Raw genomic sequence first — 56,033 nt, 5'->3', positions numbered from 1 at the left:
TGCAGCGCCGGGGCGCGGCGCTTGACCTTGAAGCCCCCGGGCAGCACGCCCTCGGTGGCGCAGCCGCGCGTCACGCAGGCCTGCATCACTTCCCAGATGCGGGTGAGCCCGGCATCGATCTCCTCATCGGTGCGCCAGTGGCGCTCGTTGCGGCGCATCAGCTCCGCGATGCTGCAGCGCAGGTCGCGCGTGAGCATCAGCACGTCCGCACCGGTGCGGAAGGGATAAGGGAGCGCCGGCGCATCGGCCACCAGCACCGGCTTGAGGCTCCCGTCCTCGGCCGCCTCCTGGCCGACGACGAAGCCGCCGCCCACCGAGTAGTACTCGCGCCGGTCCAGCTCCACGCCGGCGGCGTTGTACGCGGTGCACTGCATGCCGTTGGCATGGAAGGGCAGCGTCTTGCGGCGGTGCAGCAGCAGGTCGCGCCGCTCGTCGAAGGCGATCTCGTGCACGCCGCCCAGGCGCAGCCGGCCCGCGGCGCGGGTCTGCTCCAGCAGCGCCGGCACGGCATCCACGTCGACGGTGTCGGGCTCATGGCCCTGCAGGCCCAGCAGCACGGCCTTGTCGCTGCCGTGGCCGCGGCCGGTGGCGCCCAGCGAGCCGAAGAGCTGCACCTCGACGCGGGCGCAACGCTCCAGCACCTGCAGCGACTGCAGCCGCTGCACGAACAGCCGCGCTGCGCGCATCGGCCCCACCGTGTGCGAGCTGGACGGCCCGATACCGATCTTGAACAAGTCGAAGACGCTGATGCTCATGCAGACTCCTGGAAATTCTTGAGATGGAGGCACAACGGCGCGCTCATCGCAGCACCACCGTGCGCTGGCCGTTGATGAATACCCTGTGCTCCAGCACGCTCTTGAGCGCGCGCGACAGCACGGTGCATTCGAGCTGGCGCCCCACGTTGAGCAGGTCCTCGGGAGCGTGGGCGTGGTCCACGCGCTCGGTGGCCTGGTCGATGATCGGGCCCTCGTCGAGGTCCGGCGTCGCGAAGTGCGCCGTGGCGCCGATGAGCTTCACGCCGCGCTCGAAGGCCTGGTGATAAGGCTTGGCACCCTTGAAGGCGGGCAGGAAACCGTGGTGGATGTTGATGACGCGACCAGCCAGGCGCCGGCACAGGTCATCCGACAGGACCTGCATGTAGCGCGCCAGCACCACCAGGTCGGCCTGGCTGGACTGCACGATGTCCAGCAGCCGCGACTCCTGCGTCGCCTTGGTCTGGGGCGTCACCGGCAGGCAGGTGTAGGGCAGGCCATGGGCCTCGACCATGGCGCGCAGGTCCTCGTGGTTGGAGACGATGGCCACGGGCTGCATGGGCAGCTCGCCGCGCTTCCATGCCGCCAGCAGCTCCAGCAGGCAGTGGTCCAGCTTCGACACCATCAGCAGCACGCGCAGGGGCTGCGCCAAGTCGTGCAGTTGCCACTCCAGGGCATCGAGCGTCGGCGCCAGCACGGCGAATTCCTCGCGCAGGCGGCCGAGATCGGAAGCATGGGCATTGCGGCGATGGAACACCGCGCGCAGGAAGAAGCGCGCGGTCAGGGTGTCGTCGTAGACGGCGAACTGCTCGACGTAGGCGCCGTGCCCGGCCAGGAAGGCCGCCACGGCCGCCACTTGGCCCGGGGCGCTGCGGCAGGCCACGGTGAGCGTATAGCGGCGCTGTTGCGGGGATTCAGAGGTCATGGGCCACCTTGCGTGTAGATGGGGACCGGCTGCGGTCCGTGACCTCCAATGTCCGCAAGGCGGCGCGCCGCGGCTTGTCTGCTTGCGACATCCGCTTGCCTGATGGCGCCTGGGCCGACTTGCGCCGTCACCGGGTTTGTCCCCGGGTCGCAGTACCGCTACTTGCTTGAACCCTAAAGTATTCAGACCTAAACTGATTTGCATCGGCCCCAGGGCCGCAACCCGGAGCGGAGGCGCGGCGGATGAAGATCGTGTGCATTGGCGGCGGTCCGGCGGGCCTGTACTTCGGGCTGCTGATGAAGCGGCTCAATCCGGCGCATGACATCAGCGTCATCGAGCGCAACCGGCCCTATGACACCTTCGGCTGGGGCGTGGTGTTCTCTGACGCCACTATGGAACACATGCGGCGCTGGGACGGCCCCAGCGCGGACGCCATCCAGGAGGCTTTCAACCACTGGGACGACATCGAGCTGCGCTTCAAGGGCCGGCGCCTGCGCAGCGGCGGCCACGGCTTCGTCGGCATCGCGCGCAAGCGGCTGCTCAACATCCTGCAGGCGCGCTGCGAGGAGGTGGGCGTCAAGCTGGTCTTCGAGCGGGAGGTCGAATCGGACGCCGAGTTCGCGGACGCCGACCTGATCATCGCCAGCGACGGCATCAATTCGCGCATCCGCGCGCGCCATGCGCAGGTGTTCCAGCCGGACATCGTGACGCGCCCGAACCGGTACATCTGGCTGGGCACGCGCCGGCTCTACGACGCCTTCACCTTCGACTTCGTGCGCACCGAGCACGGCTGGTTCCAGGCGCACATCTACAAGTTCGACCGCGACACTTCGACCTTCATCGTCGAGTGTCCGGAAGCCGTGTGGCGCGCGCATGGGTTGGACCGGGCCGACACGGCGCAGTCCATCGCCTTCTGCGAGCGGCTGTTTGCCGACAACCTGCAGGGCGAGAAGTTGATGTCCAACGCGCGGCACCTGCGCGGCTCGGCCTGGCTCAACTTCCAGCGCATCGTGTGCGCGCAATGGTGGCTGCGCAACGAGCACGGCAGCCACGTGGCACTGATGGGCGACGCCGTGCACACGGCGCACTTCGCCATCGGCTCGGGCACCAAGCTGGCGTTGGAAGACGCCATTGAGCTCACGCGCCAGTTCCAGTTGCTGGGCGACACGCCGGAGCACATTCCCGCAGCGCTGCAGGCCTGGCAGGAGGCGCGGCGCATCGAGACGCTGCGGCTGCAGAACGCGGCCTGGAACGCGATGGAGTGGTTCGAGGTCTGCGGCGAGCGCTACTGCGAGCACCTGCAGCCCGAGCAGTTCATGTACTCGCTGCTGACGCGCAGCCAGCGCATCAGCCACGAGAACCTGCGCCTGCGCGACCGGGCCTGGCTCGAAGGCTACGAGCGCTGGTTCGCGGCGCGTGCCGGCGTGGACCGCGACCCCACGTTGCCCGCGGTGCCGCCCATGTTCACGCCGTTCAAGGTGCGCTCCGTGACCTTGAAGAACCGCGTCATCGTCTCGCCCATGGCGCAGTACTCCTGCGTGGATGGCGTACCGGGCGACTACCACCTGGTGCACCTGGGCGCGCGCGCCCTGGGCGGCGCGGCGCTGGTGTGCGCGGAGATGACCTGCACCAGCCCTGACGCGCGCATCACGCCGGGTTGCCCGGGCCTGTGGAACGACGAGCAAGGCGTGGCCTGGCAGCGCATCGTGGACTGGGTGCACGCGAACAGCGACGCCAGGATCGCCATGCAGCTGGGCCATTCCGGCGCCAAGGGCTCCACGCGCCGCGCCTGGGACGGCATCGACCTGCCGCTGCCCGCCGACGGCCCGGAGCCGAACTGGCCGCTGCTCAGCGCCTCGCCGCAGCAGTACCTGGCGGGCGGGAGCGCTTGGTCGCGCGCCATGACGCGCGAGGACATGGACCGGGTGCGCGACGATTTCGTCGCCGCCGCGCGTCGCGCCGCGCAGGCCGGCTTCGATTGGCTGGAGCTGCACTGCGCGCACGGCTACCTGCTGTCCTCCTTCCTGTCGCCGCTGACGAACCGCCGCGAGGACGAGTACGGCGGCTCGCTGGCGAACCGCCTGCGCTACCCGCTGGAGGTGTTCCGCGCCGTGCGCGCGGTGTGGCCGGCGCACCTGCCGATGTCGGTGCGCATCTCGGCGCACGACTGGGTGCCCGGCGGCAACACGCCGGCGGAGGCCGTGGACATCGCCAAGGCCTTCAAGGCGGCGGGGGCGGACCTGATCGACGTGTCCTCGGGGCAGGTGAGCAAGGACGAGCAGGTGACCTTCGGGCGCATGTTCCAGACGCCCTTTGCCGACCGGGTACGGCAGGAAGCGGGCATCGCCACCATCGCCGTGGGCGCCATCAGCGAGGCGGACCATGTGAATTCCATCATCGCCGCCGGCCGTGCCGACCTTTGCGCCGTGGCGCGCCCGCACCTGGCGAACCCGGCCTGGACGCTGCTGGAGGCCGCGAAGATCGGCTTCACCGAGGTGGCCTGGCCGAAGCAGTACCTGGCGGGCAAACGGCAGCTGGAGAACAACCTGGCGCGCGAGAAGGTGCAGGCGGCGCAGGGCGCGGCGGTCAAGGCCTGAGCATGGCGAACTCCTCGCTTCCCTTGGCGGGCCGCCACGCGCTGGTCACCGGCGCGGGCCGCGGCATCGGCGCCGCCATCGCGCGCCGGCTGGCCGACGAGGGCGCGACGCTGACGCTGCTGGGGCGCCATCCCGAGCCGCTGGAGGCGCTGGCGGCCGAACTGCCGCCCGGCGCGTGCGCGCAGGTGCTCGTGTGCGACGTGGCCGATGCGCAGGCCGTGGCGCGGGCATGGCAGACGCTGGAGCGGCGCGGCGACGCGGTGCAGATCCTGGTCAACAACGCTGGCCAGGCCGCCAGCGCGCCTTTCACCCGCACCAGCGACGAGCTGTGGCAGCGCATGCTGGCCGTCAACCTCAACGGCAGCTTCCACTGCATGCGCGCGGCGCTGCCGGGGATGCTGGCGGCGGGATGGGGCCGCATCGTCAACGTCGCCAGCACCGCGGGGCAGCGCGGCTATGCCTATGTCGCGGCCTACGCGGCGGCCAAGCATGGCGTGATCGGGCTGACGCGCTCGCTGGCGCTGGAAGTGGCGGCCAAGGGCATCACCGTCAATGCGGTGTGCCCCGGCTTCACCGAGACGGACCTGCTGCGCGACAGCATCGGCAACGTGGTGGCGGCCACCGGCCGCGACGCCGGGGCCGCGCGCGCCGAGTTCACGCGCCACAACCCGCAGGGCCGCCTGGTGCAGCCGGAAGAAGTAGCGGACGCGGTGGCCTGGCTGTGCACGCCGGCGGCGGGCAGCATCAACGGGCAGTCGATTTCCGTCAGCGGCGGGGAGGTGATGTGAGCGCCTCCGCCCGGCCGCTCCGAAGGAGGCGCTCCGTCCCTCTTGGAGGGACCGCGCGCAGCGCGAGGGAGTCCCAATGAGCAAGGCCCACACGCGTAGCTTCAGGCTGGTGCAGTCGCTGGGCGAGGAGGGCATCGGCCGCGAGGCGCGCGCCGTGCCGGACGACCACTCCGCCGTGCGGCTGTGGCTGCGGCTGCTGTCGTGCAGCACGCAGATCGAGCAGGAGATCCGGCTGCGGCTGCGCCAGCGCTTCGGCACCACGCTGCCGCGCTTCGACTACCTCGCGCAACTGGAGCGCCATCCGGAAGGGCTGCGCATGAGCGCGCTGTCGCGCTACCTGATGGTCACCGGCGGCAACGTCACCGGGCTCACGGACCAGCTCGTGGCCGACGGCCATGTGGAGCGCGTGCCCGATCCGCAGGACCGGCGCTCGCTGATCGTGCGGCTGACCCCGGCCGGCCGCGAACACTTCCTGGCCATGGCGGCCGAGCACGAGGGCTGGCTGGCCGAGATGTTCGGCGGCTTCGAGCCTGCGCACCGCGACACGCTCTACGAGCTGCTGGGCCGGTTGCGCGTGCATCTGGCGCACCGCGGCGCGGCCGAGGCCCACGACACCCCGGCCGGTGCCGGTACACGCAAGGAGCGGCAATGAGCAAACCCGTGGACCGGGCCCTGGCGGCGGGCAACCGGCAGCGGCTGGCGGACTACCAGGCGAGCCACTTTCTGTGGCACGTGGCGGGCGGTGTCGCGACCGTCACGCTGAACCGGCCCGAGCGCAAGAACCCGCTGACCTTCGACTCCTACGCCGAGCTGCGCGACCTGTTCGGCCGGCTGAAATACGCCAGCGACGTGCATGCCGTGGTGATCGCGGGCGCGGGCGGCAACTTCTGCTCCGGCGGCGACGTGCACGAGATCATCGGCCCGCTGGTGGACCTGCCCGTGCCGGAGCTGCTGCGCTTCACGCGCATGACGGGGGATCTGGTCAAGGCCATGCGTGCCTGCCCGCAGCCCATCGTCGCCGCGGTGGACGGCGTGTGCGCCGGCGCCGGGGCGATCCTGGCCATGGCCAGCGACCTGCGCCTGGGCACGGCGCGCGCGAAGACGGCCTTCCTGTTCAACCGCGTCGGCCTGGCCGGCTGCGACATGGGTGCCTGCGCGCTGTTGCCGCGCCTCATCGGCCAGGGCCGCGCCAGCGAACTGCTCTACACCGGCCGCACGCTGGGCGGCGAGGAGGCCGAGCGCTGGGGCTTCTTCAACCGGCTGGTGGCGCCGGAAGCGCTGCTGGACGAGGCGCAGGCGCTGGCGCGCGGCCTGGCGGCGGGACCGGCATTCGCCAACGGCATCACCAAGACCATGCTGCACCAGGAGTGGTCCATGGGCATCGACCAGGCCATCGAGGCCGAGGCGCAGGCGCAGGCGATCTGCATGCTCACGCAGGATTTCAAGCGCGCCTATGAAGCCTTCGTGGCGCGCGAGAAGCCGGCGTTCCGGGGCGATTGAAGGAGGCGTCATGGCCGACACCCGCTACCTGGACTGGCCCTTCTTCGAGCCGCGGCACCGTGCGCTGGCGCGCGAGCTGGAGGCCTGGGCGGCACAGCAGCTGCCGCACGCGCATGGCGAGGACGTGGATGCCGAATGCCGTGCGCTGGTGGCGGCGCTGGGCGAGGCTGGCTGGCTGCGGCATGCGGTGGGCGGCCGGGCCTGGGGCGGGGCCGCGGACGCCATCGACACCCGCGCCATCTGCCTGCTGCGCGAGACACTGGCGCGCCACAACGCCCTGGCCGACTTTGCCTTCGCCATGCAGGGCCTGGGCTCGGGCGCCATCAGCCTGGCCGGCACCGAGGCGCAGAAGGCGCGCTGGCTGCCGGCGGTGGCGGCCGGGCAGGCCATCGCGGCCTTCGCGCTGTCGGAGCCCGAGGCCGGCTCCGACGTGGCGGCGCTCTCCTGCGCGGCGCGGGCCGAGGGCGATGCCTATGTGCTCGATGGCGAGAAGACCTGGATCTCCAACGGCGGCATCGCCGATTTCTACGTGGTGTTCGCGCGCAGCGGCGAAGCGCCCGGGGCGCGCGGCATCTCGGCCTTCATCGTCGAGGCCGGCACGCCCGGTCTCCACATTGCCGAGCGCATCGACGTGATGGCGCCGCACCCGCTGGCGCGGCTGCGTTTCGAGGCTTGCCGCGTGCCGGCCGCGCAGCGCCTGGGCGCGCCCGGCGAGGGCTTCAAGCTGGCCATGCGCACGCTGGACGTGTTCCGCACCTCGGTGGCCGCCGCGGCGCTGGGCTTCGCGCGCCGCGCGCTGGACGAGGCGCTGCAGCGCGCCACCACGCGGCGCATGTTCGGCGGCGTGCTGGCGGACCTGCAGCTCACGCAGTCGAAGCTGGCGCAGATGGCCACCACCATCGACAGCGCCGCGCTGCTGACCTACCGCGCCGCCTGGCAGCGCGACCAGGGATCGCCCGTCACGCGCGAGGCCGCCATGGCCAAGATGGTCGCGACCGAGGGCGCGCAGCAGGTCATCGACGCCGCGCTGCAGCTCTGGGGCGGCCTGGGCGTGAAGAGCGGGATGCCGGTGGAGCGGCTGTACCGCGAGATCCGCGCCCTGCGCATCTACGAAGGCGCCACCGAGGTGCAGCAATTGATCATTGCCCGCGAGCTGTTGCGGGACGTGAAGCCGGCCTCGGCGTCCTGAGCGTCCATCACCAAGGGAGGCCCTCCATGCCCAGCGCCCACATCGACACGTTCGCCCGCGACCGGCTGCCGCCACCGCAGCTGATGCCGGAGTTCCTGTTCGAGCTGCCGGAATTAAAGTTCCAGTCGCAACTGAACTGCGCCCACGAGCTGCTGGACCGCCATGTGGCTGAAGGGCATGGCGACCGGGTCTGCATCCGCGCCCCCGGTGTCACTTGGACCTACCGCGAGCTGCAGGACAAGGCCGAGCGCATCGCCAACGTGCTGGTGCGCGACCTGGGCCTGGTGCCGGGCAACCGCGTGCTGCTGCGCGCACCCAACAACCCGATGCTGGCGGCCTGCTGGTTCGCGGTGATGAAGGCCGGCGGCATCGCCGTCGCCACCATGCCGCTGCTGCGTGCCAAGGAGCTCAAGACCGTGCTCGACATCGCGCAGTGCAGCCACGCCCTGTGCGACGCCGCGCTGGCCGGCGAGCTGGAGCAGGCCGCGCGGGCCTGTCCGCAACTGCGCCAGGTGCGCTACTTCAACAGCGCCGAGCCGCATGGCCTGGAGCAGGCGATGAAGCGCCAGCCCTCAGGCTTCCGCAACGTGGACACCGCCGCGGACGACACCTGCCTGCTGGGCTTCACCTCCGGCACCACCGGCGTGCCCAAGGCCACCATGCATTTCCACCGCGACCTGATCGCCGTGTGCCGCTGCTGGCCGCCGCATGTGCTGCGGGCGCGGCCCGACGACGTCTTCATCGGCAGCCCCCCGCTGGCCTTCACCTTCGGGCTGGGCGGGCTGCTGCTGTTTCCGCTGTCCATCGGCGCCAGCACCGTGCTGCTGGAAAAGGCCACGCCGCCGCAGCTGCTGGAGGGCGTGCGCGACTTCGGCGCCACGGTGCTGTTCACTGCGCCGACCTCGTACCGCGCGCTGGCGCCGCATGGCGCACTGCTGCGCGGTACGCGGCTGCGCAAGTGCGTCTCGGCCGGCGAGGCCCTGCCCGCGGCCACGCGCACGCTGTGGCGCGAGGCCACCGGCATCGAGATCATCGACGGCATCGGCACCACCGAGCTGCTGCACATCTTCATCTCGGCCGACGAGGTTCAGGCCCGCCCCGGCTACACCGGCGTGGCGGTGCCGGGCTACCGCGCCGAGATCGTTGATGACGACGACCAGCCCGTGCCGCCGGGCACGGTGGGCCGGCTGCGCGTGAAGGGACCGACGGGCTGCCGCTACTTGGCCGACGAGCGCCAGGCCAGCTACGTGCGCGACGGCTGGAACTACACCGGCGACGCCTACGAGATGGACGCGGAAGGCTATTTCCGCTTCCACGCCCGCACCGACGACATGATCATCAGCGCCGGCTACAACATCGCCGCGCCGGAGGTGGAGGAGGCGCTGCTGCAGCATCCGGCCGTCGCCGAATGCGGCGTGATCGGTGTGCCCGACGCGGAGCGCGGCCAGCTGGTCAAGGCTTTCATCGTGCTGCGTCCGGGGCACCTGGGCGATGCCGCGATGGTCAAGGCGCTGCAGGACTTCGTGAAGCAGGCCATCGCGCCCTACAAGTACCCGCGCGCCATGGAGTTTCTGGATGCGCTGCCGCGTACGGCCACGGGGAAGTTGCAGCGGTTCAGGTTGAAGGCGGATTGAATCGGCACTCGGTTTCTTTCCGCGCTGTTCAAAGAAGTGTTCCGTTCGTCCTGAGGTATCGAAGGATGAACGGCCCCCACCGTGCGGCCGCCATCGCAGCGTTGCGGGTTCACCCTTCGATATTTCAGGGCGAACGGAGCTGGCCAGGCGCGGCGTCGTGAATAACCCAGCGATTTCATTGCGAAAAGGAGCCTTCGATGCCCGCAATCCTCCCCCCCGGCTGGCCCCGACCCAAGGGCTACGCCAACGGCGTGGCCGCCCATGGCCGGCAGGTGTTCGTCGCCGGCATGGTCGGCTGGGACGCGCAGCAGCGCTTCCACAGCGACGACTTCGCGCAGCAGGCCGTGCAGGCGCTGCGCAACGTGGTGGCCGTGCTGGAGGCCGGCGGCGCGCGGCCGGCGCACATCGCGCGCATGACCTGGTACGTCACCGACAAGCGCGAGTACCTGGCGGCGCTGCCGGCCATCGGCGCCGCCTTCCGCGAGCTCATCGGCCACTACGACATCGCCATGACGGCGGTGCAGGTCGTGGCGCTGATCGAGGACCGCGCCAAGGTGGAGATCGAGGTCACGGCGGTGGTCCCGGATTGAACAGTTTCGGCGCCCGCTGTTCCGGATTGACGCGGCCGGCGCGTGTTTCATTTTGAACACTCGGGCTACTACCAGTTGCAGCATCCCCATAGCAACTTTGATAGTTCGTCAGCGCTTTTCCACGGCGCCTTGCGCATTTCCACCACAAAGGAGACAAAGGATGAGCCAGCAACCCAAGCAGGCGGCCCCGCGCCGCCGTTTCCTGAAGAATGCCGCGGCGGCGTCGGTGGGGGCGGGGGCGCTGGCGGCGCCGATGGTGTCGGTGGCGCAGACCACGACGCTGCGCTTCCAGAGCACCTGGCCGGCCAAGGACATCTTCCACGAGTACGCGCAGGACTTCGCCAAGAAGGTCAACGACATGGCGGGCAACCGCCTCAAGATCGAGGTGCTGCCCGCGGGCGCGGTGGTGCCGGCCTTCCAGATGCTTGACGCGGTGAGCAAGGGCACGCTCGACGGCGGCCATGGCGTGATCGCCTACTGGTACGGCAAGAACTCGGCGCTGGCCCTGTGGGGCTCGGGCCCGGCCTTCGGCATGGACCCCAACATGGTGCTGGCCTGGCACCACTACGGCGGCGGCAAGGCGCTGGTGGAGGAGATCTACAAGAGCCTCAACCTCGACGTGGTGTCGTTCATGTACGGCCCGATGCCCACGCAACCGCTGGGCTGGTTCAAGAAGCCCGTGGCGCGCGTGGAGGACATGAAGGGCCTGAAGTTCCGCACGGTGGGCCTGGCGGTGGACGTGTTCACCGAGCTGGGCACGGCCGTGAACCCGCTGCCCGGCGGCGAGATCGTGCCGGCGCTGGACCGCGGCCTGATCGACGCGGCCGAGTTCAACAACGCCTCTTCCGACCGCGTGCTGGGCTTCCCCGACGTGGCCAAGAACTGCATGCTGCAGAGCTTCCACCAGAGCGGCGAGCAGTTCGAGATCCTGTTCAACGGCGCCAAGTACAAGGCGCTGCCCGCCGAGCTCAAGTCCATCATCGACTACGCCGTGCAGGCCGCCAGCGCCGACATGAGCTGGAAGGCCATCGAGCGCAACTCGCGCGACTACGAGGAGCTCAAGAAGGCCGGCGTGAAGTTCTACAAGACGCCCGACGCCATCCTGCGCGCGCAGCTCGCCGCGTGGGACAAGGTCACCGAGAAGAAGGCCGCCGAGAACCCGATGTTCAAGCGCGTGCTGGACTCGCAGCGCGCCTTCGCGCAGCGCGCGGGCCAGTGGCAGGCCGATTACCTGGTCGATTTCAAGATGGCCTACAACCACTACTTCGGCCGCGGCACGGGCCAGACCAAGAAGGGCTGACCGCCTGAAAGTCTGAGTACAGGGCGCCTACCGCAGGCGCCCTTTTCTTGTTCGCACGCATCGCGCGCACGGGAGTTCGCATGCAGAAGGCGTTGCTGGCGGTGGACCGGTTTTCCACCTTCATAGGCAAGCTGTTCGCCTGGACGGCGGCGGGGCTGACGCTGCTGATCAGCTGGGAGGTGTTCAGCCGTTACGCGCTCAACCGGCCCCATGCCTGGGTGCTGGACGCGCAGATCATGCTCTACGGCACGCTGTTCATGATGGCCGGCGCCTACACGCTGTCCAAGAACGGCCATGTGCGCGGCGACGTGCTCTACGGCTTCTTCAGGCCGCGCACGCAGGCCGCCATCGACCTGGTGCTGTACCTGATCTTCTTCCTGCCCGGCGTGGTGGCGCTGACCTGGGCCGGCTGGCAGTTCGCGCAGGAGTCGCTGGCCATCCGCGAGCAGACCTTCTCGGCCGACGCGCTGCCGCTGTACCCGTTCAAGTTCGTCATCCCGCTGTCGGGCGCGATCCTGCTGCTGCAGGGGCTGGTGGAGATCGTGCGCTGCGTCATCTGCCTGCGCCAGGGCCGCTGGCCCGCGCGCGACGGCGACGTGGAGGAGGTGGACGTGGACAAGCTGCGCCAGATGGTCAGCGCCCAGCCGGTCGAGGACCCTGATGCCGCGCGCATCGTGCCGCCGGCGCAGCGCCAGGAGGGTGCGTGATGAAGCTGCGCAAGGAACTCTGGTTCGGCTTCGGCCTGATGGCGATCATCATCGCCGGGGCCGTGGGGATGCTGCTGGGCGCGGAGCAGATCACCAACGGCCACATCGGGCTGCTGATGCTGTCGCTGGTGGTGGTGGCGATCATGCTGGGCTTTCCCACCGCCTTCACGCTCATGGGCATGGGCATGCTCTTCACCTGGCTGGCCTACGAGCGCGACACGGCCAAGACGCTGGACCTGATGGTGCAGTCGGCCTACAAGGTGATGGGCAACGACGTGCTCATCTCGATCCCGCTGTTCGTGTTCATGGGCTACCTGGTCGAGCGCGCCAACCTGATCGAGAAGCTGTTCAAGAGCCTGCACCTGGCGCTGGCGCGGCTGCCCGGCGCGCTGGCGGTGGCCACGCTGGTGACCTGCACGCTCTTCGCCACGGCCACCGGCATCGTCGGTGCGGTGGTCACGCTCATGGGGCTGCTGGCGCTGCCGGCCATGCTGCGCGCGGGCTACTCGGTGCAGCTCTCCGCCGGCGCCATCACCGCCGGCGGTTGCCTGGGCATCCTGATTCCGCCCTCGGTGCTGCTCATCGTCTACGGCGCCACCGCCGGGGTGTCGGTGGTGCAGCTGTATGCGGGCGCCTTCTTCCCCGGGCTGATGCTGGCCGGGCTGTACGTGGTCTACACCATCGTGCTGGCCAAGCTGCGGCCGGCAGTGGCGCCGCCGCTGTCGGCGGCCGAGCGTGCGGTGGTGCTGCCCGCGCCGCTGCAGCAGGCCGGCGCCACGCCGCCGCGCCACGTGCTGCCGGGGCTGCTGGCCGCCCTCAAAGGCCGGCGCAACCACGGCGTGCCGGCGGCTTACCTGCTGCGCCAGGCCTTCGTCGCGATGCTGCCGGTGCTGGTATTCGCGGTGGCGGCGTTGTGGAGCTACGAGCTGGTGACGCGCCCGCAGCCGGTGGACGACACGCCGGGACTGGTGGAGATCGGCAGCGGCGGCGCGCCGGCGGACGCGCCCGGCGGCCTGGCCGAGCCGCCGGCCGCGGGCGGGTTGCAGGAGCCGCCCGTCGAGGGTGGCCTGCAGGAACCTCCGGGCTCCTCGGGCCTAGCCGAGCCGCCGGGCAGCGCCGGCGTGCAGGAGCCCGGTGCCGCAACGCCCGCGGCGCCGGGTGGCGAAGCCGCCGCCGAAGCGGCACCGGGCGGCGCCGAGGCCGGGGCCGCGCAGCCCGCACCGCGCGGCTACTGGACGGCGCTGGGCGTGTGCGCCGTGGCGCTCGCCGCCTTCTACGCCGTGCTGAGCTTCGCGCGACTGGAGGTGTTCAAGATGCTGCTGGGCAGCTTCTTCCCGCTGCTGATCCTGATCCTGGCGGTGCTGGGCTCCATCGTGTTCGGGCTGGCCACGCCCACCGAGGCGGCGGCGGTGGGCGCGCTGGGGGGCTTCCTGCTGGCGGCGGCTTACCGGCAGCTCAACCTGGAGATGGTCAAGGAGTCCGTCTACCTCACGGCCAAGACCAGCGCCATGGTGTGCTGGCTGTTCGTGGGCTCGGCCATCTTCTCCGCGGCCTTCGCGCTGCTGGGCGGGCAGGAGCTGGTGGAGCGCTGGGTGCTGGGCATGAACCTGAGCCGCACCGAGTTCCTGATCCTGTCCCAGGTGATCATCTTCATCCTGGGCTGGCCGCTGGAGTGGACCGAGATCATCGTGATCTTCATGCCCATCTTCATCCCGCTGCTGGACAACTTCGGCGTCGATCCGCTGTTTTTCGGCCTGCTGGTGGCGATGAACCTGCAGACGGCCTTCCTGAGCCCGCCGGTGGCGATGAGCGCCTTCTACCTCAAGGGCGTGGCGCCGCGGCACGTGACGCTGAACCAGATCTTTGCCGGGATGCTGCCTTTCATGGGCATCCAGATCGTGGCCATCGTGCTGCTGTACCTGTTCCCCGGCATCGGCCTGTGGCTGCCGCAGCAGCTCTACGGGCGCTGAGCGGGGCCGCATCGGCGTGAGCTGGCGGGCGGCTTGCAGGCCGCGCCGCCGGCCTCACATCAGAGACGGGAAGCCCGGCCGGCCCGCGATGCGGACCGTGCCGGGGCCGCAATGCGACTGCTGCCGGCATATGTATATAAACACAGTACCCTGTCGGCACATCCTGCTCTACCGAGAAGTTCCGCGATGTGCAACCTGGCCGATCTCCCCTGCGTGGTCGCCGAACCGCGCCGCTCCACTGACCCACCCGCCGCGCCGCTGTCGGGTTTCGAGGCGCGCTGCCTGCTCAAGCGCATTGCCGTGCTGCGCGAGCAGGCCCAGCTGGCCGTGCTGGGTGCCGACGCGGCACGCGAGGCCATGCCGGCCGAGAGCCTGAAAGGCATCTGCCGGGCGCTGCACGAGGCGGAGCTGCAGATCGCCCAGGCGGAAGACCTGGCGGCGCGGGAGCTGGCTTGAAGCCCGGGGACGGCTGCCGGCGCGGTGCCGCCTCACCCTGATCGCTGCAGCCGCCGCTCCAGCCAGTCGAACAGCGCCTGCACCACCAGCGCCAGCAGCGCTGCCGGCACTGCGCCGGCCAAGGTCTGGGTGTGGTCGTTTACGGCCAGGCCCGAGACGATGCGTTCGCCCAGCCCGCCCGCGCCGACGAAGGCAGCCACGGTGGCGGTGCCCACGTTGATGACCGCGGCGGTCTTGATGCCGGCCAGCAGCGTCGGCAGTGCCAGCGGCAGCTCCACCAGGCGCAGCAGCTGTCCGCGCCGCAGGCCCAGCGCCGCGCCGGCCAGGGTGAGTCCTGGCGATACCGACGCCAGTCCGGCGTGCGTGTTGCGCACGATGGGCAGCAGCGCGTAGACGAACAGTGCCAGCAGTGCCGGCACGAAGCCGATGGTGCCCAGCAACGCGATCAGGAAGGCCAGCAGCGCCAGCGAGGGCACGGTCTGAAGCACGCCTACCGCGCCCATCACCACGCCGGCGAAGCGCCGGTGCCGGTGCGCCAGCACGCCCAGCGGCACGCCCACCAGTACCGCCAGCGCCAGCGAGCCGAACACCATCGCCAGGTGCTGGCGCAGCAACCGCCCCAGGTCCGGCGCGAGCAGCCGCTGCAGGAAGCCGGGCGCTGACGGTGTCGCCGGCGGCGCCGCGGTCGGGGCGGATGCGGCGGCCGGGCTGCCGGTGCGGTCCAGGAACTCGCGCGCCACGTCGGCGAAGGCGCGGCCATCGAGCTCGGCCGCGGCGTTCATGGCCGTCATCGCGGCGGCATCGATGCGCCCGGCCAGCATTGCCAGCGGGCGTTCGTCCAGCGTCGCGCGCATCAGCAGCACCGCGTCGTAGCGCGGAAAGAAGTTCCGGTCGTCGCGCAGCACGCGCAGGCGCAGCCGCGCGATCTGCGCATCGGTGGTGTAGACGTCGATCACGTCCACCTGGCCGCGCGCCAGCGCCTGGTAGGCCAGGCCATGGTCCAGCCCGCTGCCGGGCTGCAGGGGCAGGGCATAGGCGCGCTGCAGGCTTGGCCAGCCATCGGCGCGCTGCAGGAATTCGTGCGAGAGCCCCAGTCGCAGCGCCCGCGCCTGCGCCGTGGGCAGCCGCGCCAGCGCCGAGATCGAATCCACGCCCAGCCGCGCCGCGGTGTCCTCGCGCATGGCCAGGGCGTAGGTGTTGTTGAAGCCCAAGGGCACGGCCGCCTTCAGCCCGTGCGGCGCGAGCCGGGCATTGAGCGCCGCCAGCGTGGGGGCCGGCGTGTCGAGCTTGAGCAGCTCGCGCGCGATGGTGCCGGTGTATTCCGGGTAGACGGCGATGGCGCCGCTGGCCAGCGCCTGCTCCAGGATCGCGGTGTTGCCCAGCCCCTGCCGGTGCTCGGCGGCGATGCCGGCGCGCCGCAGCGTCTGCGTGACGATCTCGCCCAGCAGGTAGCTCTCGGTGAAGCGCTTGGAGCCGACCACGACCGGGCTGCCGGCCGGCTCCGCGGGCGGGGAGGCCGCGAGCGCCGGCAGTCCCGAACTCCAGCCGGCCGCACCGGCCAGCAGCGCCAGCAGCCCGTGCCGCAGGCGGCGGCACCAGACCGCGGCCGGCGCCGCGATCAACTGGCGCCGGAGCTGGCGCCCTGGTTCAGCAGGTGTTGCTGCACCGCCTGCGGGTCCGTGCCGGCCGATTTCACGGCTTCTTCCAGCTGCGTGCGCGTGATCCCGAAGTAGTCGATCCAGCGGCCCACGGCCGCGTCGTCGTTCAGGTCGATGGTGCCGCCGGGCGGCGTGGGGGTTGATTGGGCGTCCATGGCCGGTTACGGCAAGCGCCATGCCTCTGGGCGGCCCCCGGCCCGCCGAGGCCCCTCCGGAATCCGGAAAAATGGTTTGCCGCAACTGGATTCCTCGCAAGGGGCGCAGTGCACGCGGTAGATGGGACCCCGCCTGGCTCAATTTCAGCTTTGAACCTCCATTTTCACTTGGCGTGTGGCGGGTGAAACAATGGTTCCAACTCTTGATTTCCGGCTGGCATACCAAGTCGCAATAAGCCCTGAGCGCCGCGGTCGATATCGACGACCACGACCAGATCCTCACTCACACGGCAAGACGCCATGGCGATCTCAAATGGTTTTCGGCCAGCCCCGTGCCCAAGCCCGCCAACTGGGCGTTGTTGCTGGCCGGGCTGGGGTTGGTGGGCTGGCGCTGGAAAAACCGCACTATTACCAACTGAACATCAGGGTAAATCGATGGTCCGAAGGAATGCCGGCACTGTTGTAGCACCTCACGCTGGCCGTGAAATCAGCCCCGCCGGTTCCCCAACTGCCCACCTTGCAATAGTCGGCGTCCTCGGTGCCGTAAGCCGTCACCTGCACGTGACCTCCCGCTCCCCAACTGCCGCTACCGGCAAACAGGGCACCGCCGCCCACCCCCCTGCAGGTCACCACATAACTGCCGACTCCAGTTCTGGTAACCCGGTTGGCGGCGGCTCTGCCAACGGCGTTGTAGGAATAGGTGCCGCTGGGCGTGTAGGGCACGTTGACGGCGGCCGTCGGGTTGTGCGCCCAGACGTAGCACATCGTGGAGCTCCCGCGCCCCGGGTCCGCGGCCGCGGGCGAAACCCAGGCTGCCGCGGTCATGGCCAGCGCACATGTCGCACAAATTCGCAGAGGTATCTTCATGGCTTCTCTCCAGCCGTGGAAAATAATGGCGCGCCCATTCCAATTGACAGGCGCGGCACAGGCCAAAGGAAATCGACGCAAAATTGATCGATGGCTTCAATGTGAAGCGGGCATCACCTCCTTTCAGTTTCCTGAAAACGCTTCCTTCCAACGCGAAGCAAAACCTGTCGCCGCCTCATGGCGACGCCGCACCCGCCCTGCGCTTGTGCGCGGGCGTATGCCGCTGGTCATGCGGTGTGCCGTGATGTGCTTGTGAAGACGCGTCTTCTTCAAAGCACTTTATGCACTCTTCGATGAATGAATACTTGATGCCTTGCCGAAATACAGCGCCCGATTGGCGCCGGTTATGGCTGCGCGTGTACCTGCAAAAAAATTAGGCGGGTTGGTCGCGAGTTCAAGTGACCAAAGTTTGAATTTGAAAACAGACGCCACTTTCGCGATCTGTTGCGCGGGTGGGCGCGGGTCACCGGGACTGAATTGCACGGCCCGCACCATTTGTGCGGCTATTTCCATCCGGGGCGCGGTGATTCGCCGAAAAGCCCTGCGCGCTCATTTGAGCCCTTCGACGAGCTCAGGACGGGCTCCGTCGAAGGGCGGGTACCGGGTCGCCGTTCATGGAGCGCCTGCGAGCCGGTCTGGGTTGGCGTGGCGCGTGGGCCGGCGTCGGCGTCCCCCGGCTCACTGTCCGCCCCAGCCGCTCAATCCCAGCGCCAGGTCCACACCAGGTCCACGCCGGTGGTTTCGCCGGTGAGCAGCCGCAGCGTGAAACGCTGGGCGATCTTGTAGACCAGGTCGAAGCCGCCGCCGGTGGCGTCCAGGCTCTGGCGGTAGCCGACGTAGAAGCGCTCCGAGAGCTGCTTGCCGAAGCCCACCACCGCGTCCGAGAGGCCCCCCGAGGCACCGCGCGAGAAGGACAGCGCGTCCAGCCCCAGGCGCTGCGCCAGCCCGGGGCCGCCGCTGCCCTTGTTGCCCGCCAGCAGCGCCAGCGCGGCACGCTGCAGCAGCGCGGTCTGGTCGCCGGCCAGGTCGGTGGAGGCCTTGCCCAGCGTCAGCCACGACAGCTTGTCGATGTCCGACAGCTCCGGCGTGGACACCAGCGCGACGCGCGGGTTCTGCGCCGTGCCGGTGACGCCCACGCCCACCTTCACCTCCTCCAGGTCGGTGCGCAGCGCCTCGATGTCCAGCGCCGGGTTCGCCACCGGGCCGCTGAAGGTGATCAGGCCGCGCGTGATGTCGAGCTTGGCGCCGTAGGCATCGAACACGCCCTTCACCGTGCTCACCGTGCCCACCACCGCGATCTGGTCGCGCGGCGCCGTCACGCGCAGCTCGCCGGCCAGCAGCGTGTTGATGCCCTTGCCGCGCACGCGCAGGTTGGAGCCCAGGTCCACGCGCAGGTCCAGGTTCATCTTCATCGGCGACTGCGGCTGGCCGCTGCCCTTGGCGGCGGTGCGCACGGCCTCGGGGTCGTCCACGATGACCACGTCCTCGGACAGCGCCGGGGCGGAGCTCTGGCCGAGGTCGATCAGGCCCTCGTCCACCTTGAAGCCGCCCTGCAGCGCCAGCGCGCGGCCCTGCAGCCGGGCCTGGGCCCGGCCGCTGAGCTCGATGCGCCGGTCCACCCGGCCCAGCGCCTGGAAGCGGTCCGCCACCAGCGCCACGTTCACGTCCGGCTCGGCGCCCAGGCGCAGGCCGCCCTCCAGCCGTGCCGTGCCCGGGCCGGCATGCAGCACCGCCTGCTGGATGCGCACCTGCTCGCCCTCCAGCGCCACGCGCAGCACGCCGTCGCGGATGCGCACGCCCTCGACGAAGTTGCTCACCGCCAGCTGGTCGCCGCTGAGCACGCCGGCCACCTCGGGCGCGCCGACGCGGCCGGTGACGCGCGCCCGCGCCTCCACCGTGCCGCCCAGGCGCCAGCCCACCGGCAGCCAGGGGTCCCACACGCCCAGGTCGGCCACGCGCAGCTGCAGGTTGCCCTGCAGCGGCGTCTGCGCGCCGGGCCAGACCTCGCCCGGCGCGGTGGTGGCTGTGGCACCGGCGGAGAGCACGCCGATCTGTTGCCCGGCCACGCCGGCGGCGGCGTTCCAGGTGTTGCCGTTGCCCCGCACCGACAGCTGCAGCGCGCTCAGGCCCATGGGCCGGCGCGCGCCGCCCGCGGCCAGGCTGAGGTCGCCGCCGCGGCGCTCGATGAGCACGTCGGCATTGAGCACCGGCACGGTACGCAGCACGGCCCGGCCCTGGATCTGCAGGTCGCCCTGCCAGCCCATGTCCGGCTGCAGCCGCGCCAGCAGCGGCGCCACCGTCAGCGGCTCCAGCGCCAGCGCGGCGTCGATCAGCGCCGGCGCGCCGCCCACGCCGGCCTGCCAGCGGACCTGCTCCCAGCTCAGGCCTGCGCCCAGCACCCGGGCCCGGCCGGGCTGCATGGCGAAGCGCGCCGGCTGGCTGCCCTGCGCCAGGCGGAATTCCAGGCCCACGTCGCCGGTTTGCAGCAAGGCGTCGCCGCCACCGCCGCGCCGGGCCTCCAGCCGCTGCAGCCGGCCCTGCCAGCCCGCCAGCGTCGCGGGCAGCGTGCCGCTGCCAGCTTGCAGCAGGGCGCCCTGGGCTTCGAGCTGCAGCTGCGTGCGCGCGCCGCCGGGCATGTCCGGCGGCGGGGGCTGCAGCAGGTCGGTCCACTCCGGCGGCTTGGCCGCGATGTCGGCCTGCAGCGCCAGCCGGTGCGCACGGGTGCTGCCGTCCAGGCGCAGGTTCAGCGCCGGGATGCGCTGCAGTTGTTCCGGGCTCACCAGCCCCAGGTCGGCCAGCGCCAGGTTCAGCTCCAGCGGCGCGTCGCCCACCGTCGCCAGGCGCCAGCGCGCCTCGCCGCTGCGCAGGCGCCCGCCCGGCCAGGCCAGGCCGGTGGCGCTGGCCTGGCCCTGGGTGCGCAGCGCCGGCCAGCGGCCGTCCAGGCCGAGCTCGGCCTGCAGCGCGCCGGCCAGGGCCGGGCCGCGGGCCGGGGCGGCCGCGGTGACGGCGCCGTTGGGCCGCGCGCTGCGCGAGGCCGCCGCCGTGCGGGGCGCGGACGCGGCTGGCTCGCTCGGCAGCAAGGCCGCCAGCGGCGCCAGGCGCTGTAGGGCCGGCGCGTCCACCTTGGCCTGCCAGCGGTCCGCGCCCGGATTGCGCGCCAGCAGGCCCTCGGCGCGGGCCGTGTTGCCGGCGACTTCGGTATTGAGCGCCACCTGCAGCCCGGCGTTGGTGCCGCGCAGCGTGGTCTCGCCCTGCAGCGGCACCTCGGCCAGCAGGCTGAGCGGCACGCTGACGCGGGCCTGGCCCTGCAGCGTGGCCAGCCAGGCCAGCAGGTCCCCGGCCGGACCGGCGCCGGGCAGCGTCAGGGCGGCCTCGGCGCGGGCCGCGAGCCGGCTGGGCAGGCGGCGCAGCGGCGCGCCGGCCACCGGCCACCAGGGGCGCAGGTCCAGCTCGTCCATGCTGGCCTTGGTTTCGAGCTGCCAGGGCGCGCCGGTGGCGTCCTGGCGCAGCCGGCCCTGGGCCGACACGCGCGCGGCGCCGGCGCTGGCCTCCAGCCGGCGCAGCTCCAGCAGCGTGGCCGCGGCCTGCGCCTGCCAGCCGGCGTCGAGCTGCAGCTTCAAGGGCTGGCTGCCGCCCGGGGCGACGATGGCGCCGCCCAGCTCCCCTGTGAGGTCGATGCGGCGCGGGGGGACTGCCGTCGCTGTGCTGCCGGGTGCCGAGGCCGCGGAAGCCGGTGAGGCGCCGGCCGCCGGCGCAGCGGCGGCGGGCAGGAAGCCGCGGCCGGTGGCATCGAGCTGGCCGGCCAGCGTCAGCTCCGGGGCGCGCGCGTCGAGCCGGGCCGGGCGCAGCTCGGCGAGCGTGGCCCGCACGCTCCAGCCGTCGCCCTCGGCGCGGCCCTGGGCGCTGAGGCGGCCGGCCGGCGCCTGGGCGCTGCCCAGCAGGGCCTGCAGATCGTCGAGCTGCAGCCGGCTCGGGTTGGCCGGGTCCACCAGGGCGCTGAGCCGGATGTCGCGCACCGGCACCTGGCCGGCGTTCCAGGGGCCGGACCGGGCGTTGTCCAGCGCCAGCCGTAACTGCAGCCGGTCCTGTGCGCCGGGCTCGATGTCGGCCCGGCCGTTGAGCGCGGTGCGTGGCGCCCCGGCCGCCAGCACCGACAGGTCCAGCCCCTGCACGCGCGCCTGCAGCCGTGCCAGCGGGAAGGCGGCGAAGGGCGTGAGCGTGGCGGAGGCGCTGAGCGTCTGCGCCGGCTCGGTGCGGGCGTGCAGGGCGGCTTCCAGTCCGAGCTGCGCCAGCGGTCCGCGCAGCTGCAGCGCCGCGCCCCAGGGCGGCAGGTTGCCGGTGGCGGGCTGCGCCAGCGTCAGGTCGGCCCGCACCGGCATCGGCGCGTCGGCGCCGACCTGGGCCCGGCCGCTGACTTGCAGCGGCCCGCGGCGCAGCGAGAAGTCCTCGATGCGGTGCTGCTGTCCGAGCGATTCGCCCACGTGCAGCGCGGCCTGGATCTGCCGCAAGGGCTCGCCGGCCAGCGCGGCTGCATGGAACTCGCCGATGCGCAGCGCGCCGATGTCCAGCGCCACCGGCAGCCTCAACTGCTGCGGCGGGGGCGACTTCGGCGGCGGCGGCTCCTGCGGTGCCGGCAGCGTCAGGAAGGCCTGGCGCGCCGTGAGCGTGTCGAAGCCCACCTGCGCGTACTGGCCCCAAAGGCGCAGGCGGCTGACGCGCAGGTCGGTCCAGGCCACGTCCACGAGGCGGATCTCGCCGCCCTGGCCCCAGCGCACGCTCAGCGCTTCGGCGCCGAAGTCGCCCAGCAGCGTGCCGCGCGGGTTCGTGACCGTCACGCCCGGCAGCCGCTGCAGTGCCCAGACCGTGCCCTGCTCGCTGCGCAGCACCCACCACGCGAAGCCCGCCACGGCCAAGACCAGCGCGAGCAGCAGCAGCGCGACCGCCAGCAGCGCGCGGCGCAGGCGGCGCGGACGTTTGGGCGGTGGTGGCGGCGGGGCCGCGGCGTCGGTGGGGGCGGGCGGGGTCAGGGTGGCCATGTCTGGGGCTCAGGGCAATGGAATAGGTGAGAGACGGGCAGGCAAGGGGAGAGCTCTGGCCAAGCCGGCGGTTGGTTGTGATGCCCGGTACGGAAGGGTTTTGTCGGAGCCTGAAGGCGGGGATGACGAGGTAGCCATCAAAGCAAAGCAGCTCACGGGCGACATCCGACAACATCCCCTGGAGGGCTCTGCACCGTTGCGGGCACGACGGCGCTTCTTCCGCTGTCAAAAACTTACCCCCGCCGTCACGTGCAACCTGAAGCGCTGCTCCTCCACGCCGTAGGCCAGGTCCACGCGCAGCGGGCCGACCGGGCTGCGGTAGTGCAGGCCCACGCCCACGCCCACGACGGGGTCCAGCTCGGAGAAGCGCTCGGCGGCGTTGCCGGCGTCGATGAAGACGGCGCCCAACAGCGCCGGGAAGCGCCGCGTGATCGGGTGCGCCACCTCGGCGCTGGCCGTCAGCAGCGAGCGCCCGCTGGTGACCACGCCGTTGACCACCGGCCCCAGGCTGCGGTAGGCGTAGCCGCGCACCGACTCCTCGCCGCCGGCGCGGAACAGCAGCGGGTCGGGCACGCCCACGCTCTCGCGCGCGAACACCTGCCCCACGTCCAGCCGCAGCCGGGACTGCCAGCCATCGCCGAAGGGGCGGAAATACAGCATGCGGGTGTAGAGGCGGCCGAAGGGGCCGCTGTCCTCCTGGTTGCCGCGGGCGTAGCCCAGCGCGGTCTGCAGGATCACGGCCTGGCCGCGCGTGGGCAGCAGCCGGCTGTCCACGTGGCGCCAGGTCCAGTCGGCGTTGCCGGTGAGCGACTGCGCCTCGCGCCGGCCCAGCGGCGAGTCCACGCGCGAGTGCTGCAGTTCGGCGTAGTAGGTGCGCTCCAGCCGATTGCGGTCCTGCGTGCGGCCCACGCGCAGCCGCGCGGAAGTACGGTCCTCGTCCTCGCCGGTCCAGCGCTCGACGTTGCCGGCCACCAGGTCGTGCCACAGGCGCGGGCGCGCGTAGGAGCGCAGGTCGAACTCCCAGAGCTTGCGCTGGTTGCCCACCTCGAGGTTGTTGCGCGCGGTCCAGTGCAGCCCGAAGGGCTGGCGGTGCATGTGCTCCAGTGTGAAGCGCGGCCCGGTGTCGCTGCTGTAGCCCAGGCCCAGCGTGGCGTTCTGCAGGCGCTGCTCGCGCACGCGCACCGTCACCGGCGTGGCCTCGGCCTGCGCCGGGTCGGTGCCGATGGTCACGGCCGCGCCCTCGTACAGGCCGCTCAGGCGCAGCCGGTCCTGGTACTCCAGCAATTGCTGTTGGCTGTATGGGGTGCCGGGCGCGAAGTCGGCCAGGTTGCGGATGCTCTCCTCACCGTAGCGCTGCACGCCCTCGATGCGGATCTCGCCCAGCCGGAACAGCGGGCCGCTGTCGGCCTGGGCGACGAGCGAGGCGCGCTGCTCGGCCTGGCGCACGCGCGCCTGCGTCTCCCGCCAGTCCGCGGCCGGGTAGCCGTTGGCCTGCAGCTGCGCCAGCGCGGTGTTCTTGGCGCCGGTCCAGTCGTCCTGGCGGAAGGGCTCGCCGGGCTTGAGCGCCCATTGCTCGCGCACCCGGTCACGCAGCTTCGCGGCCTGGGCGTCGCCGCTTTCGGCGCGGCGGCGCAGCTCGCCGTGGACGTCCACCGCCACGCTGTCGATGAGCGTGCGCGGCCCCGGCTCCACGCGGATGACGACGCGCGGCAGGCGGTCCCCTTGCGCCGGCGTGAGCGAGGCCTCGACCGTGGCGTTGAAGTAGCCCTCGGTGCGCAGCAGCGCCTTGGCCTGCTGCGGCGCCGCCGCGACCAGCCGCTCCAGTTCCGCCTCGGTCAGGCCCTGCTCGGCCGGCACGGTGCGAAAGCGCTGCAGGTCCAGGTTGTCGGCCACCAGCGCGCGCAGTCCCCCCGGCGCCTCGACCTCGATGTCATAGCGCGGCGGCCCCTCGGCCGGCGGCTCGCCGCGCGCCTCGGCCTGCTCCTGGTCGCCTCCGGGCTTGAGCAGGGCGCAACCGCTGACGAGCGCGGCCAGCGCCAGGGTGAAGGCCAGGGCGAAAGGGCGGAGGGCGGGCATCAAGGACATGGACATCTGCACAGGTCGCCACAGAGGGCAAACACCGTACCCCCGGCGGGGCCCGGCTTCCACGGGGCGCGCCTGGGGGTGCGGCGCAAACCGGCCGGCAATGGGTGCGAATCACGGGCCGCGCGCTTGCTCGCCGTGAAGTCGAACCGACGCCATTCCCGGCGGCGTACGCGCTGCCTTCAAGCCATGTCCTCCGCCTCCTTTCCCGACTCTGCCGCCCCGGCTCCTTCTTCCGGCCCGCCCCACCCCGCGAATCGCCTGGCCCGGGAAACCAGCCCCTACCTGCTGCAGCACGCGCACAACCCGGTGGACTGGTATCCGTGGGGCCCGGAAGCCTTCGCGCGGGCGCGCGAACTGGACCGGCCGATCCTGCTGTCGGTGGGCTACGCCACCTGCCACTGGTGCCACGTGATGGAGCGCGAGTCCTTCGAGGACGAGGCCGTCGCGCGCCAGCTCGCCGAGGGTTTCATCGCCATCAAGGTGGACCGCGAGGAGCTGCCCGACGTGGACCATGTCTACATGCGCGCGCTGCAGGCCATCACCGGGCGCGGCGGCTGGCCGATGAACATGTTCCTCACGCCCGATCTGAAACCCTTCTTCGGCGGCACCTACTTCCCGCCCCGGCCGCGGCCGGGCTTTTCCAGCTTCTCGGAAGTGCTCACGGCCGTGCGCGAGGCCTGGGAGCGCGAGCGCGCGCAGATCGAGGAGCAGGCGCAGGCGCTGCACGAGCACCTGGACAGCGGGCTGGAGTCCGCGTTGGCGGTGCCGCACACCCCGGGCGCGCGGCTGCATGCGCAGGCGCTGGACGAGCTGCTGCGGCGCTTCGACCCGGTGCACGGCGGCTTCGGCCGAGCCCCGAAGTTCCCGCAGGCGCCGCTGCTGCAATACCTGCTGAGCGTGGCCGCCACCGGCGAGGCGCCCGCGCGCGAGATGCTGCTGTTCACCCTGCAGCGCATGGCCGAGGGCGGCGTCTACGACCAGCTGGGCGGCGGCTTCGCGCGCTACTCGACCGACGAGCGCTGGCAGGTGCCGCACTTCGAAAAGATGCTCTACGACAACGCGCAGCTCGCGCGCGTGTACGCCGGGGCCTGGCGGCTGTGCGGGGAGTCGCGGCTGCGCTTCGTGGCCGAGGACACGCTGGCGTACCTGCTGCGCGAGATGCATCCGGCCGCCGCACCCGCGGCCTTTTCATCGGCGCAGGACGCCGATACCGAGGGCGAGGAAGGGCGCTTCCACGTCTGGACCCTGGCGCAGTTGCGCGAGGCGCTGGGCGCGGACGCCGACATGGCGGCGCGCCTCCATGGCGCCACCGACGAGGGCAACTGGGAGGAGGGCGAGGCGGGCCGCAACGTGCTGGAGCGGCGCGACCCCGAGGCCGCGCGCGCCGCGCTGGGACTGGACGAGGCGGCCTTCGCGGCCTGGGAGCGCTCGGTGCGGGAACGCCTCTACGCCGCGCGCTCCCGGCGCGTGTGGCCGCTGACCGACGACAAGGTCCTGGCCGACTGGAACGGCCTGGCGCTGCGGGCCCTGGCCGAGGCCGGGCGGCTGCTGGGACGCGCTGACTTCGTCCAGGCTGCCGAGGCGCTTGCGCGCTTCCTGCTGCAGGCGCTGGTGCAGGGTGACCGCGTGCACCATGCCTGGCGCAACGGCACGCTGCGCGGCGAGAGCTACCTGTCGGACCAGGCGCAGCTCGGCCTGGGCCTGCTGGAGCTGCATGCCGCCAACGGCGCGCCGGAGTGGTTCGCGCACGCGCAGCGCCTGGCCGATGGCCTCATGCGGCGCCATCACGACCCGGCGCGGGGTTTCTTCGACAACGAGGCCGGGCCCGCGCTGCCGCTGCGCGCGCGCGACATCCAGGACGGCGCCGTGCCGTCGGGCACGGCCGCGGCCTGCGAGCTGCTGCTGCGCCTGGCCGGCCCGTGCGGGCGGACCGAGTGGCGCGACGCTGCCGTCGAGGCGCTGCAGCGCCTGGGCCCGGTGCTGGCGCAGTCGCCGCTGGCGGTGCCGGCGCTGCTGCACGCGCAGCTGCTGGCCGAGCGCGGCGCGGACCTGGCCGTGCCGGCACCGGGCGGCGCGGCGCTGTGGGAGGCGGCGCGCTCCAGCTTGGCGCCGCTGGTCACGCTCGTACGCGGCGGGGCGGACACGGGGCCGCTGCTGCAGGGGCGGCGCGGCGGCGAGGCCTACCTGTGCCGCGACGGTGCGTGTGCCCTGCCGGCCACGACGGTGGAAGAGCTGCAGCGGCAGTTGGGCGAGCTGCACGCGGGACTGGCGGGAGCGGTCGAGGGTGGGTGACGGCAATGGCCTGAGCGCCTGGAAACCGCTAGGCAGGGCTCGCGCGTGCGCTTCGGGGCAGCGGCGCGGTCGCGGATTTGATGCTGCTCAAATCAGTGCAATTGGCAGCCCTTGAACATACCGGCGGACCGGCCCTGCAGGTATTTGAGTATTTCAGGGCTGGTTCATGGGGCCCGGCAGAATCAACCGACTGCTGAAAGGCCATAGGCATTTCCATGCAAGGTTCAATCCGAATTTTTCAAGGAACCAATCATGCCGACTTACAAAGACGTCACTGACACGCAGAAGATCGAGAAGGAAATTGAGAAGGAGCTTCAAGAAACGGAAAAAGCCCTGGATGTCCTGCAATTGATCAAGAACTTGTGCTGGGAAACCGACACCACGCCGGACCCCATGTCGCAATGGCTCAGCCTTTTGAGCCAGCACGTTCCCAAGGTGCAGAAATGGAAGGGGAGCGCGGATTTGATCGAGATTTATCCCTGCGGCACCACCGGTAGGGGCAGAAGCGACCGTTTGTTGTTCCAGGTCGGTGCGACCGAAGTGAAGGTGGTGCAGGCCTACGAAAGTGAACACTAGGGCGTGTTAGGCGCCTTCGGCGCGGACAAAAAAATGGCGGGGAGCCAGCCCTGCCCAATCACCGCATCGATCCCGGGGAGTGCTTGCCCGGCGGCTTGGTAGCGCCCCATGACCGAGGCTTGCCGGCCTGGTACGAGGGGCCTCACGGCTGTCACCCCGCTGCGTGGACCCGCCGAAGCGCCGCGTCGAGCTTCGCTGGACTGTTTCCCGCAGATTTACAACCGTCTCACTCAAGCGGCAGGGAATGGGGACTGCGTTTCCTGTCGGTTCCCGATGTTTCGGCCCCGCGGCGTTTACCGGGCGGTGAGGAAGGAATGCAGGGCGTGGAAGCAGGCAGGCGGCGGCGGGTCTGACCGCAGCCGCCGCCTGTCCAGGGGGATGAAGGCACTCTTGGCGCGCTGCACCGGCACGGCAGCCCGGCGCGCGCGGCCGTGATGCCGGCGGCGCCGGGTTCAGCGCGAGCCGGTGGGCGCGCCGCCGCTGCGCGGCGGGAAGGGGCCGCTGGGCACCGTGCCGCCGGACGCCGGCCCGCCGGGCACGGTACCGCCGGGCAGGGTGCCGCCCGGGACGGTGCCGACGGTGCCGGGCAGCGTGCCCGCCGGCGGGGCGACACCGGCCGGCGCAGCGCCCGTGCTGCCCGGGGCCGGGGGCAGGCCCACGCTGGGCGGCGCGGCCGGGGTCCCGGTCGCGGTGGTGGCTCCACTGACGCTGCTTGGGGCCGGCGCCGCGGGAGCGGGCATGCCGGGCGCGGCATTGCCGGGCAGGGGCCCGGTTGGCGAACCGACGCTGCCCGGGACGGTGGCGGCCGGCGCGCTGGCAGCGCCGGGCGGGCCGGGGACGGCTGCGGCGCCACCCGGCGGCACGGCTGCCGTCTGCGCCTGTGTGAACGAGGCGGCGCCGGCCACCAGGGCCGTGACGGTCCAGCGAAGGAGCGGGGCGGAGGACATGGCGATTTCCAGTGCAGGGTGCCGAGGGAAGCCGCCGCGCCGTGCGGCGGGGAACCCCAAACGCAGCAAGCACGGCGCCTGCCTGAGCATTTTTCGGGGCCCGGGCTTCAGCGCTGCGCCGTGCTGGTCGGAACGGCCAGGACGGGCCGGCGCGTGGCATCGAGCGCGACGCGCAGCTTTTCCAGCGCCAAACGCAACCCCAGTCCCAGCCGGTCCAGGAGGTCGCGCAGCACGGGCAGGTCGGTGGGCAGTGCCGTGGGCAGGCCGGTGAGCGTGCCGGTGTCCTGCGGCGCGCCGGCGCGGGCGGGCGGGTGCGCCTGCGTCAGCCGCAGCGGCAGCCCGGTGTTGCGCACCACGTAGCCGTCGCGCGCCGCCCAGACCACCGCGGGACCGCCGTCGGCCCGCTCCAGCGCGCCGGCCGCACGCCGCATCGGCGTGGGCTGCGACGGCAGCGCGTCGTCTTCCGTCGGCCGCGGCTCGACCAGCACGGCGGGCCCGGCCGGCAGGGCAAGCGCCAGCGTCAACAAGGTCTGACTTGCTTGCATCTGTGCGCTCCTTCCATGCGACGGCTTGCGGTCGCGGGTGCATGCGGCATCCCCGGTGCCCGCCACGGCCCGGGCTGATCACGGGGTGAGCCCGGAAGACGTCGATGCCGGCCGCGGCGCCAAGGCGACCGGCGCGGACCCGTGACGGCTGTCATGCGGCTGTGACATGCCTGGCGCGCACCGACCAGCCGGCCACCACGCCAAGCCCGCACAGCATCAGCAGCACGCCGGCCGGCTCGGGCACCGGTGCCGCTGCGCCCAGCCGCACGACGTTGCTGCTGCCCGATGCGGTAACCGACACGCTGACGAAGCTGGTGGTGGACGTTGCCGTGTCGTTGATGAAGGACAGGCTGAAGGCCGACTGGTAGAGGCGCTCCCCCGGGTTCTCCCGGCTGCTGATGGTCAATGTCTGCTGTTGGACATGATCCAAATCCGTGTAGCCGCTCCAGTAGCCGTGGATTTCTTCCAACTGCTCGAACCCCGGGTCCAGGGTTTTTTCCAGGCGCATGCTCAAGTCGCCGGTCCAGATGACCTGGGTATGGGGCGTCACGCCAAAGATACTGCCGGGACCCGAGGGGCCGACGGAGGCGTAAAGATCGGTGTGGGCCCGCTGGTCCGGGTTGCCGGCATTGAGCGAGGACACCTGGGCGTTGAGATTGAAACTGCGGTCGTGGATGGAGCCACCCATATCCGTAGCGGCCCGGCCGGTCGGGCCGACCACTTGGCTGGACAGCGGAATGAAGGATTTGAAGCCGTCAAATATATTGTCCGTGACGCGCATGAGCTGGCCGGGTGCGCGGCTGCCCATGTATTCGTATTTGGAATAGGCGCCCGCGCCGGAACTCCAGTTACTGTCAGGCTTCAACGAGAAATCCAGGTGCGGCGTGATGCCGTCGTTGGGATCGAGATCTATCAGCGTGTAGCCGAAATTCTCGATCCGGAGATCGGCCCGGATATCGGCCCGCACGGGCTGGACCAGCGCGCAGGCCAAGGCGGCGGCCAAGCTGAGAATCGACTTGCGCATCATGCGGCTCCCGAGGTGGAGATAAGAACGGCAGACTGCTTTCTGGCGCGCAGCGTGGCGGCCAGGACGCCCGCGCCGCACAGCATCAGCCACGGCGTGCCGGGTTCGGGGATGGGTGCGGGCCGGAAGGATTGGCCCCAGGTATGGAGCACGAGATCCATGTAACCGCCCTGTGTTTCCGCCGTGTTGTTGATGAATGAAGTCTGCAGGTCCCAAGCCTGGCTGACGCGGTCAACCTGGTATTTCCGGGTCGAAACCTGGGCGTAAAAACGGTCAACCACCTGGTTGGCGCCGTCGCGCAATTCCAGGCTCATTTGGGAGAAAGCCTGCTCGAAGCGGTTGCGGCGCCGGCCCAGCGTGTTTTCCACTTCCAGCAGCACGCTGCCGGTCCAGATCACCTGGGTATAGGGCGTGACCGACAGGACCGGAAATCCCTCGGAATCATCGGTACGGCGTACCGGCAGCGCACCCACGTCGAATTCGCTGGCCTGTGTCTGCGAGGCCAGGGTATTGGAGCCGCGGCCCTGCGCGCCGGCCGTGAAGGTATGGTCGGTGACGGAGCCGGACATGTGGCCCCCCACCATGGCCTCCTCGGACGCCACCTCGCGGCGGACCTCCGGAAATACCGCGAAGGACGTGCTCCAGGTGAAACCGGACTGTGTGTATTGGCCCAGGCCGAGGGAGGGTCCGGCGTAGGCCCGACCGCTCAGGATCGAAGCCGCCTGCGTGCCGAAAGGGGTGAAACTAAGGGCCGGCGCAATGCCGTCATGGGGATTCAGATCGACCAGCGTGTAACCAAAATGGGACAGTTGCGCACTGCCCAGGACGTCGGCCCAGGAAGGATTTCCGGCCAATGCCACCGCCGCGGCCACGAGGCTGCCAAACTTCAATCGCATCACGGTTCTCCAGAAACCCGGATTTTCGGGAAACCGGATGCTAGAGCGCAGCGCTGAATATCTGGAATGCCCTCTTCACGCGCGCGCGGCAACGGGGGCTCATTGAAGAATTGTCACCAGCCGTCAACAAGTGCTGAATATTCAAAACGTGGTGAAACCCACAGGGCAAAGAAATTCTGATAATGGTTTTCCCGGACGTCGGGCCGGGGCTCTTGGTTAACCCGCAGATAACGCGGGAATTTCCATGGGCTTGAGCTGGCGCAAGATCGCCGCTCCTGAAGCGGCGCAAGACTGCGCGCCATGAAAACGCTGGCCCGTGGATTTCGCAGGGATTTTCCCGGGGCTTGGCCGCCGTGCCCCCGGTGCGTGCCGGCCGTGAAAAAGTGCACCATCAAACCTGTTGGCGGGTACAGGGCCGCAGACCAGCGTGCCCGCCTTTTTTACGGAGACAGCGCCGGGCCGCAGAGCCCGTGCGCCGGGGTCGGGAGACCCCCACACAAGACCATAACCATGAACGATCTTGCCGTCCTTTCGTTCGATTGCACCGAACTGCGCCGCCGCCTGAGCGAGCTGCACGAGCAGCAGCCGCCGGCCGATCCCGCCACCCCGTCCATCCGCATCGGCATCGAGGATGCCGAAGGCGCGCTGGTGCACGTGGTCGAGGCTTCCCGCCTCGTGGAGGCGGTCAAGGTGTTCGAGGTGCTGGGCGACTACGGGCTGGAACCCCGCAACGGCCGCCACCGCACGCAGGACGGGCGGCGGCTGACGCGGCTCTACAGCGCGGCGCGCCCGGCCTGAGCCCCGCGGCTCAGCCCTCGTCGCGCACGCGCACGCTGGGCAGGCTGAATTCCTTGCCGATCACGGCACGCGCGTACAGGTATTCGCGCAGCCGGGTTTCGCCCAGCTCGTCCATGTCCACATGGCCGTCGGCGTCGCAGGGAAAAGCCTGGACGCGCCGCGGCTCCCTCAGGGATTCGAAACACAGCTCGTAGCCGCTCTGATCAAGCTGGAGACCGTTCATGGCGGTTTCTCTTTCACGCCCCGCTCGCGCGGCGCGCCGGTGAAGGGCTGACGGGCCGTCCCTCACGGCCCTGGATGGCGGCGGCCAGCTTCGAATTCCAACCGCCGGCCAGGGCATGGTGGAACGGGCCTGAACAGGCCGCCAGATACGAAGGTCACGGGGGCGCAGGACATTGCTCCTGCCCCGATTGGGGGAGGGCTCGCGAAATTCCCGCGCCGTGCCGGGAGTTATTGCCGCTCACATCCCGGCGTAATTCGGTCCGCCGCCGCCCTCGGGCGTGACCCAGGTGATGTTCTGGCCCGGGTCCTTGATGTCGCAGGTCTTGCAGTGCAGGCAGTTCTGCGCGTTGACCTGCAGCCGCTCGTCGCCGTCCTCGGCCTTGACGAACTCGTACACGCCGGCCGGGCAGTAGCGCGCCTCCGGGCCGGCATAGGTGGCGAGGTTGACGGCCAGCGGCGCGCGTGCGTCCTTGAGCCGCAGGTGCGAGGGCTGGTCCTCGCCGTGGTTGGTGTTGCTGATGAAGACGCTGGAGAGGCGGTCGAAGGTGAGCTGGCCGTCGGGCTTGGGATAGGCGATGGGCGCGAACTCGCCGGCCGGGCGCAGCGCGAAGTGGTCGGGCCGGTCGCGGCGCAGGGTCCACGGCGGCGTGTTCACCCCCAGCTTGGGCAGCAGCCACTGCTCGACGCCGGTCATGAGCGCGCCCACGCGCAGGCCCTTCTTGAACCAGGCCTTGAAGTTGCGCGAGGCATGCAGCTCCTCGTGCAGCCAGCTCTTCCCGAAGGCCTCGGGGTAGGCGGCCAGCTCGTCATGGCTGCGGCCGGCGCGCAGGGCCTCGAACGCGGCCTCGGCGGCGAGCATGCCGGTCTTGAGCGCGGCGTGGCTGCCCTTGATGCGCGCGGCGTTGAGCGTGCCGGCGTCGCAGCCCACCAGCGCGCCGCCCGGGAAGACGAGCTTGGGCAGGCTCAGCAGCCCGCCGGCGACGATGGCGCGCGCGCCGTAGCCGATGCGCCGCCCGCCCTCCAGGTGGGCGCGGATGGCCGGGTGCGTCTTCCAGCGCTGCATCTCCTCGAAGGGGCTGAGCCAGGGGTTGGCGTAGTCCAGCCCGGTGACGAAGCCCAACGTCACACGGTTGCCCTCCAGGTGGTAGAGGAAGCCGCCGCCGTAGGTATCGGGCTGCATCGGCCAGCCGGCGGTGTGCACCACGCGCCCGGGCTGCGCCTTCTGCGGCGGCACCTCCCACAGCTCCTTGATGCCCAGGGCGTGGCTCTGCGGGTCGCGCCCTTCGTCGAGCCGGTACTTGGCGATGAGCTGCTTGCCCAGGTGGCCGCGCGCGCCCTCGGCAAAGATGGTGTAGCGGGCGTTGAGCTCCATGCCGAGCTGGAACTCGGCCGTGGGCTCGCCGTCCTTGCCCAGGCCGACGTGGCCGGTGGCCACGCCGCGCACGGCGCCCTGGCCGTCGTACAGCACCTCCGCGGCGGCGAAGCCCGGGAACACCTCCACGCCCAGGCCTTCCGCCTGCTCGGCCAGCCACTTCACCACGCTGCCCAGAGCAACGACGTAGCAGCCGTGGTTGTGGAAATTGCGGGGCACCAGCCAGTCGGGCGTGCGGTGCGCGGCCTCGGCGGTGAGGAACAGCACGTCGTCACCGGTCACGCTCTGGTGCAGCGGCGCGCCCTGGGCTTGCCAGTCGGGCAGCAGCTCGGTGAGGGCGCGCGGGTCCATCACCGCGCCGGAGAGGATGTGCGCGCCGGCCTCGGAGCCCTTCTCCAGCACCGCCACCGACACCTCGCTGCCCGCGGCCTGCGCCAGCTGCTTGAGGCGGATGGCCGTGGCCAGCCCGGCCGGGCCGGCGCCGACGATCACCACGTCGTAATCCATGGCCTCGCGCGGGCCGTATTGCTCGATGAGGTGGGGAGGGGTCATGGGTGGCTCCGATGTTGTGTTCAAGCTGTGGTCGGCGTTGCCGTGGCGGTGTCCGCCGCCCATCGAGGACGGCATATCTGGTGCTCTTCCGTAAGCTGTTTCGTTCCGCATACCACTCCGTCATCCCCGCGCAGGCGGGGACCCAGGCGGTCCCACATCACAGCGCAAGAGCCCATGCAGGCATCGCGATGTCCAGGTCTTCGGTGCGCCGCCGGGTCTACTTCGGCCAGCTCGGGGACCGCCTGGGTTCCCGCCTGCGCGGGAATGACGAGTAGGGTGCGAGCCGCGTCGGCTTGCGGGATGCCGGGGCTACGTCAACGCCCCGGGCTGCTTTCGGCCCTCATGGGCATGACAACCATTCGTTCGTTCGAGTCGAGCCGGGAGTTGAGCTCGCATCCACTCACTCCCACTCCACCGCCGCCGCCAGCATGTAGCCCGCGCCGTAGACGGTCTTGATGACCTTGGGGTTCTGCGGGTCGGCTTCGAGCTTGCGGCGCAGCCGCGAGATGCGCACGTCGATGCTGCGGTCCAGCGGCGAGAGCTCGCGGCTGCCCATGAGCTGCTCGCGCGTGAGGATCTGGTGCGGCCGCTCCAGGAAGGCGCGCAGCACCTGCGCCTCGGCCGTGCCCAGCAGCGTCTCGGTGCCGTCGGGCCCGCGCAGCAGGTTGGCGGCGCAGTCCAGGCTCCAGCCGGCAAAGCGCGCGTGGCGGCGCTGCAGCGGCGCGGCGCCCGGCACGCCGGCGCCGCGCCGGCGCAGGATGCTGCGCACGCGCGCCACCAGCTCGCGCGGCTCGAAGGGTTTCACCACGTAGTCGTCGCCGCCGCCTTCGAGCGCCATGACACGGTCCACCGTGTGGCCGCGGCCGGTGAGGATGAGCACGCCGCAGCTGCAGCGCCGCGCGATCTCGCGCACCAGCTCGATGCCGTCCATGTCGGGCAGGCCCAGGTCCACGATGCACAGGTCGGGCTTTTCGCTGCGCAGCCGGCGCAGCACGCTGCCGCCGTCGCCGAAGGTTTCGGTCATGAAGCCGAAGTCCTGCAGCGCCATCACCACCAGGCGTGACACCTCGGCGTCGTCCTCGACGACGTAGACCAGCGCGGACGGGGCCTCAGCCATGCGCGGCTCCGAGTGCCCGTGGGGCCGAACTCAGCGCCGGCACCTGGCGAGCCAGGAAATCGGCGAGCTGGCGCTTGGTGAAGGGCTTGCAGAGCATGGGCACCTCGCCGGCGGCGGGCTGCTCGCCGGGCACGAAGCCGCTCATCAGCGCCACGCGCGGTACGCCGCGCGAGAGCGCCTGGCGCGCCACCTCGCGCCCGTCCACGCCGCCGGGCATGACCACGTCGGACAGCAGCAGCTCGATGCGCGGCGCGTGCTCCAGGATCTGCAGCGCCTCGGCGCCGTTCTCGGCCTCCAGCACCGCGAAGCCCAGATCCAGCAGCGCGCGGCGCACCACCTTGCGCACCTCGGCGTCGTCCTCCACCAGCAGCGCCAGCGCCATGGGCGGGTCGGCGCGGTGGCCCGCGTCGCAGCAGCTGTCGGCCAGCAGGCTCGCCACCGCGCTCTGCGCCACCGGCAGCCACAGCGACACCGTGGTGCCCGCGCCCGGGGCGCTGTCGATGGCGATGGCCCCCTCCGACTGGCGCACGAAGCCGTAGACCATCGACATGCCCAGCCCCGTGCCGGCGCCCGGGCGCTTGGTGGTGAAGAAGGGCTCGAACACGCGCGAGCGCGTGGCGGCGTCCATGCCGTGGCCGTCGTCGCGCACGTCGATGCGGATGTAATGGCCCGGCTTGGCCTGCAGCTCGTAGGCGCGCGCGGCCGAGAGCGTGTCGGCGCGCACGCTGACCGACACGCGCGTGGCCTGCGCGTCGCGGGAGTTGAGAACCAGGTTGACCAGCGCGTCCTGCAGGTGGCTGGCATCGACCCAGGCCCACAGCGGCAGCTCGCCGCTGTCGGCCTGCAGCTCCAGCCCCTCGGGCAGCGAGCGGCGCAGCAGGTTGATGACGGTGCCCACCAGCGGGCCGACCTCGGCGGCCTGCGCCTCCAGCGGCTGGCGCCGCGCGAAGCCCAGCAGCGCGCGGATGAGCTCGGCGCCGCGCCGCGCCGCGGCCAGCGCCGGGTCGATGAACTCCGTGACGGCCTCGTCGTCGCGCAGCTCGCGCAAAGCGCCGAGGTTGCCGATGATCACGGTGAGCATGTTGTTGAAGTCGTGCGCCAGCCCGCCGGTGAGCTGGCCCAGCGCCTCCATCTTCTGCGCCTGCGACAGCAGTTCCTGCGCGCGGCGCAGCTCCGAGACGTCGAAGGTCAGCTCGAAGCAGCCGATCACGGTGCCGTCGGCGGCCTTCTCCGGGATCAGCGTGGTGCGCGCCATGCGCACGCGCCCGTCCACGCAGTGCGCCTCGTACTCGTAGCTGACGGGCTCGCCGGCGAAGGCGCGCGCCACGTTCGGGCGGATGCTCGCGTAGGTTTCGCGGCCCAGGTACTCGCGCGCGCTGATCTGGTCCAGCCGCGCCGGGTCCAGCCCGAACCACTCCCGGTAGCCGCGGTTGATGTAGCGGTAGGCCTTCTTGGCGTCGAAGTAGGCGATGAGCGCGGGCAGGCTGTCGGTGATGAGCCGCATCTGCGCCTCGCTCAGCCGCAGCTCGCTGGTGCGCTCGGCCACGCGGCGCTCCAGCTCCGCGGCCTGCTCCAGCGCCTGCGCCTCGGCGCGCTTCTGTGCCGTGATGTCGGAGTACAGCGTGATGAAGCCGATGCCCGGCACCGGCACGCCGCGCACGCGCAGCACCTGGCCGTTGGGGCGCACGCGCTCGAACTCGTGCGGCTCCAGGCGCCGCGCCATGGCCACGCGCTCGGCCACCTGCGCTTCCACGTCGCCCGGCCCGTACTCGCCGCGCGCGGCGTTGAAGCGGATGAAGTCCTCGAAGGACGCGCCCGCATGCACCAGCTCGGCTGGGAAGTCGAGCAGCCTGGTGAAAGCCTGGTTCCAGGCCAGCAGGCGCAGCTCGCCGTCGATGAGGCTAAAGCCCTGGTCGATGAGGTCGAGCGCGGCCTGCAGCGAAGCGTGGTGCTTCAGCCGTTCGTCTGCCGTTTCCAGGGGCGCCACCATCAGGACCTTCCGCGACCATGCATCCCCAAATTCTAGGAGGCCGGCCTCCCGCCAAAAGGGGATGCAAACATTCGTCATATTTGCTGGGCCAGCCTGCAAAAGTCGTCCGCCATCCTCTCGTCCGTCGTCGCCGCGGCCCTGGCCGCTTTGAGGCGCCTGGAGGAGAACACAGAGATGGCACGGATCAATCCCTATTCGCTGGGTCTGGACAAGAACGCGGCCAACCACGTCGCGCTCTCGCCGCTGAGCTTCATCGAGCGCGCGGCGCTGGTGTACCCGCAGCGCACGGCCGTGGTCTACGGCGCGCGGCGCCAGGACTGGCGCGAGACCTACGCGCGCTGCCGCCGCCTGGCCGGCGCGCTGGCCAGGCGCGGCATCGGCCCCGGCGACACCGTGGCGGCGATGCTGCCCAACGTGCCGGCGATGTTCGAGGCGCATTTCGGCGTGCCCATGTGCGGCGCCGTGCTCAACACGCTCAACACCCGGCTCGACGCCGAGGCCATCGCCTTCATGCTCCAGCACGGCGAGGCCAAGGTGCTGCTCACCGACCGCGAGTTCGCGCCGGTGGTGGCGCGCGCGCTGCAGCACCTGGGCGACAAGCGCCCGCTGGTGATCGAGGTCGAGGACGAGACCGCGCCCGCCGGCGCGCGGCTGGGCGAGATCACGTATGAGGAGCTGCTGGCCGAGGGCGACGAGGACTTCGCCTGGCAGCTGCCCGCCGACGAGTGGGACGCCATCGCGCTGAACTACACCTCCGGCACCACCGGCAATCCCAAGGGCGTGGTCACGCACCACCGCGGCGCCTACCTCAACGCCGCCAACAACGTCATCGCCTGGAGCCTGCCGCACCACCCGGTGTACCTGTGGACGCTGCCGATGTTCCACTGCAACGGCTGGTGCTTCCCCTGGACCATGGCGCTCATCGCCGGCACCAGCGTGTGCCTGCGCAAGGTCGATCCGGCGCTGATCTGGCCGCTGATGCGCGAGCACGGCGTGACGCACCTGTGCGGCGCGCCCATCGTCTACAGCATGCTCATCAACGCCCCGGCCGAGCTGCGCCAGGGTCTCGACCGCGTGGTGCGCGGGCTCATCGCGGGCGCGCCGCCGCCGGCGGTGGTCATCGAGGGCTGCGAGGCCGCGGGCATAGCGATCACCCACGTGTACGGGCTGACCGAGGTCTACGGCCCCGCCGCCGTGTGCGCCCAGCAGGAACATTGGGCGGCACTGCCGGCGCAGGAGCGCGCGCGCCTGAACGGGCGCCAGGGCGTGGCCTACCCGCTGCAGCAGGCCGTGGTGGTGCTCAACCCCGACACGCTGCAGCCCGTGCCCGCCGACGGCGAGACCATGGGCGAGATCTGCTTCCGCGGCAACGTGGTGATGAAGGGCTACCTCAAGAATCCCGCGGCCACCGAGGAGGCTTTTGCCGGCGGCTGGTTCCACACCGGCGACCTGGCCGTGGTGCACCCCGACGGCTACGTCAAGATCAAGGACCGCTCCAAGGACATCATCATCTCGGGCGGCGAGAACATCAGCTCCATCGAGGTCGAGGACGTGCTGCACCGCCACCCCGACGTGATGCTGGCCTCGGTCGTGGCGCTGCCCGACGAGAAGTGGGGCGAGGTGCCCTGCGCCTTCGTGGAGCTCAAGCCCGGCGCGCCCACCGTCACCGAGGCCGAGCTCATCGAGTTCTGCCGCGGCCACCTCGCGCGCTTCAAGGTGCCCAAGCGCATCGTGTTCGCCGAGGTGCCCAAGACCTCCACCGGAAAGATCCAGAAGTTCCTGCTGCGCCAGCGCGCCAAGTCGGCCAGCGCCATCGAATAAGGCTCGGGCAAGGCTCGCATCGGATGATTGCGGGCGCAGCGAATCTTTCTGATTTCTTACTCTGGAGGGGAATATCCATGTCCACGGACATCTACAGGCGGGTCGAGAACGACCCCAAGTTCAAGGAGCTGGTAGCCAGGCGCAGCCGGCTGGCCATCACGCTCTCGGCCATCGTGCTGGTGTCGTACTACGCCTTCATGGCAGTGGTTGCCTTCGCACCCGATGTGTTCGGCAAGCCGTTGTGGGAAGGCAGCGCCCTGACCATCGGCGGCCCCATCGGCGCGCTGCTGATCATCGTGTCGTGGCTGCTGACGGGCCTCTACGTGTCGCGCGCCAACGGCGAGTTCGACCGCATGACGCAAGAGATCGTGGAGCGCAACGCATGAAGCGCCTGCAACGCATTCCGGGCGCGCTGGCGCTCCTGGGCGCCTCGGCCGGCGCATGGGCCGGCGACGCCATCGGCGAGGCGCAGAAGCAGCCGCTCAACGTCACGGCCATCGCGATGTTCGTCGTGTTCGTGCTGATGACGCTGGGCATCACCTGGTGGGCCGCGCGGCGCACGCGCTCGGCGGCGGACTTCTACACCGCCGGCGGCGGCATCACGGGCTTCCAGAACGGGCTGGCCATCGCGGGCGACTACATGTCGGCCGCGACGCTGCTGGGCCTGAGCTCGATGGTGTTCATGCGCGGCTTCGACGGCTTCGTCTACATCATCAGCTTCTTCGTGGGCTGGCCGGTGATCCTGTTCCTGCTGGCCGAGCGGCTGCGCAACCTGGGCCGCTTCACCTTTGCCGACATCGCCTCGTACCGGCTCGACCAGACGCGCATCCGCACCTTCGCGGCCTTCGGCTCGCTCACGGTGGTGATCTTCTACCTGATCGTGCAGATGGTCGGCGCGGGGCAGCTTATCAAGCTGCTGTTCGGCCTGGACTACGCCGTGGCGGTGGCCATCGTGGGCGTGCTGATGGTGGTGTACGTCACCTTCGGCGGCATGATCGCCACGACCTGGGTGCAGATCGTCAAGGCGGTGATGCTGCTCGCGGGCGGGCTGATCATGCTGGCGCTGGCGATGGGCCGCTTCGGCTTCAGCATCGAGACGCTGGCCGCGCAGGCCGTGGCGGCGCACAAGAGCGGCGCGGCCATCATGCGCCCAGGCAGCCTGCTGGCCGACCCGGTGACGGCCGTGTCGCTGTCGCTGGGCCTGGTGTTCGGCACCGCCGCGCTGCCGCACATCATGATGCGCTTTTTCACGGTGCCCAACGCCAAGGAGGCGCGCAAGTCGGTCTTCGTGGCCAGCGGCTTCATCGGGTTGTTCTTCCTGGTGGTGTGCCTGCTGGGCCTGGCGGCCATCGTGATCGTGGGCCAGGACCCGCAGTTCTTCGAGGGCGGCAAGGTCGGCGGCGCCATCATCGGCGGCAACAACATGCCGGTGATGCACCTGGCCAAGGCCGTGGGCGGCGACCTGCTGCTGGGCTTCCTGTCGGCGGTTGCGTTCGCCACCATCCTGGCGGTGGTGTCGGGCCTGGCCCTGGCCGGCGCCTCGGCCATCGCGCATGACATCTACGCCCGCGTCATCCGCGGCGGCAAGGCCACCGAGGAGGAGGAGATGAAGGTCTCCAAGCGCGTGTCGCTGCTGCTGGGCGTGCTGGCCGTGGTGCTGGGCATCGCTTTCGAGAAGCAGAACGTGGCCTTCCTGGTGGGCCTGACCTTCGGCATCGCGGCCTCGGCCAATTTCCCGGTGCTGGTGCTGTCGATCTACTGGAAGGGCCTGACCACGCGCGGCGCGCTGGTGGGCGGCGTCATCGGCCTGGTCTCGGCCGTGGCCTTCGTGGTGCTGTCCAAGGCGGTGTGGGTGGTGGTGCTGGGCAACCCGGCGCCGATCTTCCCGTACGAGCAGCCCGCGCTGTTCTCCATGCCGCTGGCCTTCTTCTTCACCTGGCTGTTCTCCGTCACCGACAAGAGCGCCCGGGCCCAGAAGGAGATTGCCAGCTTCCGCGACCAGTACGTGCGCGCGCAGACCGGCATCGGCGCGGCTGCGGCCAGCGCGCACTGAGTCCCGTAATGCTTCCTTTGTGAAGTGACCCGTTCGCCCTGAGGTATCGAAGGGCGGACGGGGGCCTGCAAGAGTGATCAAGAGGAGTTGACGATGTCCACCTACAGCGCACCCCTGCGCGACATGCTGTTCACGATGAAGGTCGTGGGCGACCTGGAGGCGACCTGCGCCCTGCCGGGCTTCGAGGAGTGCTCGCCCGACCTGGTCGAGTCCATCCTGGAAGAGGCGGGCAAGTTCGCCGCGGGCGTGCTCGACCCGATCAACCGTGCCGGCGACGTGCAGGGCGCGCGCTGGAAGGACGGCGTCGTCAACGCGGCCGACGGCTTCAAGGAGGCCTACGCCAGCTTCTGCGAGACCGGCTGGAACGGCATGCCCGCCTCCACCGAGTTCGGCGGCCAGGGCCTGCCCACGCTGGTGTCCACCGCGGTGCTGGAGATGTGGAAGGCCACCAACCACGCCTTCAGCCTGTGCCAGATGCTCACGCTGGGCGCGGTCGAGGCCATCTCGCACCACGGCAGCCAGGAGCTGAAAGCACGCTTCCTGCCCAACATGGTCGCCGGCCGCTGGACCGGCACCATGAACATCACCGAGCCGCAGGCCGGCTCGGACCTGTCGGTCATCCGCTCGCGCGCGGTGCCCGAAGGGGACCACTACCGCGTCAGCGGCAACAAGATTTTCATCACCTGGGGCGAGCACGACCTCGCCGAGAACATCGTCCACCTGGTGCTGGCGCGGCTGCCGGACGCGCCCGCGGGCGTGAAGGGCCTGTCGCTGTTCCTGTGCCCGAAATTCCTGGTCAACGAGGACGGCTCGCTGGGCGAGCGCAACGACCTGCTGTGCACCTCGCTGGAGCACAAGCTGGGCATCCACGGCAGCCCGACGGCGGCCATGAGCTTCGGCGAGAAGGGCGGCGCCATCGGCTACCTGGTGGGAGAGCCCGGCCACGGCCTGGCCTGCATGTTCACGATGATGAACCACGCGCGCCTGAACGTCGGCCTGGAGGGGCTGGGCGTGTCCGAGCGCGCCTACCAGCATGCCCGCGCCTACGCGCTGGAGCGGGTGCAGGGCCGCACCGCCACGGGCAGCAAGACCATCATCGGCCACCCCGACGTGCGCCGCATGCTCATGGACAGCAAGGCCAAGATCGAGGCCATGCGCGCGCTGGCCTACTACGCCGCCAGCCAGATGGACCGCGCCCATGCCCATCCCGACGCTGAGCTGCGCGCGCAGAGCCAGGCGCTGGTGGACCTGCTCACGCCGGTGGTCAAGGGCTGGTGCACCGACAACGCGCTGGGCATCGCCTCCGACGGCGTGCAGGTGCATGGCGGCATGGGCTTCGTGGAGGAAACGGGCGCGGCGCAGTACCTGCGCGACGCGCGCATCACCACCATCTACGAGGGCACCACCGGCATCCAGGCCAATGACCTGATCGGCCGCAAGATCGCGCGCGAGGGCGGCAAGACCATCCGCGCGCTGATCGCCCGCATGGACGCCGACAGCCGCCGCCTGCTCGACAGCCGGGACGCGAGCCTGTCGCAGATCGGCCTGGCGTTGCACGGCGCCGTGGGCGTGCTGGTGGACGGCGTGGACTGGCTGCTGGCGAACTACGGCGAGCATCCGGAGCGCTGCGCCGCCGGCGCGGTGCCTTTCCTGCGCCTGGCGGGCACGGTCATCGGCGGCTGGCTCTCGGCGCGCACCGCCGAGGCGGCCGCCGCGCAGCTGGCGGCGGGCGAGGGCGATGCCGCCTTCCTGGGCGCCAAGGTGCAGACCGTGCGCCACTACGCCGCACATGTGCTGGTGCAGGCCGGCGCGCTGCGCGACACCGTGGTCGGCGGCGCCGACACCACGCTGAGCCTGGCCGACGACCAGTTCTGAAGCCGTCATGGGCTTCGCCCGGGCCCCTGAGCGGGCCCGGTGCGCGAGCCGCAACCGACGCTCCGGCCGGAGCGCGCCTGACCCCGGGAAATGTTTCATGAACGAGCTCAACGGCTACGACATCGAGGACCTGCATCCCGGCATGCAGGCCACCTACTCCAAGACCATCACCGAGGCCGACATCGTGCTGTTCGCCGCCGTGTCCGGCGACAACAACGCGGTGCACACCAACGAGGAGTTCGCGCAGAGTACGCGCTTCGGCGGCCGCATCGCGCATGGCTTTCTCACCGCCAGCGTGATCTCGGCCGCGGTGGCAAACCGGCTGCCCGGCCCCGGCGCGGTGTACCTGGGGCAGCAGATGCGCTTTCGCGCGCCGGTGCGCCCGGGCGACACGGTGCATGCCACGGTGAAGGTGCTGTCGGTGGACCTGGCGAAGGCCCGCGCGGTGCTGGCCACCGAGTGCCGGGTCAGGGACACCGTGGTCATCGATGGCGAAGCCACGGTGATGACCACCTCCGCGGCGGCGCGACAGGCCGCCGCCCAGGCCACCCAGGCTGCCGCTGCCGGCGGCGGCGTGGTGGCCGCTTGAGTCGAGAAAAGGAAGTGCAATGAAGGTTCTGGTGGGCGTGAAGCGCGTCGTTGACTACAACGTCAAGGTGCGCGTGAAGAGCGACGGCACGGGCATGGACCTCGCCGGCGTGAAGATGAGCATGAACCCCTTCGACGAGATCGCCGTCGAAGAAGCGGTCCGGCTTAAGGAAAAGGGCGTCGCCACGGAGATCATCGCCGTGTCCTGCGGCGTCACGCAGTGCCAGGAGACGCTGCGCACCGCCCTGGCCATCGGCGCGGACCGCGCCATCCTGGTGGAAACCGATGCCGAGCTGCAGCCGCTGGCTGTCGCCAAGCTCCTCAAGGCCCTGGTGGACAAGGAACAGCCGGGCCTGGTGATCCTGGGCAAGCAGGCCATCGATGACGACTGCAACCAGACCGGCCAGATGCTCGCCGCGCTGGCGGACCTGCCGCAGGCCACCTTCGCCTCCAAGGTCGAAGTGGCGGACGGCAAGGCCCAGGTCACGCGTGAAGTGGACGGTGGTCTCGAAACGGTCTCCGTGACGCTGCCGGCGGTGGTGACCACCGACCTGCGGCTGAACGAGCCGCGCTACGTGACGCTGCCCAACATCATGAAGGCCAAGAAGAAGCCGCTGGAGACCGTCAAGCCGGCCGACCTGGGCGTGGACGTGAGCCCGCGCATCAAGACCGTCAAGGTCAGCGAGCCGCCCAAGCGCGGCGCCGGCGTGAAGGTGCCCGACGTGGCCACCCTCGTGGAGAAGCTCAAGAACGAAGCCAAGGTGATCTGACATGGCCGCCCTCGTCATTGCCGAACACGACAACGCGACCCTCAAGGCCGCGACCCTCAACACCGTCACCGCCGCGCTGGCTTGCGGCGGCGAGGTCCACGTGCTGGTGGCCGGCGAGAACGCCGGCTCAGCAGCGCACGCCGCCGCGCAGGTGCAGGGCGTGAGCAAGGTGCTGCACGCCGACTCGCCCGCGCTCGCCACGCAGCTGGCCGAGAACGTCGCGGCGCAGGTGCTGGCCGTGGCCCCGGCCTACAGCCACATCCTGTTCCCCAGCACCGCCAACGGCCGCAACGCCGCCCCGCGCGTGGCCGCCAGGCTCGACGTGGCGCAACTGAGCGACATCACCAAGGTGGACAGCCCGGACACCTTCGAGCGCCCGATCTACGCCGGCAACGCCATCGCCACGGTGCAGAGCGGCGACGCGGTGAAGGTCATCACCGTGCGCACCACCGGCTTCGACGCCGCGCCGGCCACGGGCGGCAGCGCGGCCGTGGAAACCATCGCCGCGGTGGCTGACAGCGGCCAGAGCGCCTTCGTCGGCCGCGAGCTGACCAAGAGCGACCGGCCCGAGTTGACCGCCGCCAAGATCATCGTCTCGGGCGGCCGGGCCCTGGGCTCGGCGGAGAAGTTCACCGAAGTGCTCACGCCGCTGGCCGACAAGCTCGGCGCCGCGCTGGGTGCCTCGCGCGCGGCGGTGGACGCCGGTTACGCGCCCAACGACTGGCAGGTGGGCCAGACCGGCAAGATCGTGGCGCCCACGCTCTACATCGCCTGCGGCATCTCGGGCGCGATCCAGCACCTGGCCGGGATGAAGGACTCCAAGGTGATCGTGGCGATCAACAAGGACCCGGAGGCGCCGATCTTCTCGGTGGCCGACTACGGCCTGGAGGCCGACGTCTTCGAGGCCGTGCCGGCGCTGACCGGCGCGCTGTAAACCTCGCGCTGCTGTTGGCCGGCCGCACACCGCGCCACCAGCCTCTTCGTCGCCATGCCTGCCGTCGCGGGCCTGGCGACGTTTTTTTTTGCAGCTCCCCCATCCGAAGAAGCCTGGTTTGTTGATCTGGCCCCAGGCGGGCCACGGCGGCATGGGCAAGAGTGGCCTTGGCGGGCCTACACCGCCAGCGCACCGCTGCCCAGCCAGCGATGCGGTCACAACCGTTCTCATTGGAGAGGAGACAGCACGATGCAAAGAAGACAGTGGCTTGGCGCAGCGCTGGCGTTGGCCAGCGGCATGGCGGCGGCGCAGGCCTGGCCGGGCAAGCCGGTTCGGCTGGTGGTGCCCTTTGCCGTGGGGGGTACCACGGACATCATCGCGCGCACCGTCGCGCCGGCGCTGAGCAAGGCCCTGGGCCAGTCGGTGGTCGTGGAGAACAAGGCCGGCAGCGGCGGCGTGGTGGGTGCGACCGAGACGGCGCGCGCCGTGCCCGACGGCTACGCGCTCGGCATCGCTACCGTGTCCACCACGGCTTCCAACCCGGCCATCAATCCCAAGGTCAGCTACGACCCCGTCAGCGACTTCACGCCGATCGTCAACATCGCGGCCACGCCCAACGTCATCGCCGTGCACCCCGGCTTCCCGGCGCGCGACTACAAGGGCTTCGTCGCCGAGCTCAAGAAGAATCCCGGCAAGTACGCCTACGCCACCTCCGGCACGGGCGGCATCGCGCACCTGCAGACCGAGCTGTGGAAGGACCTGGCCGGCGTGTCGATCACGCATGTGCCCTACCGGGGCGGTGGTCCGGCGCTCAACGACGTGGTCGCCGGGCAGGTGGCCATCATCTTCGACAACCTGCCCTCGGCCATGCCGTTCATCAAGGAGGGCCGCCTGGTGCCCATCGTGCTGGCGGCGCCGCAGCGCCTGGCGCAGATGCCCGAGGTGCCGACCTTCAAGGAGATCGGCCTGGAGCCGGTCAACCGCATGGCCTATTACGGCATCGTCGGCCCCAAGGGGCTGCCGGCCGAGGTGGTCAAGAAGGTGCATGCCGCCACGCTGCAGGCGCTGGTCGAGCCCGCGGTGCGCCAGCGCATCGAGGACACCGGCTCGCTCGTGATCGGCAACAAGCCCCAGGAGTTCGCCGCGCAGATCAAGGCCGAGCTGCAGGTCTACAAGGACGTGGTGCAGCGGCAGAAGCTGGCGCTGGAGTGAGCCGCGCCAGGGCCCGAGCGGCCCGCGCGCTGGCATGCGCAACGCTCATGCCAGCGCGGCGCGGAAGTCATCCCGGCGCCGGCGTCCACGGGCTGCAATGGGGCCGGTGCCGTGCGGGTCTCGCTGCCATTCCGGCCGCAGCGCACGGCACCACGACGCTGGAGTCGCGATGCAAAGCCTTGTCGCCTGCCTGCCACCCGCACCTGCCGCCGGGAGCGAAACGCCCGCCATCCGTGCGGGCCTGAGCTACCTGTGTCCCACGGACGCGCGCCCTTGCGCCTACGCCTACCCGCCGCCGCCCGGCACGCCCTGGGAAAGCGGCGAGTACGAGTCGCCGGCCGTGCCCATCGCCGATGCGCGCCGGGCACCGATGCCGCCGACGCTGGACCAGGAGGGTTTTGAATTGCATGCCGCGCCCACGTCGGTGCGCGACTTCCTCGACGACGAGATGGTGCGGCGCCGCTACTACCCGGAGGCCGTGGACCTGGCGCTGGCCGTCACGGGCGCGCGCCGTGGGTATGTCTTCGACCACCTGGTGCGCCGGCGCGAGGCGCAGCGTCCGGGCCTGAGCTTCGGCCGGGGCCTGCAGGACGGGCGCCCCGGCGCCAATGGCCGCATCCACAACGACTACACCGAGGCCTCGGGCCGGCGCCGGCTGGAGCTTGTCATCGCCGATGCGCGCGAGCGCGCCGGGGTGGGGCGCTTCGCCATCATCAACCTCTGGCGCTCCATCAAGGCGCCGGTGCTCGACACGCCGCTGGCGCTGTGCGATGCCCGCAGCATCGACGCGCGCGACCTGGTCGTGGCCGAGGTGCGCTACCCGCGCCGCAGCGGCGAGATCTACCTGGTGACGCGCTCGCCCCGGCACCGCTGGTGCTACTTCCCGGCCATGGACCGGCACGAGGCGCTGGTGTTCAAGCAGTACGACTCGCAGGTCAGCGGCGTCGCGCGCTTCACCCCGCATGCCGCCTTCGACTACCCGGACACGCCGCCCGACGCGCCGCTGCGCGAGAGCATCGAGCTGCGCTGCCTGGTCGTGTACGAGTGAGGCACATCGCCATGCGAAGCATTGCGGACGCACCCGTGGGCATCGAGCTCTGGTTCGATTTCGCCAGCCCCTACGCCTACCTCAGCGTGATGCGCATCGAGGAGGCCGCGGCACGGCGCGGGCTGGCCGTGGCCTGGAAGCCGTTCCTTCTAGGGCCGATCTTCAGCGCCCAGGGCTGGGAAAGCTCGCCCTTCGTGCTGCAGAAGCAGAAGGGCGCCTACGTCTGGAAGGACCTGGCGCGGCAATGCCGCAAGCACGGCCTGCCCTGGCGCCAACCGAGCGCCTTTCCGCGCGGGTCGGTGCTGCCGGCGCGCGTGGCGCTGTGGGGAGGCGGCGCGCCCTGGGTGGCGGAGTTCTGCCGGCAGGCCATGCGGCTCAACTTCGCCGAGGACCGCGACATCGACACTGTCGAGGCCGTGGGCGGCGTGCTGGCCGCGCTCGGCCTGGATGCCGACGCCGCCATCGCGCAGGCCTGCGCCGAGGCCCACAAGCCGCTGCTGCGCCGGCAGACCGAGGCCGCCCGGGCACAGGGCATCTTCGGCGCGCCGACCTTCATGGTCCGCAGCAAGATGTTCTGGGGCAATGACCGGCTGGAGGACGCGCTGGACTTCGCCGCCGGGCTGGCCGCGCCCGGCCCGGCGCGGGCGTAGCGCGTTCCAGGCGCACGGGGCAGGGCGGGAGAATCGGGCATGTCCGTTCCCCTGGTGCGCCTGTTCTCGCTGGACCTGCTCAAAGGCTTCATTGCCGTGGGCCGGCGCATGAGCATCACGCTGGCGGCCGAGGACCTGTGCCTGACGCAGTCGGCCGTCAGCCGCCAGATCCATGCGCTGGAGGAGCAGCTGGGCGTGAAGCTGTTCGAGCGCCGGCATCGCGGCGTGGCCTTCACGCCGGAGGGCGAGCGGCTGTTCCGCGCGGCCGACGGCGCGGTCCAGCAACTGCAGGACCTGGCGGCGGAGATCCGCCACGGCGGCGAGCGCCGCCCCGTCACGGTGACGGCGAGCATCGGCGTCACCGCGCTGTGGCTGCTGCCGCGCCTGGGCTCGCTGCAGCATGCGCATCCCCGGCTCGATGTGCGGCTGTCGGCCAGCAACCAGTTCAGCGACCTGCGCGCCGGCGACATCGACCTGGCCATCCGTTACTGCCCAGAGGCGCAGGCGCCCGCCAGCGCCACGCGGCTGTTCGGCGAGAGCATCGTGCCGGTGGCGCATCCCTCGCTCGGCGCCGACCTGGGCCGCCCGGGCGAGGCCCTGGCACGGCTGCCGCTGCTGGAGTTCGACGATCCGCGTCCCTGGCTGCAGTGGCGCCACTGGCTCGACAGCTCCGAATGGCAGCGGGCGAGCCGGCGCGGCATCCTGCGCTTCAACCAGTACGACCAGGTGATCTACGCCGCCCTGGCCGGCCAGGGCGTGGCGCTGGGCCGGCTGGAGTTGATCCTGCCGCTGCTCCAGGGCGGGCAACTGTCGCTGGTGCGCGGCACGCGGCCGGCGCAGGCGAGCCCCAACGCCTACTGGCTGCTGCAGGCCGAGGCGCGGCCGCGCGAGGATGTGCGGCGCGTGGCGGCGTGGATCGGCGAGGAGGCGGCCCGGGTGAGGGAAGCGGCGGCCCGGCTGGGGGTGGAGTGAGGCAAGTTCCTTGCCCCTCACGCCCGCAGCAACCGCCGCAGCGGATCACCACGCCCTTGCAGCGCCCGCCGGAGCGCCAGCAACGGCCTGCCGTCGGGCCGTTGCTCGCGCGACAGGTCGATCTCGCAGGCCGTGGCGACATCCTTGCGCGTGCCGGTCAGGAAGTAGTCCGCCGCCTCGGTGACGCGATGGCACTGCCCGGGGGTAAGGACCAGGTCCGGGCTGGGCCGCGAGGCCTGCCGGGACTCCAGCGTGATCCACAGCGTGCCGCCGGCGCAGGTGATGCGCGCGCCGGGACGCAGGCTCAGGCGCTGGCACGAGTCGTTCAGGTGCAGGGTGAAACGCATGGCGGGCTCCCGAAGGTGGCGATCCCATTCTGGAAAGGCCCGTCCGCCCGTGGCATGAGCATTCGGGCGCCATGGCATGCGCGCCGCGCATGCCCGGCCCCGCATCGCGGCCGGACAATGGCCCGCTTCCATACCCGCTGTCGAGGACACGCGATGAACAGCCTGGGCACCGTTCTGATCACCGGGGGCAGCCGCGGCATCGGCGCCGCCACCGCGCGCCTGGTGGCGGCCGGCGGCTACGACGTTTGCTTTACCTATGCCTCCCGGCACGAGGCGGCGCAGGGCGTGGTGGCCGAGGTCCAGGCCCTGGGCCGCCAGGCGGCCGCGCTGCAGGCCGATGCCGGCGACACGGCTGCCGCCGATGGGTTGCTGCAACGCATTCCCGCCTCGCTCCCGCCCCTGGTGGGCCTGGTCAACAACGCCGGCATCACCGGGCCGCTGGGCCCGTTCCTGCAGGCCAGCCCGGCCACCATGCGCCAGGTGCTGGAAGTCAACGTGCTGGGCCTGATGCTGCTGACGCAGCAGGTCGCGCGGCGCTGGCGCGACGAAGGGCGCGGCGGCAGCATCGTCAACGTCTCGTCCATCGCGGCCACGCTGGGCGCGCCGGGCGAGTACGTGCACTACGCGGCGTCCAAGGCGGCGGTGGAGGGCTTCACCGTCGGGCTGGCCAAGGAGCTGGCCGGGGACGGCATCCGCGTCAACGCCGTGTCGCCGGGCACCACGCTCACGGACATCCATGCCGCCGCCGGCGAGCCCGGGCGGCCGCAGCGCGTGGCGGCGCGCATCCCGATGCGCCGTCCCGGCGAGGCCCACGAGATCGCCGAGGCCATCGTGTGGCTGCTGTCGCAGCGCTCGTCCTACGTGACGGGCTCGGTGCTGAAGGTCGCGGGCGGGCTGTGATCCGCTACGTCCTGGCGGCCGTGCCGTTGCCCGCATAGGCCGCCAGCATCTGCGCGATGTCCGGGTCGCGCGCGAACTCCTCGGCGAAGAAGCTCACGAAGCTGTTGACCTTGAGTGACGGGCGGCGCGTGGGCTGGAACACCACGTTCAGCGGCAGCGACGGCGGCTGGAAGCCGGTGAGGATGGGCTGCACCCGCCCGGCGCGCAGGTCGTCGCCGTAGACCCACAGCAGCGCGTAGCCGATGCCGATGCCCTCCAGGACGGACTGGCGGATGGCCTCCGAGCTGTTGGACTCGAAGTTGCCGTGCACCCGCACCGTGTGCGGGCGGCCCTCGGCATCCTGGTAGTCCCATTCGTTGAGCTTGGCCAGCCCGGTGTAGACGAGGCAGTTGTGCTGCCGCAGCTCCTCGGGCGTTTGCGGCTCGCCGTGCCGCGCCAGGTAGGCCGGCGCCGCCAGCGTGGCGCGGTGCGCGGTGCCGATGCGCCGGGCGATGAGCCGGCTGTCCTTGAGCTCGCCCACGCGGAAGGCCACGTCGATGCCGGCCGACACCAGGTCGATGAAGCTGTCGTCGAGCTGCAGCTCCACGCGCAGGCGCGGATGCCGCGCGTAGAAGGCCGGCAGCCGCGGAATGATGTGCAGCCGCCCGAAGGCCACCGGCGCCGCCACCCGCAGCGCGCCGCTGATCTCCTGCTCGCTGCGGTGCACCTCGGCGCGCGCCTCCTCCAGCGTGTCCAGCACTTGGCGGCAGCGCTCGTAGTAGAGCTGGCCGGCCTCGGTCAGCGAGTGGCTGCGGCTGGAGCGCACCAGCAGCCGCGTGCCCAGCTGCGCCTCCAGCGCCTGCACCTGCTTGCTGACGGCGGACTGCGTGGTGCGCCCCTCGCGCGCCACCACCGAGAAATTGCCGCTCTCCACGACGCGGACGAAGGTTTCAAGCAATTGCAGCCGGTCCATGCGCTCAACTCTTCCTGGGGGGAATAGATGGTATCGCCAGGAGGGGCTACTCCCTGGTGCCGGGCATAGACACAATCCCGTTACACGACCTGCAAGTCGTCCTGTTTCCCGCTCCACCAGACCAAGGAAAGACCGCCATGAATGCTCCCCTGCCTCAAGCCGCCGTTCGTGAAGTTGCGAGCCGAGAGCCCTTGCTGTTCCAGCCCGGGCGCATCGGCGACATCGACATCGCGAACCGCGTGGTGATGGCGCCGCTGACGCGCAGCCGCGCCGACGAGGCGGCCGGCGACATCCCGGGCAGCGCCATGAACGTCGAGTACTACCGCCAGCGCGCCAACGCGGGCCTGATCATCAGCGAGGGCACGCCGGTGTCGCCCGTCGGCAAGGGCTACATGGCCACGCCGGGCATCTACTCCGACGCGCAGGTCGAGGGCTGGAAGGCGATCACCCAGGCCGTGCACGAGGCCGGCTCCAAGATCGTGGCCCAGATCTGGCACGTGGGCCGCGTCACGCACCCGGGCCTCATCGGCGGCGCGCAGCCCGTGGCGCCCTCGGCGGTGCAGCCCAAGGGCGTGGCCTACACCCATCGCGGCAAGGTCGAGCTGCCGGTGCCGCACGCGCTCACGGTCGAGGAAATCGCCGAGGTGGTGCAGCAGTTCCGCCGCGGTGCGGCCAACGCCCTCCGCGCCGGCTTCGACGGCGTGGAGATCCACGGCGCCAACGGTTACCTCATCGACCAGTTCCTGCGCGACGGCGCCAACCGGCGCACCGATGCCTACGGCGGCTCGGTCCAGAACCGCGTGCGCTTCGCGCTGGAGGTGGTGGATGCCGTGGTGGCCGAGATCGGCGCGGGCCGCGTGGGCATCCGGCTGTCGCCGGTCACGCCGGCCAACGACCTCAGCGACAGCAACCCGCAGGCGGTGTTCGGCCACCTGGTGGAGGAGCTGAACCGGCGCGGCATCGCCTTCATCCACTTCGTCGAGGGCGCCACCGGCGGCGCGCGCGACCTGCCCGGCTTCGACTACGCCTGGGCGCGCCGCAGCTTCAAGGGCGCGTACATCGCCAACAACGGCTATGACCGCGACAGCGCCATCGAGGCCGTCGCCTCCGGCCATGCCGATGCCGTGGCCTTCGGCCGCGCCTACATTGCCAACCCCGACCTGGTGCAGCGCTTCAAGCTCGGCGCCGCGCTGAACACGCCCAATCCGCAGACCTTCTACGTGCCGGGCCCGGTGGGCTACATCGACTACCCGGCGCTGGAGCAGTCGGCGCGGGAGGAGACGGCCGCGGCTTGATCTCGCTCTCTGGTTGCCAGCCAAGCAATCCGTTCGTCCGGAGGTATCGAAGGATGAACGGCCCTCACCATGGTGCTGCCATCGCAGCCTGACGGATTCGCACTTCGATACCTCAGTGCGAACGGTTCATTTCACGACCGGAAAGAACGGAGCCCGCCCATGAAAGCCGTGGCCTACCTCGAAGCCGGCGCCATCGAGCGCGCCGATGCCCTGCTCGACGTCGAGCTGCCCATGCCGCAGCCCGGCCCGCGCGACCTGCGCGTGCGCGTGGCCGCCGTGTCGGTGAACCCGGTGGACACCAAGATCCGCAAGAGCCGCCAGCCGCAGCCGCAGCGCCCGGAGGTGCTGGGCTGGGACGCGGTGGGCATCGTCGATGCCGTCGGTGCGCAGGTGGAAGGTTTCAGTGTCGGCGACCGCGTGTTCTACGCCGGCGCCATCGACCGCCCGGGCACCAACGCCGAATACCACCTCGTCGATGCGCGCATCGTGGGCCGGGCGCCGGTGAAGCTGTCGGACGCCGAGGCCGCCGCGCTGCCGTTGACCGCCATCACGGCCTGGGAGCTGCTGTTCGACCGCCTGGGCGTGCCGCAGGGCGGCGGCGAGGGCCAGGCGCTGCTGGTCATCGGCGGCGCCGGCGGCGTGGGCTCGATGCTGATCCAGCTGGCGCGCCAGCTCACGCGGCTGACCGTGATCGCCACCGCCAGCCGGCCCGAGACCCAGGCCTGGTGCCGCGAGCTGGGCGCGCACCACGTCATCGACCACGCGCAGGCCTTCGCGCCGCAGCTCGCCGCCATCGGCTGGCCGCAGGTGCCGCTGGTGGCCTCGCTGACGCAGAGCGATGAGCACTGGGCCGCCATCGTCGAGGCCACCGCCCCGCAGGGCCGCATCGCGCTCATCGACGATCCGGTGCAGCCGCTGGACGTGATGGCGCTCAAGCGCAAGAGCCTGTCGCTGCACTGGGAGCTGATGTTCACGCGCTCGCTGTTCCAGACGCCCGACATGGCGGCGCAGGGCGCGCTGCTGGACGAGGTCGCGAAGCTGGTCGATGAGGGCCGGCTGCGCACGACGGTGACGCAGACGCTGCAGCCCATTAACGCGGCCAACGTGCGGCAGGCGCATGCGTTGATCGAGAGCGGCCGCGCGCGCGGCAAGGTGACGATCCAGGGCTGGTGAGCCGGCCGGGCGGAGCGGGTCCGTTAAGGTGCTCCCGACGAAAGGAGCACCTGATGACCGACTACTTCCCCCTGGGCGCCAGCGGCCTGCGCGTGCCGCGCCTGTGGCTGGGCGCCATGATGTTCGGCGACCAGACCGACGAGGCCAGCGCGCGCGAGATCGTCGCCGCCACGCGCGACGCCGGGCTCAATGCCATCGACGTGGCGGACAACTACGCCGGCGGCGAGTCCGAGCGCCTGGTGGGGCGGCTCATCGCCGCCGACCGTGCGCGCTGGATCGTCGCCACCAAGGTGGCCAACCCCATCGGGACCGAGCCCAACGACCGCGGCCTGTCGCGGCGCTGGCTGCTGGCCGAGGTGGACCACAGCCTGCGCCGCCTGGGCACCGACTGGATCGACCTCTGGTACATGCACCGCGACGACGAGGTCACGCCCATCGAGGAGACGCTCGCCACGCTGGCGCGGCTGATCGAGCTGGGCAAGATCCGCTACTGGGGCGTGTCCAACTTCCGCGCCTGGCGCATCGCGCGCGTGGTGGAGACGGCGCGGCGCATGGGCGTGCCGCCGCCCATCGCCTGCCAGCCGCCCTACAGCGCCGTGACACGGCTGATCGAGACGGAATTGCTGCCCTGCTGCGCCCAGTACGGCGTGGGCGTGGTGGCCTACAGCCCGCTGGCGCGCGGTGTGCTCTCCGGCAAGTACCAGCCCGGCGCCGTGGCCGAGGCCGGCACGCGCGCGGGTCGGGGCGACAGGCGCATCCTGCAGACCGAGTTCCGCCCGGAATCGCTGGAGGTGGCGCAGCGCATCAGGGCGCATGCGCAGTCGCGCGGACTGAGCCCGACGCAGTTCGCGATCGCCTGGGCGCTCAACAACCGGCTGGTCCACGGCGTCATCGGCGGCCCGCGCACGCCGGAACAGTGGCAGGACTACCTCGCGGCGCTGGACGTGCACCTCACGGCCGAGGATGAAGCCTTCGTGGATGGCCTGGTGCCGCCGGGCTACGCCTCCACGCACGGCTACAACGACCCGATCTATCCGATCACGGGGCGGGTGGCGCGCGGCTGATTCAGGCGGGAGGCAAGCCCTCGGCTTCGGACATGAATCGGTTCGCTTCCGACTTCATGCCCGTGGAGATGGCAGTCCAGGTTCTTTCCGGGAAATTGGGCGGCAACTGGGTTTGGACCTCGTGCAGCGCGTCGTCCACGCCTTCCACCAGGGCCTGCATCGCTTCCCAAACCGCCGGGCCGCCATTTTTCAGCGCGAGTTGCCGCCAGTGGCGGGCTTCGATGGTGTGGAAGTATTTGTGAGGGTTCTTGGAGCGCAGTGTCATGGCGAGCCCAGCCCTGTGCCGCTTGAACTGGCTGGGCGCGTCGCCGAAATAAGGCCACATCGACAAGACGTCGTGCAGCGGCGTCATCCTGTAGTGGTCGCCCTGCTCCAAATATATTGAGAAATTCTTGGCATGGCCGTCCGTGGCGGCCAGCAGGAAGAAAGTCAGTTGAGTGAGCAGGAAAAAGGCGGGATCGTCCTTGTCCCGGCTGCCCTGCAGAAGCTGCAGGCATTTGGCCATGCCCGGACCACCCTCTGCTTCATATTTCTGGCTGGGCGCAAATCCGAGGGCCTGGCAAAAATCCTCCTGCGGCAGACGGGCAATCCAGGTGCCGTCGTCTTGCCATTCGCGGTCGAATCGCTCGACGATCAGGACAGTTTGTTCACCGAAGGTTTCCATGGACGTTGACGCCATGGGCAAACCCAATGCTTCAAGGATCTTTGCGCACAGCCATTCGTTTTGTACGGAATCCGAGGCATCGACCCGCCTGGACCCGCCGATCAGGCCCAGCGGCAGTTTGAAGATATGGGTACTCGGTGTGGCGCCATGAGGGCGGCACCAGGCGCCCTGCCAGCGGGTCAGCGCCGTCTTTTCCTGGGCGCCGGCCATCGAGATGCGGAACAGGTCATCGTCCTCCATGCCTTCAGGAGTGAGCTCCGAGGGAACGGCCTGCAGCAGATCCACGATGTCTTGCTCGGACAGGTGCTCGCATTCGACTCGTTTCCAGTCTTCAGGACTTTCGCCCGGTGGCAGCAACTGGACGGCGCCAACACAGTCGCGCCCAATGGCTTCAAGCAGGTCAAAAACTTCTGCGGTTGGTGTCTTGAAGCGCCTGCCCAGGCGCTGGCGTATTTTTTCGCTGTCCGGCAATAAGTTGTCGAAATAATTTCTGACCAAGTCGCCCTTTATTTCCTTGGCACCGGTGAGGGGCAAGGACAGCGAGAGGGACCTGCAGCGGGATGATTTTTTCCAGGCTGCCTCATATCTGAAGACGTGAGTGCCTCGTTCCACCGTCCAGGTGCCGACGAGCTCCCCATTCATCCATGCGCCCAGTACCTGCGTCACCACGATCCTTTCCTGGAGCGAAGCATCAGCTTTCTTTTAGGAGTCGATGAGGTGGCTTTTTCAGGAGGTGAAGGGGCCGTGGCTTCAGCTTGACGAGGAATAACCATGCTTCGCGCCGATAATGGCGGCGTGGCGCTTTCCAAGGGAAGGTTGGCGGCGAGGGGTGTGCCGTGCGGTGGCGGGTCGTCGGTCTTGGTGCCGGCCTGGGCAGGAGGGCTTGGGATTTCTTCCTGCAGCATCATGGTGGCGTCCAGCACTGAAAGTATTTTCATCAGTTGCTCGACGCTGACAGCCGCGGGATTGGCCTCGATTTCCGCAATGCGTGCCTGGCTGACACCCAGCAAAACGCCCAATTGGGCCTGGGTCACTTGGCGGCTTTTTCGCAACGCCCGCAGGTGTTGGCGCCATTGGTCCGGAAAGCGAATGGGATAGCTGCGCTCTGCCATGGTCCATGATACAAGCCCAGGCTTGTAAACGTGAAATATAGGGCATGGCTTATGAACGCGCGC

48 protein-coding genes (1 of these 48 only partly in view) are annotated in these 56,033 nt (G+C 70.5%); 29 read left to right on the top strand and 19 right to left on the bottom strand.

All coding sequences use genetic code 11. From position 1 onward, the window contains the following. Together HHL10_RS20125 and purU are read right to left on the bottom strand one after the other, a co-directional pair. Window positions 1-755, bottom strand: the 5' portion of a protein-coding gene (locus HHL10_RS20125; protein ID WP_169162192.1) for an L-serine ammonia-lyase. It extends 637 nt beyond the left edge of the window; 755 of the gene's 1,392 nt are visible here — the first part of the coding sequence; it begins with the start codon at window positions 753-755; its stop codon lies beyond the left edge, outside the window. Window positions 756-798: 43 nt separating this feature from the next. Then, window positions 799-1,677, bottom strand: coding sequence for a formyltetrahydrofolate deformylase (gene purU / locus HHL10_RS20120; protein WP_169162191.1), 879 nt, complete (start codon window positions 1,675-1,677; stop codon window positions 799-801). Between the two features lie 242 nt (window positions 1,678-1,919). Between purU and HHL10_RS20115 the strand changes: the two genes are divergently transcribed. The 11 genes from HHL10_RS20115 (at window position 1,920) to HHL10_RS20065 (ending at window position 14,408) form a co-directional block, all read left to right on the top strand. Then, the gene (locus tag HHL10_RS20115) at window positions 1,920-4,274 is read left to right on the top strand and encodes a bifunctional salicylyl-CoA 5-hydroxylase/oxidoreductase (protein WP_169162190.1); all 2,355 of its coding nucleotides are present in this window, start codon (window positions 1,920-1,922) and stop codon (window positions 4,272-4,274) included. A gap of 2 nt (window positions 4,275-4,276) precedes the next feature. Next, complete coding sequence (locus HHL10_RS20110; protein WP_169162189.1) at window positions 4,277-5,062, top strand: SDR family NAD(P)-dependent oxidoreductase; 786 nt, start codon at window positions 4,277-4,279, stop codon at window positions 5,060-5,062. A gap of 76 nt (window positions 5,063-5,138) precedes the next feature. Further along, window positions 5,139-5,714 (top strand): MarR family winged helix-turn-helix transcriptional regulator, encoded by a 576-nt coding sequence (locus HHL10_RS20105; protein WP_169162188.1) that lies wholly within the window; start codon window positions 5,139-5,141, stop codon window positions 5,712-5,714. Then, window positions 5,711-6,562 carry an enoyl-CoA hydratase family protein gene (locus tag HHL10_RS20100; RefSeq protein WP_169162187.1) on the top strand — a complete coding sequence of 284 codons (852 nt, stop codon included), beginning with the start codon at window positions 5,711-5,713 and terminating at the stop codon, window positions 6,560-6,562. The genes HHL10_RS20105 and HHL10_RS20100 overlap by 4 nt, the downstream gene beginning before the upstream one ends. A 10-nt stretch (window positions 6,563-6,572) precedes the next feature. After that, the gene (locus HHL10_RS20095) at window positions 6,573-7,751 is read left to right on the top strand and encodes an acyl-CoA dehydrogenase family protein (protein WP_169162186.1); all 1,179 of its coding nucleotides are present in this window, start codon (window positions 6,573-6,575) and stop codon (window positions 7,749-7,751) included. A 26-nt stretch (window positions 7,752-7,777) separates the two neighbouring features. Next, window positions 7,778-9,385: an AMP-binding protein gene (locus HHL10_RS20090; RefSeq protein ID WP_169162185.1), complete on the top strand. Its 1,608-nt coding sequence runs from the start codon at window positions 7,778-7,780 to the stop codon at window positions 9,383-9,385. 197 nt (window positions 9,386-9,582) lie between these two features. Then, a complete protein-coding gene (locus tag HHL10_RS20085) occupies window positions 9,583-9,975 on the top strand; it encodes a RidA family protein (RefSeq protein WP_169162184.1) in 393 nt (130 codons plus the stop codon). A gap of 160 nt (window positions 9,976-10,135) precedes the next feature. After that, a complete protein-coding gene (locus HHL10_RS20080; protein ID WP_169162183.1) occupies window positions 10,136-11,275 on the top strand; it encodes a TRAP transporter substrate-binding protein in 1,140 nt (379 codons plus the stop codon). 80 nt (window positions 11,276-11,355) lie between these two features. After that, window positions 11,356-11,982 carry a TRAP transporter small permease subunit gene (locus HHL10_RS20075; RefSeq protein ID WP_169162182.1) on the top strand — a complete coding sequence of 209 codons (627 nt, stop codon included), beginning with the start codon at window positions 11,356-11,358 and terminating at the stop codon, window positions 11,980-11,982. Then, complete coding sequence (locus HHL10_RS20070) at window positions 11,982-13,952, top strand: TRAP transporter large permease subunit (RefSeq protein ID WP_169162181.1); 1,971 nt, start codon at window positions 11,982-11,984, stop codon at window positions 13,950-13,952. Before HHL10_RS20075 ends, HHL10_RS20070 begins: the two co-directional genes overlap by 1 nt. 186 nt (window positions 13,953-14,138) lie before the next feature. Then, a complete protein-coding gene (locus HHL10_RS20065) occupies window positions 14,139-14,408 on the top strand; it encodes a hypothetical protein (protein WP_169162180.1) in 270 nt (89 codons plus the stop codon). Window positions 14,409-14,440: 32 nt separating this feature from the next. On the opposite strand, the gene HHL10_RS20060 is transcribed toward HHL10_RS20065, so the two are convergent. The 5 genes from HHL10_RS20060 to HHL10_RS20040 all read right to left on the bottom strand — a co-directional run bounded on the left by HHL10_RS20060 (window position 14,441) and on the right by HHL10_RS20040 (window position 24,209). Beyond that, window positions 14,441-15,940 (bottom strand): glycine betaine ABC transporter substrate-binding protein, encoded by a 1,500-nt coding sequence (locus HHL10_RS20060; RefSeq protein ID WP_169162197.1) that lies wholly within the window; start codon window positions 15,938-15,940, stop codon window positions 14,441-14,443. A gap of 86 nt (window positions 15,941-16,026) precedes the next feature. Continuing rightward, complete coding sequence (locus tag HHL10_RS20055; RefSeq protein WP_169162179.1) at window positions 16,027-16,221, bottom strand: DUF3606 domain-containing protein; 195 nt, start codon at window positions 16,219-16,221, stop codon at window positions 16,027-16,029. A gap of 408 nt (window positions 16,222-16,629) precedes the next feature. Beyond that, window positions 16,630-16,986 (bottom strand): ligand-gated ion channel, encoded by a 357-nt coding sequence (locus HHL10_RS20050; protein WP_169162178.1) that lies wholly within the window; start codon window positions 16,984-16,986, stop codon window positions 16,630-16,632. A gap of 800 nt (window positions 16,987-17,786) precedes the next feature. Then, window positions 17,787-22,124 carry a translocation/assembly module TamB domain-containing protein gene (locus HHL10_RS20045; RefSeq protein WP_169162177.1) on the bottom strand — a complete coding sequence of 1,446 codons (4,338 nt, stop codon included), beginning with the start codon at window positions 22,122-22,124 and terminating at the stop codon, window positions 17,787-17,789. A 225-nt stretch (window positions 22,125-22,349) separates the two neighbouring features. Then, window positions 22,350-24,209 carry an autotransporter assembly complex protein TamA gene (locus HHL10_RS20040; protein WP_169162176.1) on the bottom strand — a complete coding sequence of 620 codons (1,860 nt, stop codon included), beginning with the start codon at window positions 24,207-24,209 and terminating at the stop codon, window positions 22,350-22,352. Window positions 24,210-24,395: 186 nt separating this feature from the next. On the opposite strand from HHL10_RS20040, the gene HHL10_RS20035 reads away from it, so the two are divergent. Together HHL10_RS20035 and HHL10_RS20030 are read left to right on the top strand one after the other, a co-directional pair. After that, complete coding sequence (locus tag HHL10_RS20035; protein WP_169162175.1) at window positions 24,396-26,501, top strand: thioredoxin domain-containing protein; 2,106 nt, start codon at window positions 24,396-24,398, stop codon at window positions 26,499-26,501. Window positions 26,502-26,753: 252 nt separating this feature from the next. Beyond that, window positions 26,754-27,077: a hypothetical protein gene (locus HHL10_RS20030; RefSeq protein WP_169162174.1), complete on the top strand. Its 324-nt coding sequence runs from the start codon at window positions 26,754-26,756 to the stop codon at window positions 27,075-27,077. 452 nt (window positions 27,078-27,529) lie between these two features. Here HHL10_RS20030 and HHL10_RS20025 read toward each other — a convergent pair whose 3' ends face one another. The 4 genes from HHL10_RS20025 to HHL10_RS20010 all read right to left on the bottom strand — a co-directional run bounded on the left by HHL10_RS20025 (window position 27,530) and on the right by HHL10_RS20010 (window position 30,489). After that, a complete protein-coding gene (locus HHL10_RS20025) occupies window positions 27,530-28,024 on the bottom strand; it encodes a hypothetical protein (RefSeq protein WP_169162173.1) in 495 nt (164 codons plus the stop codon). Between the two features lie 107 nt (window positions 28,025-28,131). Next, window positions 28,132-28,569 carry a hypothetical protein gene (locus tag HHL10_RS20020; RefSeq protein WP_169162172.1) on the bottom strand — a complete coding sequence of 146 codons (438 nt, stop codon included), beginning with the start codon at window positions 28,567-28,569 and terminating at the stop codon, window positions 28,132-28,134. A 151-nt stretch (window positions 28,570-28,720) separates the two neighbouring features. Next, window positions 28,721-29,593 carry a hypothetical protein gene (locus HHL10_RS20015; RefSeq protein WP_169162171.1) on the bottom strand — a complete coding sequence of 291 codons (873 nt, stop codon included), beginning with the start codon at window positions 29,591-29,593 and terminating at the stop codon, window positions 28,721-28,723. Next, complete coding sequence (locus tag HHL10_RS20010) at window positions 29,593-30,489, bottom strand: hypothetical protein (protein WP_169162170.1); 897 nt, start codon at window positions 30,487-30,489, stop codon at window positions 29,593-29,595. Before HHL10_RS20010 ends, HHL10_RS20015 begins: the two co-directional genes overlap by 1 nt. A gap of 510 nt (window positions 30,490-30,999) precedes the next feature. Between HHL10_RS20010 and HHL10_RS20005 the strand changes: the two genes are divergently transcribed. Beyond that, the gene (locus tag HHL10_RS20005; protein WP_169162169.1) at window positions 31,000-31,287 is read left to right on the top strand and encodes a hypothetical protein; all 288 of its coding nucleotides are present in this window, start codon (window positions 31,000-31,002) and stop codon (window positions 31,285-31,287) included. 10 nt (window positions 31,288-31,297) lie between these two features. Here the strand turns inward: HHL10_RS20005 and HHL10_RS20000 are convergent, their stop codons facing one another. The 4 genes from HHL10_RS20000 to HHL10_RS19985 form a co-directional block, all read right to left on the bottom strand. Then, complete coding sequence (locus HHL10_RS20000) at window positions 31,298-31,510, bottom strand: hypothetical protein (RefSeq protein ID WP_169162168.1); 213 nt, start codon at window positions 31,508-31,510, stop codon at window positions 31,298-31,300. 237 nt (window positions 31,511-31,747) lie between these two features. Continuing rightward, window positions 31,748-33,433, bottom strand: a complete 1,686-nt coding sequence (locus tag HHL10_RS19995) for an electron transfer flavoprotein-ubiquinone oxidoreductase (RefSeq protein ID WP_169162167.1) — start codon at window positions 33,431-33,433, stop codon at window positions 31,748-31,750. A gap of 400 nt (window positions 33,434-33,833) precedes the next feature. Then, a complete protein-coding gene (locus HHL10_RS19990) occupies window positions 33,834-34,550 on the bottom strand; it encodes a response regulator transcription factor (RefSeq protein ID WP_169162166.1) in 717 nt (238 codons plus the stop codon). Further along, window positions 34,543-36,540 carry a PAS-domain containing protein gene (locus HHL10_RS19985; RefSeq protein WP_169162165.1) on the bottom strand — a complete coding sequence of 666 codons (1,998 nt, stop codon included), beginning with the start codon at window positions 36,538-36,540 and terminating at the stop codon, window positions 34,543-34,545. Before HHL10_RS19985 ends, HHL10_RS19990 begins: the two co-directional genes overlap by 8 nt. Window positions 36,541-36,714: 174 nt before the next feature. Here HHL10_RS19985 and HHL10_RS19980 point away from each other — a divergent pair, with 174 nt between their 5' ends. The 11 genes from HHL10_RS19980 to HHL10_RS19930 all read left to right on the top strand — a co-directional run bounded on the left by HHL10_RS19980 (window position 36,715) and on the right by HHL10_RS19930 (window position 48,463). Continuing rightward, window positions 36,715-38,361, top strand: coding sequence for an acyl-CoA synthetase (locus HHL10_RS19980; protein WP_169162164.1), 1,647 nt, complete (start codon window positions 36,715-36,717; stop codon window positions 38,359-38,361). 77 nt (window positions 38,362-38,438) lie between these two features. After that, window positions 38,439-38,747 carry a DUF485 domain-containing protein gene (locus HHL10_RS19975; protein ID WP_169162163.1) on the top strand — a complete coding sequence of 103 codons (309 nt, stop codon included), beginning with the start codon at window positions 38,439-38,441 and terminating at the stop codon, window positions 38,745-38,747. Next, window positions 38,744-40,414, top strand: a complete 1,671-nt coding sequence (locus HHL10_RS19970) for a cation acetate symporter (RefSeq protein WP_169162162.1) — start codon at window positions 38,744-38,746, stop codon at window positions 40,412-40,414. The genes HHL10_RS19975 and HHL10_RS19970 overlap by 4 nt, the downstream gene beginning before the upstream one ends. Before the next feature lie 93 nt (window positions 40,415-40,507). Further along, window positions 40,508-42,289, top strand: a complete 1,782-nt coding sequence (locus tag HHL10_RS19965; protein WP_169162161.1) for an acyl-CoA dehydrogenase — start codon at window positions 40,508-40,510, stop codon at window positions 42,287-42,289. Window positions 42,290-42,386: 97 nt separating this feature from the next. Next, window positions 42,387-42,878: a MaoC family dehydratase gene (locus HHL10_RS19960; RefSeq protein ID WP_169162160.1), complete on the top strand. Its 492-nt coding sequence runs from the start codon at window positions 42,387-42,389 to the stop codon at window positions 42,876-42,878. A 19-nt stretch (window positions 42,879-42,897) separates the two neighbouring features. Further along, window positions 42,898-43,647 carry an electron transfer flavoprotein subunit beta/FixA family protein gene (locus tag HHL10_RS19955; RefSeq protein ID WP_169162159.1) on the top strand — a complete coding sequence of 250 codons (750 nt, stop codon included), beginning with the start codon at window positions 42,898-42,900 and terminating at the stop codon, window positions 43,645-43,647. A 1-nt stretch (window position 43,648) separates the two neighbouring features. Further along, complete coding sequence (locus tag HHL10_RS19950) at window positions 43,649-44,581, top strand: electron transfer flavoprotein subunit alpha/FixB family protein (protein WP_169162158.1); 933 nt, start codon at window positions 43,649-43,651, stop codon at window positions 44,579-44,581. A gap of 249 nt (window positions 44,582-44,830) precedes the next feature. After that, complete coding sequence (locus HHL10_RS19945; RefSeq protein ID WP_169162157.1) at window positions 44,831-45,793, top strand: tripartite tricarboxylate transporter substrate binding protein BugE; 963 nt, start codon at window positions 44,831-44,833, stop codon at window positions 45,791-45,793. Between the two features lie 169 nt (window positions 45,794-45,962). Then, entirely contained in the window at window positions 45,963-46,841 is an 879-nt protein-coding gene (locus HHL10_RS19940) for a CmcJ/NvfI family oxidoreductase (RefSeq protein ID WP_169162156.1), read from the top strand. A gap of 11 nt (window positions 46,842-46,852) precedes the next feature. Continuing rightward, window positions 46,853-47,491: a 2-hydroxychromene-2-carboxylate isomerase gene (locus HHL10_RS19935; RefSeq protein WP_169162155.1), complete on the top strand. Its 639-nt coding sequence runs from the start codon at window positions 46,853-46,855 to the stop codon at window positions 47,489-47,491. 39 nt (window positions 47,492-47,530) lie between these two features. Next, a complete protein-coding gene (locus tag HHL10_RS19930; protein WP_169162154.1) occupies window positions 47,531-48,463 on the top strand; it encodes a LysR substrate-binding domain-containing protein in 933 nt (310 codons plus the stop codon). A 17-nt stretch (window positions 48,464-48,480) separates the two neighbouring features. Here the strand turns inward: HHL10_RS19930 and HHL10_RS19925 are convergent, their stop codons facing one another. After that, window positions 48,481-48,810: a DUF2917 domain-containing protein gene (locus HHL10_RS19925; protein ID WP_169162153.1), complete on the bottom strand. Its 330-nt coding sequence runs from the start codon at window positions 48,808-48,810 to the stop codon at window positions 48,481-48,483. A gap of 153 nt (window positions 48,811-48,963) precedes the next feature. Between HHL10_RS19925 and HHL10_RS19920 the strand changes: the two genes are divergently transcribed. Continuing rightward, window positions 48,964-49,710, top strand: a complete 747-nt coding sequence (locus HHL10_RS19920; protein ID WP_169162152.1) for an SDR family oxidoreductase — start codon at window positions 48,964-48,966, stop codon at window positions 49,708-49,710. 4 nt (window positions 49,711-49,714) lie between these two features. On the opposite strand, the gene HHL10_RS19915 is transcribed toward HHL10_RS19920, so the two are convergent. Beyond that, entirely contained in the window at window positions 49,715-50,662 is a 948-nt protein-coding gene (locus HHL10_RS19915; RefSeq protein WP_169162151.1) for a LysR family transcriptional regulator, read from the bottom strand. Window positions 50,663-50,799: 137 nt separating this feature from the next. Here HHL10_RS19915 and HHL10_RS19910 point away from each other — a divergent pair, with 137 nt between their 5' ends. From HHL10_RS19910 to HHL10_RS19900, 3 genes are all read left to right on the top strand, one after another. Then, window positions 50,800-51,957: an alkene reductase gene (locus HHL10_RS19910; RefSeq protein ID WP_169162150.1), complete on the top strand. Its 1,158-nt coding sequence runs from the start codon at window positions 50,800-50,802 to the stop codon at window positions 51,955-51,957. A 159-nt stretch (window positions 51,958-52,116) separates the two neighbouring features. Continuing rightward, entirely contained in the window at window positions 52,117-53,130 is a 1,014-nt protein-coding gene (locus HHL10_RS19905) for a zinc-binding alcohol dehydrogenase family protein (RefSeq protein ID WP_169162149.1), read from the top strand. A gap of 53 nt (window positions 53,131-53,183) precedes the next feature. Further along, on the top strand, window positions 53,184-54,194 hold the full coding sequence (locus tag HHL10_RS19900) for an aldo/keto reductase (protein ID WP_169162148.1): 1,011 nt from the start codon (window positions 53,184-53,186) through the stop codon (window positions 54,192-54,194). Window position 54,195: 1 nt separating this feature from the next. Here the strand turns inward: HHL10_RS19900 and HHL10_RS19895 are convergent, their stop codons facing one another. Further along, window positions 54,196-55,527, bottom strand: coding sequence for a HipA domain-containing protein (locus HHL10_RS19895; RefSeq protein WP_375138965.1), 1,332 nt, complete (start codon window positions 55,525-55,527; stop codon window positions 54,196-54,198). Continuing rightward, the gene (locus HHL10_RS19890; protein ID WP_169162147.1) at window positions 55,521-55,970 is read right to left on the bottom strand and encodes a helix-turn-helix domain-containing protein; all 450 of its coding nucleotides are present in this window, start codon (window positions 55,968-55,970) and stop codon (window positions 55,521-55,523) included. Before HHL10_RS19890 ends, HHL10_RS19895 begins: the two co-directional genes overlap by 7 nt. Window positions 55,971-56,033: the final 63 nt, after the last annotated feature.

It is taken from the genome of Azohydromonas caseinilytica (assembly GCF_012927045.1).
Lineage (GTDB): Bacteria > Pseudomonadota > Gammaproteobacteria > Burkholderiales > Burkholderiaceae_C > Azohydromonas > Azohydromonas caseinilytica.
This window is presented reverse-complemented; position numbering and strand designations above follow the sequence as displayed.

Excerpts from the sequence above, each read along its gene's own strand:
- purU (WP_169162191.1), bottom strand. The coding sequence starts at position 1,677 with ATGACCTCTGAATCCCCGCAACAGCGCCGCTATACGCTCACCGTGGCC.
- HHL10_RS20115 (WP_169162190.1), top strand. The coding sequence starts at position 1,920 with ATGAAGATCGTGTGCATTGGCGGCGGTCCGGCGGGCCTGTACTTCGGG.
- HHL10_RS20110 (WP_169162189.1), top strand. The coding sequence starts at position 4,277 with ATGGCGAACTCCTCGCTTCCCTTGGCGGGCCGCCACGCGCTGGTCACC.
- HHL10_RS20105 (WP_169162188.1), top strand. The coding sequence starts at position 5,139 with ATGAGCAAGGCCCACACGCGTAGCTTCAGGCTGGTGCAGTCGCTGGGC.
- HHL10_RS20100 (WP_169162187.1), top strand. The coding sequence starts at position 5,711 with ATGAGCAAACCCGTGGACCGGGCCCTGGCGGCGGGCAACCGGCAGCGG.
- HHL10_RS20095 (WP_169162186.1), top strand. The coding sequence starts at position 6,573 with ATGGCCGACACCCGCTACCTGGACTGGCCCTTCTTCGAGCCGCGGCAC.
- HHL10_RS20090 (WP_169162185.1), top strand. The coding sequence starts at position 7,778 with ATGCCCAGCGCCCACATCGACACGTTCGCCCGCGACCGGCTGCCGCCA.
- HHL10_RS20085 (WP_169162184.1), top strand. The coding sequence starts at position 9,583 with ATGCCCGCAATCCTCCCCCCCGGCTGGCCCCGACCCAAGGGCTACGCC.
- HHL10_RS20080 (WP_169162183.1), top strand. The coding sequence starts at position 10,136 with ATGAGCCAGCAACCCAAGCAGGCGGCCCCGCGCCGCCGTTTCCTGAAG.
- HHL10_RS20075 (WP_169162182.1), top strand. The coding sequence starts at position 11,356 with ATGCAGAAGGCGTTGCTGGCGGTGGACCGGTTTTCCACCTTCATAGGC.
- HHL10_RS20070 (WP_169162181.1), top strand. The coding sequence starts at position 11,982 with ATGAAGCTGCGCAAGGAACTCTGGTTCGGCTTCGGCCTGATGGCGATC.
- HHL10_RS20065 (WP_169162180.1), top strand. The coding sequence starts at position 14,139 with ATGTGCAACCTGGCCGATCTCCCCTGCGTGGTCGCCGAACCGCGCCGC.
- HHL10_RS20055 (WP_169162179.1), bottom strand. The coding sequence starts at position 16,221 with ATGGACGCCCAATCAACCCCCACGCCGCCCGGCGGCACCATCGACCTG.
- HHL10_RS20050 (WP_169162178.1), bottom strand. The coding sequence starts at position 16,986 with ATGTGCTACGTCTGGGCGCACAACCCGACGGCCGCCGTCAACGTGCCC.
- HHL10_RS20045 (WP_169162177.1), bottom strand. The coding sequence starts at position 22,124 with ATGGCCACCCTGACCCCGCCCGCCCCCACCGACGCCGCGGCCCCGCCG.
- HHL10_RS20040 (WP_169162176.1), bottom strand. The coding sequence starts at position 24,209 with ATGTCCTTGATGCCCGCCCTCCGCCCTTTCGCCCTGGCCTTCACCCTG.
- HHL10_RS20035 (WP_169162175.1), top strand. The coding sequence starts at position 24,396 with ATGTCCTCCGCCTCCTTTCCCGACTCTGCCGCCCCGGCTCCTTCTTCC.
- HHL10_RS20030 (WP_169162174.1), top strand. The coding sequence starts at position 26,754 with ATGCCGACTTACAAAGACGTCACTGACACGCAGAAGATCGAGAAGGAA.
- HHL10_RS20025 (WP_169162173.1), bottom strand. The coding sequence starts at position 28,024 with ATGTCCTCCGCCCCGCTCCTTCGCTGGACCGTCACGGCCCTGGTGGCC.
- HHL10_RS20020 (WP_169162172.1), bottom strand. The coding sequence starts at position 28,569 with ATGCAAGCAAGTCAGACCTTGTTGACGCTGGCGCTTGCCCTGCCGGCC.
- HHL10_RS20015 (WP_169162171.1), bottom strand. The coding sequence starts at position 29,593 with ATGCGCAAGTCGATTCTCAGCTTGGCCGCCGCCTTGGCCTGCGCGCTG.
- HHL10_RS20010 (WP_169162170.1), bottom strand. The coding sequence starts at position 30,489 with ATGCGATTGAAGTTTGGCAGCCTCGTGGCCGCGGCGGTGGCATTGGCC.
- HHL10_RS20005 (WP_169162169.1), top strand. The coding sequence starts at position 31,000 with ATGAACGATCTTGCCGTCCTTTCGTTCGATTGCACCGAACTGCGCCGC.
- HHL10_RS20000 (WP_169162168.1), bottom strand. The coding sequence starts at position 31,510 with ATGAACGGTCTCCAGCTTGATCAGAGCGGCTACGAGCTGTGTTTCGAA.
- HHL10_RS19995 (WP_169162167.1), bottom strand. The coding sequence starts at position 33,433 with ATGACCCCTCCCCACCTCATCGAGCAATACGGCCCGCGCGAGGCCATG.
- HHL10_RS19990 (WP_169162166.1), bottom strand. The coding sequence starts at position 34,550 with ATGGCTGAGGCCCCGTCCGCGCTGGTCTACGTCGTCGAGGACGACGCC.
- HHL10_RS19985 (WP_169162165.1), bottom strand. The coding sequence starts at position 36,540 with ATGGTGGCGCCCCTGGAAACGGCAGACGAACGGCTGAAGCACCACGCT.
- HHL10_RS19980 (WP_169162164.1), top strand. The coding sequence starts at position 36,715 with ATGGCACGGATCAATCCCTATTCGCTGGGTCTGGACAAGAACGCGGCC.
- HHL10_RS19975 (WP_169162163.1), top strand. The coding sequence starts at position 38,439 with ATGTCCACGGACATCTACAGGCGGGTCGAGAACGACCCCAAGTTCAAG.
- HHL10_RS19970 (WP_169162162.1), top strand. The coding sequence starts at position 38,744 with ATGAAGCGCCTGCAACGCATTCCGGGCGCGCTGGCGCTCCTGGGCGCC.
- HHL10_RS19965 (WP_169162161.1), top strand. The coding sequence starts at position 40,508 with ATGTCCACCTACAGCGCACCCCTGCGCGACATGCTGTTCACGATGAAG.
- HHL10_RS19960 (WP_169162160.1), top strand. The coding sequence starts at position 42,387 with ATGAACGAGCTCAACGGCTACGACATCGAGGACCTGCATCCCGGCATG.
- HHL10_RS19955 (WP_169162159.1), top strand. The coding sequence starts at position 42,898 with ATGAAGGTTCTGGTGGGCGTGAAGCGCGTCGTTGACTACAACGTCAAG.
- HHL10_RS19950 (WP_169162158.1), top strand. The coding sequence starts at position 43,649 with ATGGCCGCCCTCGTCATTGCCGAACACGACAACGCGACCCTCAAGGCC.
- HHL10_RS19945 (WP_169162157.1), top strand. The coding sequence starts at position 44,831 with ATGCAAAGAAGACAGTGGCTTGGCGCAGCGCTGGCGTTGGCCAGCGGC.
- HHL10_RS19940 (WP_169162156.1), top strand. The coding sequence starts at position 45,963 with ATGCAAAGCCTTGTCGCCTGCCTGCCACCCGCACCTGCCGCCGGGAGC.
- HHL10_RS19935 (WP_169162155.1), top strand. The coding sequence starts at position 46,853 with ATGCGAAGCATTGCGGACGCACCCGTGGGCATCGAGCTCTGGTTCGAT.
- HHL10_RS19930 (WP_169162154.1), top strand. The coding sequence starts at position 47,531 with ATGTCCGTTCCCCTGGTGCGCCTGTTCTCGCTGGACCTGCTCAAAGGC.
- HHL10_RS19925 (WP_169162153.1), bottom strand. The coding sequence starts at position 48,810 with ATGCGTTTCACCCTGCACCTGAACGACTCGTGCCAGCGCCTGAGCCTG.
- HHL10_RS19920 (WP_169162152.1), top strand. The coding sequence starts at position 48,964 with ATGAACAGCCTGGGCACCGTTCTGATCACCGGGGGCAGCCGCGGCATC.
- HHL10_RS19915 (WP_169162151.1), bottom strand. The coding sequence starts at position 50,662 with ATGGACCGGCTGCAATTGCTTGAAACCTTCGTCCGCGTCGTGGAGAGC.
- HHL10_RS19910 (WP_169162150.1), top strand. The coding sequence starts at position 50,800 with ATGAATGCTCCCCTGCCTCAAGCCGCCGTTCGTGAAGTTGCGAGCCGA.
- HHL10_RS19905 (WP_169162149.1), top strand. The coding sequence starts at position 52,117 with ATGAAAGCCGTGGCCTACCTCGAAGCCGGCGCCATCGAGCGCGCCGAT.
- HHL10_RS19900 (WP_169162148.1), top strand. The coding sequence starts at position 53,184 with ATGACCGACTACTTCCCCCTGGGCGCCAGCGGCCTGCGCGTGCCGCGC.
- HHL10_RS19890 (WP_169162147.1), bottom strand. The coding sequence starts at position 55,970 with ATGGCAGAGCGCAGCTATCCCATTCGCTTTCCGGACCAATGGCGCCAA.